Source organism: Enterobacter cloacae complex sp. P13B (assembly GCF_014895915.1).
GTDB classification, from domain to species: Bacteria; Pseudomonadota; Gammaproteobacteria; order Enterobacterales; family Enterobacteriaceae; genus Enterobacter; species Enterobacter bugandensis.
Window position 1 is genome coordinate 56,017 of the sequence record NZ_JADBQN010000006.1, and the last position, 57,671, is coordinate 113,687.

General features: G+C 58.0%; 43 protein-coding genes (1 of these 43 running past the window's edge). 25 read left to right on the forward strand and 18 right to left on the reverse strand.

Annotation, left to right across the window (positions count from 1 at the left end):
* Positions 1–100: 100 nt before the first annotated feature.
* Positions 101–619 (forward strand): outer membrane protein OmpX, encoded by a 519-nt coding sequence (gene ompX / locus IM273_RS03755; RefSeq protein ID WP_028012448.1) that lies wholly within the window; start codon positions 101–103, stop codon positions 617–619.
* Positions 620–737: 118 nt separating this feature from the next.
* Here the strand turns inward: ompX and IM273_RS03760 are convergent, their stop codons facing one another.
* Both IM273_RS03760 and mntS read right to left on the reverse strand, forming a co-directional pair.
* Complete coding sequence (locus IM273_RS03760) at positions 738–2,321, reverse strand: phosphoethanolamine transferase (RefSeq protein WP_193050338.1); 1,584 nt, start codon at positions 2,319–2,321, stop codon at positions 738–740.
* Positions 2,322–2,590: 269 nt separating this feature from the next.
* Entirely contained in the window at positions 2,591–2,719 is a 129-nt protein-coding gene (gene mntS, locus IM273_RS03765; RefSeq protein ID WP_032644847.1) for a manganase accumulation protein MntS, read from the reverse strand.
* Positions 2,720–2,902: 183 nt separating this feature from the next.
* Between mntS and mntR the strand changes: the two genes are divergently transcribed.
* The 7 genes from mntR to iroN all read left to right on the forward strand — a co-directional run bounded on the left by mntR (position 2,903) and on the right by iroN (position 12,433).
* Positions 2,903–3,376, forward strand: coding sequence for a manganese-binding transcriptional regulator MntR (mntR, locus tag IM273_RS03770; protein WP_028012450.1), 474 nt, complete (start codon positions 2,903–2,905; stop codon positions 3,374–3,376).
* Positions 3,373–4,482: an anion transporter gene (locus IM273_RS03775; protein ID WP_193050340.1), complete on the forward strand. Its 1,110-nt coding sequence runs from the start codon at positions 3,373–3,375 to the stop codon at positions 4,480–4,482. Before mntR ends, IM273_RS03775 begins: the two co-directional genes overlap by 4 nt.
* Before the next feature lie 101 nt (positions 4,483–4,583).
* Entirely contained in the window at positions 4,584–5,678 is a 1,095-nt protein-coding gene (locus tag IM273_RS03780; protein WP_041910714.1) for an HlyD family secretion protein, read from the forward strand.
* Complete coding sequence (locus IM273_RS03785) at positions 5,675–7,246, forward strand: DHA2 family efflux MFS transporter permease subunit (RefSeq protein ID WP_028012453.1); 1,572 nt, start codon at positions 5,675–5,677, stop codon at positions 7,244–7,246. Before IM273_RS03780 ends, IM273_RS03785 begins: the two co-directional genes overlap by 4 nt.
* Positions 7,246–8,769, forward strand: a complete 1,524-nt coding sequence (locus tag IM273_RS03790; protein WP_193050342.1) for an efflux transporter outer membrane subunit — start codon at positions 7,246–7,248, stop codon at positions 8,767–8,769. Before IM273_RS03785 ends, IM273_RS03790 begins: the two co-directional genes overlap by 1 nt.
* A gap of 102 nt (positions 8,770–8,871) precedes the next feature.
* Complete coding sequence (locus IM273_RS03795) at positions 8,872–9,912, forward strand: aldo/keto reductase (RefSeq protein ID WP_193050344.1); 1,041 nt, start codon at positions 8,872–8,874, stop codon at positions 9,910–9,912.
* Positions 9,913–10,258: 346 nt separating this feature from the next.
* A complete protein-coding gene (gene iroN, locus IM273_RS03800; protein ID WP_028012456.1) occupies positions 10,259–12,433 on the forward strand; it encodes a siderophore salmochelin receptor IroN in 2,175 nt (724 codons plus the stop codon).
* A gap of 44 nt (positions 12,434–12,477) precedes the next feature.
* Here the strand turns inward: iroN and IM273_RS03805 are convergent, their stop codons facing one another.
* The 4 genes from IM273_RS03805 to iroB form a co-directional block, all read right to left on the reverse strand.
* A complete protein-coding gene (locus IM273_RS03805) occupies positions 12,478–13,434 on the reverse strand; it encodes an alpha/beta hydrolase (RefSeq protein WP_193050345.1) in 957 nt (318 codons plus the stop codon).
* Positions 13,435–13,517: 83 nt separating this feature from the next.
* Entirely contained in the window at positions 13,518–14,747 is a 1,230-nt protein-coding gene (locus tag IM273_RS03810; protein WP_193050346.1) for an esterase family protein, read from the reverse strand.
* 101 nt (positions 14,748–14,848) lie between these two features.
* Entirely contained in the window at positions 14,849–18,508 is a 3,660-nt protein-coding gene (gene iroC / locus IM273_RS03815) for a salmochelin/enterobactin export ABC transporter IroC (protein WP_193050347.1), read from the reverse strand.
* A 141-nt stretch (positions 18,509–18,649) separates the two neighbouring features.
* Positions 18,650–19,765, reverse strand: coding sequence for a salmochelin biosynthesis C-glycosyltransferase IroB (iroB, locus tag IM273_RS03820; RefSeq protein ID WP_017384908.1), 1,116 nt, complete (start codon positions 19,763–19,765; stop codon positions 18,650–18,652).
* 670 nt (positions 19,766–20,435) lie between these two features.
* Between iroB and IM273_RS03825 the strand changes: the two genes are divergently transcribed.
* The 6 genes from IM273_RS03825 to IM273_RS03850 all read left to right on the forward strand — a co-directional run bounded on the left by IM273_RS03825 (position 20,436) and on the right by IM273_RS03850 (position 28,601).
* Positions 20,436–21,623: an efflux RND transporter periplasmic adaptor subunit gene (locus IM273_RS03825; RefSeq protein WP_023303343.1), complete on the forward strand. Its 1,188-nt coding sequence runs from the start codon at positions 20,436–20,438 to the stop codon at positions 21,621–21,623.
* Entirely contained in the window at positions 21,620–23,560 is a 1,941-nt protein-coding gene (locus tag IM273_RS03830) for a MacB family efflux pump subunit (RefSeq protein ID WP_023296167.1), read from the forward strand. Before IM273_RS03825 ends, IM273_RS03830 begins: the two co-directional genes overlap by 4 nt.
* 3 nt (positions 23,561–23,563) lie before the next feature.
* The gene (locus IM273_RS03835) at positions 23,564–24,934 is read left to right on the forward strand and encodes an efflux transporter outer membrane subunit (protein ID WP_193050348.1); all 1,371 of its coding nucleotides are present in this window, start codon (positions 23,564–23,566) and stop codon (positions 24,932–24,934) included.
* A gap of 184 nt (positions 24,935–25,118) precedes the next feature.
* Positions 25,119–26,495 (forward strand): glycoside hydrolase family 1 protein, encoded by a 1,377-nt coding sequence (locus IM273_RS03840; protein ID WP_193050349.1) that lies wholly within the window; start codon positions 25,119–25,121, stop codon positions 26,493–26,495.
* 51 nt (positions 26,496–26,546) lie between these two features.
* Positions 26,547–27,869, forward strand: coding sequence for a PTS sugar transporter subunit IIC (locus tag IM273_RS03845; RefSeq protein WP_193050350.1), 1,323 nt, complete (start codon positions 26,547–26,549; stop codon positions 27,867–27,869).
* A gap of 15 nt (positions 27,870–27,884) precedes the next feature.
* Positions 27,885–28,601: a GntR family transcriptional regulator gene (locus IM273_RS03850; RefSeq protein ID WP_193050351.1), complete on the forward strand. Its 717-nt coding sequence runs from the start codon at positions 27,885–27,887 to the stop codon at positions 28,599–28,601.
* A gap of 40 nt (positions 28,602–28,641) precedes the next feature.
* On the opposite strand, the gene ldtB is transcribed toward IM273_RS03850, so the two are convergent.
* Positions 28,642–29,562: a L,D-transpeptidase gene (gene ldtB, locus IM273_RS03855; RefSeq protein ID WP_049119881.1), complete on the reverse strand. Its 921-nt coding sequence runs from the start codon at positions 29,560–29,562 to the stop codon at positions 28,642–28,644.
* A gap of 222 nt (positions 29,563–29,784) precedes the next feature.
* Between ldtB and IM273_RS03860 the strand changes: the two genes are divergently transcribed.
* Complete coding sequence (locus IM273_RS03860) at positions 29,785–31,380, forward strand: ABC-F family ATPase (protein ID WP_041910703.1); 1,596 nt, start codon at positions 29,785–29,787, stop codon at positions 31,378–31,380.
* A 187-nt stretch (positions 31,381–31,567) separates the two neighbouring features.
* Here IM273_RS03860 and IM273_RS03865 read toward each other — a convergent pair whose 3' ends face one another.
* Together IM273_RS03865 and IM273_RS03870 are read right to left on the reverse strand one after the other, a co-directional pair.
* A complete protein-coding gene (locus IM273_RS03865) occupies positions 31,568–33,931 on the reverse strand; it encodes a TIM-barrel domain-containing protein (protein WP_193050352.1) in 2,364 nt (787 codons plus the stop codon).
* A 17-nt stretch (positions 33,932–33,948) separates the two neighbouring features.
* Entirely contained in the window at positions 33,949–35,250 is a 1,302-nt protein-coding gene (locus IM273_RS03870; RefSeq protein WP_193050353.1) for an MFS transporter, read from the reverse strand.
* Positions 35,251–35,538: 288 nt separating this feature from the next.
* On the opposite strand from IM273_RS03870, the gene IM273_RS03875 reads away from it, so the two are divergent.
* Positions 35,539–36,612 (forward strand): LacI family DNA-binding transcriptional regulator, encoded by a 1,074-nt coding sequence (locus IM273_RS03875; RefSeq protein WP_047368158.1) that lies wholly within the window; start codon positions 35,539–35,541, stop codon positions 36,610–36,612.
* Here IM273_RS03875 and IM273_RS03880 read toward each other — a convergent pair.
* The 4 genes from IM273_RS03880 to IM273_RS03895 form a co-directional block, all read right to left on the reverse strand.
* Positions 36,609–37,865 (reverse strand): DUF1479 domain-containing protein, encoded by a 1,257-nt coding sequence (locus IM273_RS03880; RefSeq protein ID WP_193050354.1) that lies wholly within the window; start codon positions 37,863–37,865, stop codon positions 36,609–36,611. The two genes, IM273_RS03875 and IM273_RS03880, sit on opposite strands and share 4 nt — an antisense overlap.
* A gap of 149 nt (positions 37,866–38,014) precedes the next feature.
* Positions 38,015–38,830 carry a Cof-type HAD-IIB family hydrolase gene (locus IM273_RS03885; RefSeq protein WP_126326649.1) on the reverse strand — a complete coding sequence of 272 codons (816 nt, stop codon included), beginning with the start codon at positions 38,828–38,830 and terminating at the stop codon, positions 38,015–38,017.
* Between the two features lie 166 nt (positions 38,831–38,996).
* On the reverse strand, positions 38,997–41,429 hold the full coding sequence (locus IM273_RS03890) for a formate C-acetyltransferase/glycerol dehydratase family glycyl radical enzyme (RefSeq protein WP_045630937.1): 2,433 nt from the start codon (positions 41,427–41,429) through the stop codon (positions 38,997–38,999).
* Between the two features lie 4 nt (positions 41,430–41,433).
* Entirely contained in the window at positions 41,434–42,333 is a 900-nt protein-coding gene (locus IM273_RS03895) for a glycyl-radical enzyme activating protein (protein WP_193050355.1), read from the reverse strand.
* Positions 42,334–42,460: 127 nt separating this feature from the next.
* Between IM273_RS03895 and fsa the strand changes: the two genes are divergently transcribed.
* Positions 42,461–43,123 (forward strand): fructose-6-phosphate aldolase, encoded by a 663-nt coding sequence (fsa, locus tag IM273_RS03900; RefSeq protein WP_193050356.1) that lies wholly within the window; start codon positions 42,461–42,463, stop codon positions 43,121–43,123.
* An 89-nt stretch (positions 43,124–43,212) separates the two neighbouring features.
* Here fsa and moeB read toward each other — a convergent pair whose 3' ends face one another.
* Together moeB and moeA are read right to left on the reverse strand one after the other, a co-directional pair.
* The gene (gene moeB, locus IM273_RS03905) at positions 43,213–43,965 is read right to left on the reverse strand and encodes a molybdopterin-synthase adenylyltransferase MoeB (RefSeq protein ID WP_193050357.1); all 753 of its coding nucleotides are present in this window, start codon (positions 43,963–43,965) and stop codon (positions 43,213–43,215) included.
* A 1-nt stretch (position 43,966) separates the two neighbouring features.
* On the reverse strand, positions 43,967–45,199 hold the full coding sequence (moeA, locus tag IM273_RS03910; protein ID WP_193050358.1) for a molybdopterin molybdotransferase MoeA: 1,233 nt from the start codon (positions 45,197–45,199) through the stop codon (positions 43,967–43,969).
* A 188-nt stretch (positions 45,200–45,387) separates the two neighbouring features.
* Between moeA and iaaA the strand changes: the two genes are divergently transcribed.
* Genes iaaA through gsiD form a run of 5 tightly spaced genes read left to right on the forward strand, consistent with a single transcriptional unit; the run spans position 45,388 to position 51,610 of the window.
* Entirely contained in the window at positions 45,388–46,326 is a 939-nt protein-coding gene (iaaA, locus tag IM273_RS03915) for a beta-aspartyl-peptidase (protein WP_028012476.1), read from the forward strand.
* An 11-nt stretch (positions 46,327–46,337) separates the two neighbouring features.
* On the forward strand, positions 46,338–48,209 hold the full coding sequence (gene gsiA / locus IM273_RS03920) for a glutathione ABC transporter ATP-binding protein GsiA (protein ID WP_045630941.1): 1,872 nt from the start codon (positions 46,338–46,340) through the stop codon (positions 48,207–48,209).
* Positions 48,210–48,232: 23 nt separating this feature from the next.
* The gene (gene gsiB / locus IM273_RS03925) at positions 48,233–49,771 is read left to right on the forward strand and encodes a glutathione ABC transporter substrate-binding protein GsiB (RefSeq protein WP_193050359.1); all 1,539 of its coding nucleotides are present in this window, start codon (positions 48,233–48,235) and stop codon (positions 49,769–49,771) included.
* A 5-nt stretch (positions 49,772–49,776) separates the two neighbouring features.
* A complete protein-coding gene (gene gsiC, locus IM273_RS03930; protein ID WP_045630942.1) occupies positions 49,777–50,697 on the forward strand; it encodes a glutathione ABC transporter permease GsiC in 921 nt (306 codons plus the stop codon).
* Position 50,698: 1 nt separating this feature from the next.
* On the forward strand, positions 50,699–51,610 hold the full coding sequence (gene gsiD, locus IM273_RS03935; RefSeq protein WP_028012480.1) for a glutathione ABC transporter permease GsiD: 912 nt from the start codon (positions 50,699–50,701) through the stop codon (positions 51,608–51,610).
* Between the two features lie 63 nt (positions 51,611–51,673).
* Here gsiD and rimO read toward each other — a convergent pair whose 3' ends face one another.
* Positions 51,674–52,999 carry a 30S ribosomal protein S12 methylthiotransferase RimO gene (gene rimO / locus IM273_RS03940; RefSeq protein WP_041910688.1) on the reverse strand — a complete coding sequence of 442 codons (1,326 nt, stop codon included), beginning with the start codon at positions 52,997–52,999 and terminating at the stop codon, positions 51,674–51,676.
* A 216-nt stretch (positions 53,000–53,215) separates the two neighbouring features.
* On the opposite strand from rimO, the gene bssR reads away from it, so the two are divergent.
* Both bssR and IM273_RS03950 read left to right on the forward strand, forming a co-directional pair.
* Positions 53,216–53,599 carry a biofilm formation regulator BssR gene (bssR, locus tag IM273_RS03945; RefSeq protein WP_028012482.1) on the forward strand — a complete coding sequence of 128 codons (384 nt, stop codon included), beginning with the start codon at positions 53,216–53,218 and terminating at the stop codon, positions 53,597–53,599.
* Positions 53,600–53,707: 108 nt separating this feature from the next.
* Positions 53,708–54,826 carry a PQQ-dependent sugar dehydrogenase gene (locus IM273_RS03950; RefSeq protein ID WP_048957049.1) on the forward strand — a complete coding sequence of 373 codons (1,119 nt, stop codon included), beginning with the start codon at positions 53,708–53,710 and terminating at the stop codon, positions 54,824–54,826.
* On the opposite strand, the gene IM273_RS03955 is transcribed toward IM273_RS03950, so the two are convergent.
* The gene (locus IM273_RS03955; protein WP_045259989.1) at positions 54,827–55,453 is read right to left on the reverse strand and encodes a glutathione S-transferase family protein; all 627 of its coding nucleotides are present in this window, start codon (positions 55,451–55,453) and stop codon (positions 54,827–54,829) included.
* Positions 55,454–55,693: 240 nt separating this feature from the next.
* Here IM273_RS03955 and dacC point away from each other — a divergent pair, with 240 nt between their 5' ends.
* Entirely contained in the window at positions 55,694–56,899 is a 1,206-nt protein-coding gene (gene dacC / locus IM273_RS03960) for a serine-type D-Ala-D-Ala carboxypeptidase (protein ID WP_032644979.1), read from the forward strand.
* A 39-nt stretch (positions 56,900–56,938) separates the two neighbouring features.
* Here dacC and deoR read toward each other — a convergent pair whose 3' ends face one another.
* Positions 56,939–57,671, reverse strand: the 3' portion of a protein-coding gene (deoR, locus tag IM273_RS03965) for a DNA-binding transcriptional repressor DeoR (protein ID WP_041910685.1). 26 nt of this gene lie beyond the right edge of the window; 733 of the gene's 759 nt are visible here — the last part of the coding sequence; the start codon falls outside the window, past its right edge; the stop codon is at positions 56,939–56,941.

Sequence of the window (57,671 nt, forward strand, 5' to 3'; positions counted from 1 at the left end):
GGAAAGGCCTCATTAGACATCACGAATCACAAAGAGTTTCGCAAAATTTTTTGATATATTTAAAACTTACGGACTTACTTGAAGCACATTTGAGGTGGTTATGAAAAAAATTGCATGTCTTTCAGCACTGGCCGCTGTACTGGCTGTTTCCGCAGGTACCGCTGTAGCTGCTACTTCTACTGTAACTGGTGGTTACGCTCAGAGCGATATGCAGGGCGTGATGAACAAAACCAACGGTTTCAACCTGAAGTATCGTTACGAGCAGGATAACAACCCGCTGGGCGTGATCGGTTCTTTCACCTACACCGAGAAAGATCGTACTGAAAACGGCGCATACAACAAAGGTCAGTACTACGGTATCACTGCTGGTCCAGCTTACCGTCTGAACGACTGGGCGAGCATCTACGGTGTTGTAGGTGTTGGCTACGGTAAATTCCAGCAGACCGAAAACCAGGGTCTGAACCGCACTGCAAGCAACAGCGACTACGGCTTCTCCTATGGCGCAGGCCTGCAGTTCAACCCAATCCAGGACGTGGCTCTGGACTTCTCCTATGAGCAGAGCCGTATCCGCAACGTTGACGTTGGCACCTGGATCGCGGGCGTAGGTTACCGCTTCTAATCACTTCGGTGAGCTAATAAAAAATCCGCCCAATGTGGCGGATTTTTTTTTAGCTTTTTCCCTCTCCTTGTGGGAGAGGGTCAGGGTGAGGGCATCAGACCGCACGAGATCGCACAGCTTACTTACTCTTAATATCAAAAATATCGGTACCCAGATGGTTATAGTCAACTTTCTGTAACTTGAAGTTGGTAACGTACACTGGGGGCGCTTTCTTGTTGGAGATAAACGGGTAATCATTTTTTATCTCTTTGGCCTTAATCCCCGTCCACTGCGAGAAGAACTGCAGGAAATCATTCGCCGAGCGCCGCGCTTTGATAACACGATGCGTTTTATCATCGCTCGACAGCACCATAAACGGCACCTGGAAATTCTGCTGGAACTGGTCGTCGTGCGCCAGATACTGCACTTCTTTGCCACGCTCTTTAAACGCCAGCCCGTGATCAGAGAAATAGACCACAGAGAAGCTTTCGCCCGTATTGCGCAGCTGATCGTAAAGCTTGCTGAGCAGCTCGTCGGTTTGCGTCATGGTATAGAGATAGCAAGAGGTCTCTTTCGACTGCACAAACTCCGCGTATTTACCGCCAGTGCGATCGCAGGCCTGCGGGTGCGATCCCATCAGGTGCAGAACAATCAGCTGCGGCTGGGTGCGCTGGGTAGCAAAGACCTGCGCCGTCATCTTCAGCAGCGCCTCGTCTTTGGTGGTTTTGTCGGCTTCAAAGTCGCCGCTCTTCAGGAACTGCACTTCGTCAGCACGCTTAGCAATACTGGCGATGGCGGTGTCGTATTCGCCAATTTGCCCCTGATTGGAGAACCACCAGGTCTGAAAACCGGCGCGGTTGGCCAGCGTGACAAAATTATCCTGAAACTGAGGTTTGCCATCCACCACGCGGTTCAGCGTCAGGCCGAGCGATTTCTGCGTCGAGCCGCTGGCCGCCACATAATCGGTAAACAGGGTGCCGTTGACAGAGCTGGCAAACGGTGTGTTATTCCAGTGCCCGCCGAATGCGCCCAGCGCGTCGCGACGTGCGCTCTCGCCAATCACCACCACATAGGTATGGTATTTCGGCTTAACCGCCAGCACGTTCCAGGTGTCTTTCATATTGGAAAGTTCAGCCATGCGCGCCTGCTCGTCGAGAACCTCTTTATTGTTCACGACGACGTCTTTAACGAAACGGAACACCGGATAGCCCGTATCTTTCAGCTTGAACACGCCGCCCCAGGCCAGGTTTTGCACCGGCGCAACGAAAAACGTCCCCACGCTAAACGCCAGGCACAGAGACTCCATTTTTCCCCATGATCTCTTCGCGTCTGCTTTGCGACGAACCGCGATGACGCCAAGCGCAAAGATAAAGAGGCCGACGACGTAGCTGTACCAGGGGAAGATCGTCAGGATCTCCGTCGACTCTTCCATATTGGTGGAGTGCAGCGCCAGCAGGGTGTTGAAGTTTGGCGCGCCGTAGGCCTGGCCAAACGGGAAATACATCGCAGCAATCAGCGAACAGACCCCTACCAACGCTTTCTGCACGCGCGGGGCCGCTCGCCACAGCACATGCAGGATGCAGGTGAAAGCCACTGCATAAAGCAGGCTGAAGGGATAGCCGAGCGCAAAGTTAATCAGCAGCGACTGCAAAAAGTAAAATCCCGTCCACGGGCTTAAGGCCCGGCTGCGGGTAACGATGGTATCTATCAGGGTTACATTCATAGGTCACTATCACAAAAACGCCATGTGCTCACCCTGGCGCCAAGGGTCAAAGCCTGCCGGACAGTGCGTGGAAAGGGAATGAGAGGTCCGCTTCAGCGAGCCGCAAATTGTGCAGGGCTGCAAGAAGATAGTGCGAGCGTGAATTAAGGTCAACAGTTGCTAAACAGATGTTTTGCGAAGGGGGCTGCAAATCCGCAAAAATTATCGGGAATTGGTCAGTTTACAGCGGAAGTGTGACAGAAAAATGAAGCGGCGTACCGCAACGCCGCTTAGTGGGAAGGTTTGTCGTCCTGATGCGGTTTGTTGTTAAACATATCGCACAGCATGTTCAACAGCATTAAGCGCACTTTAAAAGGAGAGTGGGTAAACACGTTCATACACCTCTTGAATTCGTTCATGAGACCTCCTGATGTTTGATCCCTTCGATCCGTGAAGGGTGACTGCATTACATACAGATATAGCACAGGCTATATTGTATAGCTATGGCTATTTCGTTAATTTTTTGTGCTTGTGGAGGGATGGTTTACAATGTGCGCTCTCGATACCGGGCGCTGGAAGCGTCACCCCAATGAGGAAGTACAATGAACCGTCGCGCAGGTAAGCCAGCCATTAAAAAAACGACGCAACTGGTGAATGTTGAAGAACATGTCGAAGGTTTTCGCCAGGTCCGTGAAGCGCACCGGCGTGAACTGATTGATGATTATGTTGAACTGATTTCCGATCTGATCCGCGAGGTTGGGGAAGCGCGTCAGGTCGATATGGCCGCCAGGCTGGGGGTTTCGCAGCCAACGGTCGCCAAAATGTTAAAACGTCTGGCCTCGGTAGGCCTGATCGAAATGATCCCCTGGCGCGGCGTGTTTCTGACGCCGGAAGGGGAGAAGCTTGCGCAGGAGAGCCGCGAGCGCCATCAGCTTGTCGAGAACTTTTTGCTGGTGCTGGGCGTCAGCCCGGAAATTGCCCGTCGGGATGCGGAAGGAATGGAGCACCACGTTAGCGAAGAGACGCTGGTGAAGTTTCGCGAATTTACCCTTAAATATGGTCCCTCCGCTGAATGAAAATCCCTGGACTGCAGGCCCTGTCACGCGATCGTTTCTTCCATCTCTTATTAATCATTGGCGCCGGGTTAAGCCTGTTTGTGCCGTTTGCGCCACACGCCTGGTCTGCGGCGATTGACTGGCGCACCATCATCACCCTGAGTGGGTTAATGATGCTGACCAAAGGGGTCGAGCTGAGCGGCTATTTTGACGTCCTGGGGCGTAAAATGGTGCGTCGTTTTGCCACCGAGCGCAGGCTGGCCTTGTTTATGGTGTTCTCCGCCGCGGTGCTGTCGACGTTTCTGACCAACGATGTGGCGCTGTTTATCATTGTACCCCTCACGCTCACCCTGCGTAAGCTTTGCGAGATCCCGGTCAGCAGACTGATTATCTTTGAAGCGCTCGCCGTTAACGCCGGTTCTCTGTTGACGCCCATCGGCAACCCGCAAAATATTCTTCTCTGGGGACGTTCCGGTCTGTCATTCGCCGCCTTTACCTGGCAGATGGCGCCGCTGGCGCTGGTGATGATGCTGTCGCTGCTGGCGGTTTGCTGGTTCGCGTTTCCGGATAAAAAGCTGCAATACCATAGCGGGACCACGGGCCCGCAGTGGCAGCCGCGGCTGGTGTGGAGCTGCCTCGGATTATATATCGTCTTTCTGTTCGCCCTGGAGCTGAAGTATGAGCTGGCGGGCGTCCTGCTCGTCGCCGCGGGCTTTGTCGTGCTGGCGCGGCGCGTGCTGGTGAGCGTGGACTGGACGCTGCTGCTGGTCTTTATGGCGATGTTCATCGACGTGCATCTGCTTATTCAGCTTCCGGTGCTGCAAAACGTTCTGCACAGCGTCAGCACGCTGTCGCAGCCGGGGCTGTGGCTGACGGCGATTGGCCTGTCGCAGTTTATCAGCAACGTGCCTGCCACCATTCTGCTGCTCAACTACGTTCCGCCGGACACGCTGCTGGCCTGGGCGGTGAACATCGGTGGGTTTGGGCTGCTGCCCGGCTCCCTGGCAAACCTGATCGCCCTGCGCATGGCCAACGACCGTCGCATCTGGTGGCGCTTCCACCTCTGGTCGATCCCGATGCTGCTCTGGGCTGCGGCGATCGGTTTCGGACTATTCCTTCTCATATAGTGCGCAATTTGTCAGTTTTTCCTGGCAAATGTATAGCAACGTCCTAGCTTTAGTGAACGGCATAGTGTGATGCCGCTCACTGACAGGACCGTTGCTGAATTATGGCAGAAGAACAAAATCCACCTGCTGACGAGCAGGATAAAAACAATAACGAGCGTAAACGCCCGGGCAAAAAACCGTTAATTATCCTTGGCATCGTGGTCATCGTGATGGTGATCGTGGCGCTGGTCTGGTGGTTTTTAACCCGCAACGAAGAGACCACCGACGACGCCTTTACCGACGGCGACGTGGTGACCATTGCCCCCAAAACGGCGGGCTACGTTACCGAGCTTCGCGTGCGGGATAACCAGCGCGTGAAGAAAGGGGATGTGCTGGTAGTGATCGATCCTCGCGATACCACCGCCCAGCGCGATCAGGCTCAGGCTCAGCTTGGGCTGGCTATCGCGCAGCTGCATCAGGCCCAGGCGCAGCTGGCGCTCTCAAAAGTGCAGTATCCCGCCCAGCGTGACGAAGCCAAAGCGCAGGTGTTGAAAGCGCAGGCCGATCTGGCGAACGCGCAGGCGGAATACCGCCGCCAGCGCGGCGTCGACCCGCGCGCGACCACCCAGCAAAGTATTGATTCTGCTAACGCTCAGCTGCGCAGCGCCCAGGCTGGCCTTGCCAGCGCACAGGCGCAGCTGGAAGTGGCGGAGCAGGTACAGCTGCAAATCCGCCAGCAGGAGACCAACGTCGAAGCCCGCGAGCGTCAGGTCGAACAGGCCAAAGCGCAGCTGGAAACCGCGAATCTGAACCTCTCTTACACCGAAGTCCGCGCCCCGTTCGACGGCTTTGTCACCAAACGCAACGTGCAGCCCGGCACGCTGGTTCAGGCGGGCACCGCGCTGTTCTCGCTGGTCTCCCCGAACGTGTGGGTGGTGGCGAACTTTAAAGAGTCCCAGCTTGAGCGCATGAAGCCCGGCGATAAGGTTAGCGTCTCCGTGGATGCCTGGCCTGATATGGAGCTTGAAGGCCATATCGACAGCATCCAGCAGGGCAGCGGCTCGCGCTTCTCCGCCTTCCCGTCGGAAAACGCCACCGGTAACTTCGTGAAGATTGTTCAGCGCGTACCGGTAAAAATCGTCATTGATAAAGGTCTGGATCCGAACAAGCCGCTGCCGCTGGGGCTGTCGGTTGAACCGAAGGTCACCGTGGAATGACGGATCATAGCCACGATAACTGGAAGCCCGCCAGTAACCCGTGGGCGGTGGCGATTGTCGTCACCCTGGCGGTGTTCATGGAAATTCTGGACACCACCATCGTCAACGTCGCGCTGCCGCACGTGGCGGGGTCGCTCTCGGCCAGCTACGACGAATCCACCTGGGTACTGACAAGCTACCTGGTGGCGAACGGCATCGTGCTGCCCATCTCGGCGTTCCTGAGCCGGCTGTTTGGCCGCAAGCAGTTCTTCCTCATTTGCATCGTGATGTTCACCATCTGCTCGTTCCTGTGCGGCATCGCCACCGAGCTGTGGCAAATCATCCTGTTCCGCGTGATGCAGGGCTTCTTTGGCGGCGGGTTGCAGCCCACCCAGCAGTCGGTGCTGCTTGACTACTTCAAGCCGGAGGACAGGGGCAAAGCGTTTGGGCTTTCCTCCATTGCGATTATCGTCGCGCCGGTGCTCGGCCCGACGCTGGGGGGCTGGATCACCGACAACTACTCCTGGCGCTGGGTGTTCTTTATCAACATCCCGGTGGGGATTGTGACGGTGCTGGCGATCTACCAGCTGCTGGAAGATCCGCCGTGGGAGAGCAAATCAAAAGAGAAGCTGACCATCGACTGGACGGGGATCGGCCTGATCGCCCTCGGTCTGGGTTGTTTGCAGGTGATGCTCGACCGGGGCGAGGATGACGACTGGTTCTACTCGAACTTTATCCGCACCTTCGCGGTGCTGACGCTGGTCGGCATTATCGGCGCAATCTACTGGCTGATGTATGCCAAAAAGCCGGTGGTGGATCTGCACTGCATGAAGGACCGCAACTTCGCGATCTCCAGCCTGCTGATGGCGGGAATGGCGATGATCCTGTACGGCAGTTCGGTGGTGATCCCGCAGCTGGCGCAGCAGGATCTGGGCTATACCGCGACCTGGTCCGGGCTGGTGCTCTCGCCCGGCGCGGTGCTGATCGTGCTGACCATCCCGCTGGTACTGAAGCTGATGCCGGTGGTGCAGACGCGCTGGATCATCGCCTTTGGCTTTACCTGCCTGGCGGTGTCGTTCTTCTGGTCGCGCACGCTGACGCCGGATATTGACTTCGAAACCCTGGTGTTGTTCCGCAGCGCCCAGTCGATTGGTCTGGGGTTCCTGTTTGTGCCGCTCACCACCATCGCCTTCATCTCGATACCGAGACGGCTCAACGCCGATGCGGCGGCGCTGTTTACCATGTTCCGCAACGTGGCGGGATCCATCGGGATTTCACTCTCGACGGCGGCCATCACCGAGCGCGCGCAGGCGCACAGCGCACACCTTGCCTACCACGCCTCGCCGTTTAACGAGCAGTTCCAGCTGGCGATTCGCGAAAGCGCCCAGGCGATCCAGAACTTCACCACCCAGGTGGGCGATCCGACCGGGATTGCCACCGGGCGGATGTACCAGACGATGATCGAGCAGTCCCGCTTCCTGGCCTACATCGACGTCTTCACCATTCTGAGCGCCGTGGCCTTGCTATTGATTCCGTTTTGTTTGTTGCTCTCGCCGGTTAAGAGCGAGGGGAGTGCAGGAGCACACTGATGATACACAGACGTTTACACCCCCTGATGATAATGATGCTGCTGGTGGGCTGCGCCGTCGGGCCGGACTACCAGCAGCCTGCGCCACCCGCCGTTACGCACTGGAACGATAAGGGCGACAGCGCGGTAAAATCGCAAACCACCTCCGCCGCGACCAATCCGCGCTGGTGGAAAACCTTCGGCTCGCCGCAGCTCGACAGTCTGGTTGAACGCGCCATCGCCGGAAACCTGACGCTGCAGCAAACGGTACTGCGCATTGCCGGGGCGCGTGAACAGATTAACCAGGCGGGCGGGGCATTTTTCCCGTCGGTGAACGGCAATCTGCAGGCGACGCGCCAGCAGCTCGGGCTGGAAGGGGAGCTAAAATCCCACGGCGTGTACGACCAGCTGGATAATGTCGACCCTGAACTCAGAGGCGCGCTGGGGCCGCTGACGCAGCCGATTAACCTTTATCAGGGCAGCTTCGACGCCCAGTGGGAAATCGACCTCTGGGGCAAGGTGCGCCGTCAGGTGGAAGCCGCCGAGGCGCAGCAGAAGGCCGCCATCGAACAGCGTAACGATGCGCTGGTGTCGCTGGAAGCGGAAGTGGCGCGCGCGTGGCTCCAGCTGCGCGGGGCGCAGAGCATTATCGCTACCCTGAACACACAGATTAAAAGCGCGCAGCAGACGCTGGACCTGACCGAAAGCCGCCAGCGCGGCGGGCTGTCACCGCAGATGGACGTGGAAAACGCCCGGGCGCAGCTGGGCAATCTTGAAGCGCAGCTGCCGCAGTATCAGGCCCAGGAACGCCAGGCGATGAACGGGCTGGCTATTCTGCTCGGCAAGCCGCCGGGGGCGCTGGATAGCGAGCTGCAATCCGCGCAGCCAATGCCCGCGCTGCCGGATATCGTGCAGACTGGTATACCGTCCACGCTGGCGCGCCGCCGTCCGGACGTGCGCGAAGCGGAGGCCAACCTTCATGCCGCCACGGCTCAGATTGGCGTCTCGGTGGCCGAGCTGTTCCCGAGTTTTACCCTCTCCGGACAGTTTGGCCTGCGCAACAGCGAATCCGGCTGGCTGACCGACTGGAGCAGCCACTTCTACAGCTTCGGCCCGCAGGTTTCCATTCCGATTTTCCAGGGCGGTCGACTGGTCTCCAGCGTCAAGGTGGCGCGCGCGCAGCAGGGCGCTGCGGTACTGGACTATCGCCAGACGGTGCTGACCGCGCTCGGGGATGTGGAAAACGCGCTGGTGAGCTATCGCACCGACCAGCAGCGTGAGGCGGGCCTCGCGAAAACCATCGACGCACTGCAAAACGCCTTTGATTTAGCCAGCGACAGCTACCGGCAGGGGATCGCCAGCTTTATCGACGTGCTGGACGCCCAGCGTCAGCTGGCGCAGGCCGAACAGCAGCGGGCGCAGGCGCAGGTACAAAGCGCTCTCGATCTGGTGGCGCTCTACAAGGCGCTCGGCGGCGGCTGGGAGCCGTATCAGCAGGTACAGCTCCCGGACTATAGCGTCTTTGGCAACGCCCCGCGCGGATAAATTCAAAGGATTGGGCAATAAACGGACAGGAACGCCACATTCGCGATGGCTGAGGGGCGGGTATAACTATCGGGTACCCAATCGACATGCGAGGATTATCTTATGCGTTATCAAAAACTGGGCAACACCGGTCTGTTCGTTTCTGAACTGTGCCTCGGCACCATGACCTTCGGCGGAGAAGGCGGCATGTGGGGCAAGATTGGTCAGCTCCAGCAGAGCGAAGCAGAACAGCTGGTGGGCCGCGCGCTGGATGCCGGGATCAACTTTATCGATACCGCGGACGTTTACTCGGAAGGGCGCTCGGAGGCGATCCTCGGGCAGGCGCTGAAAAACCTGAAAATCCCGCGCGAGAACGTGGTGGTCGCGACTAAAGTATTTGGCGAAACCGGGACGGCGGGAGTGAACTCGCGCGGCAGCTCGCGCTATCACATCATCAGCAGCGTGAAGGAGAGCCTGCGTCGCCTGCAGCTCGATCATATCGATCTCTATCAGCTTCACGGTTTCGATCCGGCCACGCCGATTGAGGAGACGCTGTATGCGCTGGATAACCTGGTGCAGCACGGCCACGTGCGCTACATCGGCGTCTCGAACTGGGCGGCGTGGCAGATAGCCAAAGCGCTGGGCATTTCCGAGCGACTCGGGCTGGCGCGTTTTGCGTCATTGCAGGCGTACTACACTATTGCCGGACGCGATCTTGAGCGCGAGCTGGTGCCGTTGATGCAGAGCGAAGGCGTCGGGCTGATGGTCTGGAGCCCGCTGGCGGGCGGCCTGCTGAGTGGAAAATATGGTCGCGACGGGCAGAGCGAAGCCGGTAGCCGCCGTCTGGCGTTCGACTTCCCGCCGGTGGATAAAGATCGCGCCTTCGACTGCGTGGACGTGATGCGTACCATCGCCGAAAGTAAAGGCGTTTCCGTGGCGCAAATCGCGCTGGCGTGGCTGCTGCACCAGAAAGCGGTGACCAGCGTCATCATCGGGGCGAAACGGGTCGATCAGTTGGATGACAACATTGCCGCAACCGGCATTCAGCTGAGCGATGATGAGCTGAAACAGCTGGATGCGGTCAGCGCGCTGCCGCGCGAGTATCCTGGCTGGATGCTGGAGCGCCAGGGCGAGTACCGTCGCAATCAGTTAGCGCAACAATAACCTTTCTTTCCCCGGTGGCGCTTGCGCTTACCGGGGCTGCGTTCCCTTGTAATGACATATTAACGTTATGTCACTACACGAAATACCAATGGGCTGTTCTCTTCTTCCGCTGTTTCAGTATGCCAGCTTTACGAACGCACAGGGCGGTACCCGGGAAGAATCACTCCGGGCCAATGCGTGCGTTTCATTAATGCGCGCATCCGTGTATTAAGGATTGCCTTAATCCTCTCCAAATGATATTAATTATCATTCTTATTATAAAAATAATGGCAGTTTAAAATATCTGGCAAGGATGTGAGCTTAACGATCGATCACTTTTACGTTAGGCATGTATTAGGGAATGGGTATGAGAATTATCAAGATCTTCTGGCCGCTCACTGCGCTCCTGGCAGGGTTGAACAGTCAGGTATCACTGGCAAAATCCTCCGATGATAACGACGAGACCCTGGTGGTGGAAGCCACCGCTGAGCAGGTACTCAAACAGCAGCCGGGCGTGTCGATTATTACCAGCGAAGATATTAAAAAGAACCCTCCGGTCAACGATCTCTCCGATATTATTCGCAAAATGCCCGGTGTCAATCTGACCGGCAACAGCGCCTCGGGTACACGTGGTAATAACCGCCAGATCGACATTCGCGGCATGGGGCCGGAGAACACCTTAATTTTAATTGATGGTATACCGGTGACGTCGCGCAACGCCGTGCGTTATAGCTGGCGTGGAGAGCGTGATACCCGCGGCGACACCAACTGGGTGCCACCGGAACAGGTTGAGCGTATTGAAGTGATCCGCGGCCCTGCGGCGGCACGCTACGGTTCGGGCGCAGCGGGCGGGGTGGTGAACATCATTACCAAACGCCCTACCAACGACTGGCACGGTTCGCTGTCGTTATACACCAACCAGCCGGAAAGCAGCGACGAAGGCGCTACGCGTCGCGCCAACTTCAGCCTTAGCGGGCCGCTGGCTGGCGATGCGCTGACCATGCGCCTGTACGGAAACCTGAATAAAACCGATGCCGACAGCTGGGATATTAACTCCTCGGCCGGTACGAAAAACGCGGCCGGACATGAAGGGGTGCGCAACAAAGATATTAACGGCGTTGTCTCGTGGAAATTAAATCCGCAGCAAATTATCGATTTCGAAGCCGGATATAGCCGCCAGGGGAATATCTATGCAGGCGATACGCAAAACAGTTCTTCCAGTGCCGTCACTGAAAGCCTGGCGAAATCCGGCGAAGAGACGAACCGCCTGTACCGGCAGAATTATGGCATTACACATAATGGTATCTGGGACTGGGGTCAAAGCCGTTTTGGTGTCTATTACGAGAAAACCAATAACACCCGCATGAATGAAGGATTATCCGGCGGCGGTGAAGGGCGTATTTCGGCGGATGAAAAGTTCACGACCAATCGCCTGAGCTCCTGGCGAACCAGCGGCGAGCTTAATATTCCGCTGAATGCGCTGGTCGATCAAACGCTGACCGTGGGTGCGGAGTGGAGCCGAGATGAGCTCGACGATCCTTCCTCTACCAGCCTGACCGTGGATGACAGTGATATCGGCGGCATTTCTGGCTCGGCTGCGGATCGCAGCAGTAAAAACCATTCCCAAATCAGTGCGCTGTATATTGAAGATAATATTGAGCCGGTTCCCGGCACGAATATCATTCCCGGCCTGCGCTTTGATTATCTCAACGAGTCCGGCGGTAACTTCAGCCCCAGCCTGAACCTCTCGCAGGAATTGGGCGATTACTTCAAAGTCAAAGCGGGGATTGCCAGAACCTTTAAAGCACCAAACCTGTACCAATCCAGCGAAGGTTATCTGCTCTACTCGAAAGGCAACGGTTGTCCAAAAGATATTACATCGGGCGGCTGCTACCTGATCGGTAATAAAGATCTCGATCCGGAAATCAGCATCAATAAAGAAATTGGGCTGGAGTTCGCCTGGGAAGATTACCATGCCAGCGTGACCTACTTCCGCAATGACTACCAGAATAAGATCGTGGCCGGCGATAATGTTATCGGGCAAACCGCTTCCGGCGCATATATTCTCCAGTGGCAGAACGGCGGGAAAGCACTGGTGGACGGTATCGAAGCCAGCATGGCGTTCCCGCTGGTGAAAGATCGTCTGAACTGGAATACCAATGCCACCTGGATGATCACCTCGGAGCAAAAAGACACCGGTAACCCGCTGTCGATCATCCCGAAATACACCATTAATAACTCGCTTGACTGGACCATCACCCAGGCGTTCTCTGCCAGCGTCAACTGGACGTTATACGGCAGACAAAAACCGCGTACTCATTCGGAAACTCGTAGTGAAGATACTGGCGGTCTGTCAGGTAAAGAGCTGGGCGCTTATTCGCTGGTGGGGACGAACTTCAATTACGATATCAATAAAAATCTGCGTCTTAACGTTGGTGTCAGCAATATCTTAGATAAACAGATCTACCGATCTTCCGAAGGGGCGAATACCTATAACGAGCCTGGCCGGGCTTATTATGCCGGTGTTACCGCGTCATTTTGATCGTAGTGTTACAGGTATACTGCCCGCATCAAGGCGGGCAGTGTTTAGCGGCTTAATGAATGACAGCCTGCTGTGTTACCTGCGTTTTCACCACTGATATCTAACAGCGCTCCGCGGAAGGAGGCGTTGAACATCGGCCCGTGTCCCTGGTTTGGGAAATCCCAAAAGGCGGCATTGACGCCTTTATCTTCCAGCGTGGCGAGGGTGGCATGAATTTTCGTCAGCACTCCGGCAGCATGCGTTTCCCGGTTATCGCCCGGTGTCGCCGAACCTTCCATTATCATCAGGCGCCTGGCGCAGTGTTGCGACGGCTCAACCGCCGTGATGCGGCTCAGTAGCGCATCATGGCCTCTGCCCAACGACGGGCTGGCGCTGTAATACGTCCGGAAATAAGGGGAAGACAGCCATGCATCCAGCACGAACAGGCCGCCGTAGGAGTGCCCCCACAGGCCGCGACGCTGCCGATCGATATTCAATCCCTGTTCCACCTTTGGCGCTATACGCGTTTCCAGTAACTGGCGGAAGTCGTTGCTACCCCCACTCTTACGGTTAAAACGCCCGTTGCGGGTATCCGTTTTGCCGCTTTCTTCTGCTGGCGTATAGTCGTAGGCCCTGCCGTTGAGATCGAAGGGGAGGTTGGTCTGATACCCGACAGCCACAATCACCGGCGGTGATTTTTCTGCCAGCTGTTTGAGCAGGTCGTCGTTCAGGCGGTCCATAACTGCGTTGCCGTCGAGCATATATAAAATCGGGTAGCCCGACGCCGGTGCGGCTTTATTTGGCACGGCCGTCCATACCCGATAATGGCGGCTGCCATCGGTGGAGTCGAACGAGTTGACGCTGAAATGGTAAAACGCAGAGCCTTTATCGGCGATATTCGGCCCCAGTGGCTGCATATCCGGCTTTGCGAAAGCGTGCGCATTCCAGATAAGGGTGAGACCAGAAAGAAGAGTGACAAGCGCCTTGCGTGAGCGTGTTGGGCGATACTTGCGGGCATACATCTGATGTTTATTCCTTTTCCGCAGGTGACATTTTCTTTATTCAGGAAGCCTGTACAGTTGCCTGAAAGTGTTCGCGGGTCAAGTCAACCCTGGAGTAAACCAAGCCCGTCAATCAGTGCGCCGCGCCACCATGCGTAATCGTGACCCCCGGTATACATTGCGCAATGGCTGTCGACGCCAGCGGTAAGCAACTGCTGATGCAGCCGCTGAACGTGGGGTACCGTCGAACCTTCCAGCGATCCCACGCACAGGCTGATGCGCACGCCCTGCGGCGGGGCAGAAAGCAGATGTTCGCTCACCCATGACGAATCGGTTTCGCTGAACACGTTTGGCCGGCTGGCACCCTCTGGCGTCCACCACATCGAAGGGGAGTGGCTGAGCGCCAGCCCGAACGTTTCCGGTGCGTAACGAGCGGCCATGAGCGCGCTGACCCCGCCGAGGCTCTGTCCGGCCAGCACGGTGCGCGAACGGTCTGCCCACCGCCGCTGTGGGTGTTCGGCGCGGATCGTCGGCAACAACTGGCCGGCGATATCCTTTATCAGCTCGCTGCGCCCGCCGAGTATCGCAGTTCGCTCGTGTTCATCGATATTGTCGATGCCAAGTACAGCCACAGGCACGATGCGTCCGTTGTTTATGGCGGCGTCAATTGCCGCGCATACGCCAAGGTGATCGAACCAGGTTTCACCATCGGGCAGTACCACCAGGCCGAGGGGCTGCGAAACATCAACGTCCGGCAGATAGAGCCGAACCCGGCGCGATTCCCCGGCGAGAGTGCGCGCCGAGGTAAGCAATTGCCCGCTGGGTGACCCGCCGCGCCATTCGGACTGGGCGGGGGCTTTATCAAGCGCCAGCACCGACTCCTGTGTGCTTCCCCGAACGTTGATCCCCGGCGTTTTGTTTAGCGGATCGGCGTGCCCGACGAGGGTAGCAAATCGGCCTCCGGACTGTGCAATCGTCTCGGCCGGGGTGCCGGGGGGGATTTCCACCAGCGAATAGGAGCCGCAGTAGCTTGCGGGTAAACGCAGTGTCAGAGTCCAGATATCCGTCGCGGGAAGGGCGGTCATCATCCCTTTCGCCACGTGCTCTTTATCCGTCACCCGATTCAGACGCAGATAAACGCCCTGTAGAGGGTGCCTGGCGCGCCATAGAAATGTCACATCACGCTCGTCTTTCGCTCCGTCGACTGGCGTCACCAGCGGTACATTTAGCGACTCAGCGTCTCGCCAGAAGTCAGAAAGGTTAGCAATGTGGCCTGCTGCCAGCTGGCTGCGCAGCCTGGCGATAGCAGAGGGATGTTGTTGCATGTTCAGCATTCACTCTCTTTGAATATGAAGGGTGTCAGTATAAATAGCTAAAGCGGCTATTCCGGGAACAGCCGCTTTAGCGCGTGTTTTGTAATGTCTTACGTGCGCAATTACTCTTCCACGATTTCCCCCGTGATGTCGTGCTGGCGATGGGGAACAGAGCTGCCGACGCTGTCATGCCACAAGCGGGTGTAGAGGCCGCCGGCCGCTAACAGCTGTTCGTGGGTGCCGTATTCCGCAAGCTGCCCCTTATCGATAACGGCAATCAGATCGCAGCGCTGCGCGGTGGTCAGACGGTGCGCCACAATCAGCGCCAGGTGCTTCCCGGTGTGCGCGACGTCTGTTAACGATGACATCAATCGCTCTTCGGATGTGCGATCCAGGCGTGACGTGGCTTCATCGAGCAGCAGGATGTGAGCATTCGCCAGTTGTGCGCGGGCCAGCGCAATCAGCTGGCGCTGACCTGCGGACAGATCGGCACCGCCGTTATTCACCGGTGTCCGGAATCCCTGCGGCAGATTGCGCACCGTCTCATACAGCCCTGCCTGTTGAGAGGCAATCTCAACGTCGTCATTGGTACTGGATGGCCGTGAATAACGAATGTTTTCCGCGATATCACCACTAAACAACGCCACATCCTGATCGACCAGCCCAATCTGGCGACGGTAATCGGCAAGCGAGGCATCATCAATTATCCGATCGCCAATGCTGATCCTGCCGTGGGTGGGGGAATACAATCCGGCGATCAGCTTAATCAGCGTTGACTTACCCGCACCGCTGCGACCAACGACCGCGACGACCCTTCCCTCAGGGATTGTCAGGGTAAGTTTGTTCAGCGCGGGTTCAGGGCTGTCGGGATAACTGAACGTGACCTCATCAAGATGCAGCGCGCCGGTGGCGGGCGGTGCGGAAGAGGGCTCGATGTTCTCTGTGCCTTCGGTCGCCAGCAGTTCATTGATATGTTTGCCGCTGGCCGTCGCCTGCTGCCAGGCGTCGACAATTCCTGATAACTGCTGCACTGGCCCATAGAATTGCCCCAGCAGCAGGAAGAAAGCCGCCAGCACCCCGGCGGTCATTTCGCCTTCGGCGACCCGCGATGCACCCACCAGAAGAACGGCGGCATAGGAGGCCTCGGTGCAGAAGGTCAGGAACGGGAAATAGACGGCAAGGTATTTTTGCGCACGTACGCGGGTCGCACGGAACCGATCCGATAACGCGCGCAGCCGGGCGGCTTCCTGTTCCTGCTGGCCATGCGATTGCACAACGCGCAAGCCGGAGACTTTCTCCTGCAGGGTGCTGTTGACTTTGCCTATTTCCAGCCGCGCCTGCGCATAAGCAGGGGAGCTGAGGCGGCGATAAATCCAGGTTGCCAGTGCGACCACTGGCACCGCGCTTAATGCCGTCAGCGCCAAGAGCGGGTCGAGCCAGAACATGGCGGCGGCGATGGCGAACATTGTCACCAGGCTGGTGGCTGCACCGGCAAGGCCGTTTTGCAGAAAGCGGGCGAGAGAGTCCACATCTACGGTCATGCGGGTCAGACGCGAATCGACATGCTTTTCATGCCAGGGGAGACCAAGACGCAGCATATGGCCGAAGCTGCGCAAGCGCACCGTATGCTGGACTGACTCTGCCGCTCTGGCGGCGAAGACTGTCTGTAGTGAATAACAGCACCAGCTCACGGCCACCAGGCACAGGGCGAATAGGGCACAGAGGCCGATAGTCGACATATCGCCTGTGGCAACGCCGGAGTCAATGCCGCGCTGCAGCAGTATAAGTACCCCGACGCCTGCCGCCGAATCGAGGGCGATCAGCAGGGCGGCGATGACGAACATCCACGCCACGGGCTTCAGCAGCGACGTGACTTTGCGGCCTTTACCGGCCAGCGCCTGCTGTACTGCATTTTCCGGCACGCGCGTCATACGGGCGACAAAGCCTTTATCCCCCGTCTGCGCCGCATCGTCTTGTGCCGCTGGTACGGTCGGCCACAATCCGTTAGGCCCACTGTGGGAAGGCGCGAGGAAATCGCCGTCGCCGGTCATCAGCGCGCGGAACGCCGGACAGCGCGCTTCAAGTTCTGCCTGGGTTCCGGTGTCCACCACCCGGCCCTTATCCAGCACCACAATCCGGCTGGCTAACTGAAGCGTCGAACGGCGTCGGGCAATCACCAGCAGCATATGCTTTTCGTCAGCATAGCGACTCAGCGCGGTGTTGATCTCCGCTTCAGTACCGGCATCGACCGCCGAGGTGGTGTCATCGAGGATCAACACTTCCGGCGCGGTAATGAGCGCCCGTGCCAGCGCGATTCGCTGCCTCTGTCCGCCGGAAAGATTCGTACCGCGTTCGGTTAATTGGGTATCGAAACCTTTCGGCAGGGCGTTGATAAAATCGCTGGCTCCTGCTGCCCTCGCCGCGAGGCGAATGTCGTCCGCCGTTGCCTGAGGGTGCCCGTAGGCGATATTTTCCGCCACCGAACCGGCAAACAGAAAAGCATCCTCAAACACAACGCCTACCCGACGACGAAGCGCCTCCAGCCTGAGATCGCGGAGGTTCTGTCGGCCTGCGCTGGTGTTGAGCCATATCTCTCCGGCGCTGGGATCGTAAAAACGCGCCAGCAGCATCAGCAGCGTGGATTTCCCGGAACCCGATGCGCCCACTACCGCCACCGTTTCACCGGCGTGCAGGGAAAAGGAGACATCGCTGAGGATGCGTCTGCCGCCACGGTACTCGAAGCTCATATTCTCCAGTTGCAGCCCGATAACCTGACCGTTAACCGCCTCCGTCCCGTCTTCCATCTGCGAACGGGTGTCGATCAGAGCAAACACGCGCTCCACGGACGCCTGGGTGCGCTGGGCGATAACCAGAAACGATGCCAGTACACGGGTTGGCCCGGTCAGCATCGCGAGGAAGCTGGCAAACGCCACGAAGGTGCCGAGATCGATGCGACCGTGCATAACCGACCAGCCGCCGTAGCACAGCAGGACGATTTGCCCGAGCACCGGTAGCGCCAGCATGGTGGCACCTGGCATCGCCTGCGAGATGGCCGCGCCGATGCGTACCCGCACCATCTGCCGCGACTGGCGATCCAGCCAGCGCGTTTCACGCAGCTCCGCCACGCAGGATTTTACCACTGAGATCTGCGCCAGCACCTCGCGCATATGTTCGGTGAGATTTGCCAGTCGGTCCGAGGCCAGCCCGGTTTGCGCGAAGACCCGGCGACGCGCGCGCAGCGCAGTGATAGCCAGGCATGCCAGTACGCACACGACGATGAGCGTCATGGCGGGTGACATCCACAGCATCACGGCAATGCCGGCAATGTAATAAGTGAACACCGCCAGCGGCACCGGGCACATCTGTAGCAGGGTATGCACCTGCTGCAGATCGCTGTTGGTCCGTGAAATCACCTGCCCGGTGCGCAGTGCGTCCTGGCCTGCGCCGTCAAGTTTTTGAATACTGTCGAATGCCCGTCCTCGCAGGGTGTGCTGCACCCAGAGCGAGAGCTCCCCGGCATAACCGCGGCGCACGTAGTTACCGATGAAATCAAAAAAGGCAATCAGCAATAGCCCGCAGGCCAGCCACGGCAGACGAGTCGGATTGCCCGCCAGCGCGTCGTTCACCGCTTGCCTTGTCAGCAACGGCGTCAGCGCGGCCAGCAGAATGGTCGAGACCGACGCTACCACTACGATGATGCTAAGTTTCTTACGTTCCCAGCACACGCGTGCCAGGCGAACTATCCAAGACCGCGCAGGAGTGGGAGAGTGAGTCGCAGGCATTAAGCCTCCTCCGTCTGTAAAAAATAGGATCCAAGTCGGATCGCTGTGCAAAAAAAAGCGCCAGCCCGATCCGGTCCCGCATTGTTACGGGCGTATCTCCTGGATGTGTGCTGGCGTATGATCGTCATGACGGCGTAGTGGCTACCCTTTCTGTACCCTCGCGATCAGGCTTTTCGCCACCTCGCTCGGACAGGGTTGCGCTGCCATTTCCGCCGCTACCTCTTCAGAGGCGTCGCGAAGCGCGCGATTGTCGAGGAAAGCATTGATCATGCTGCTCGACAGGCCGTCGTCGCCGGGGATGATCCCGCAGCCGCGTTCGACAACAGCGCGGGCATTTACCGGGCGATCGGCACCCTGGCCGAAGACGATCTGTGGAATACCGGCGTGCAGCGCCGTCAGGGTATTGCCCGCGCCACCATGATGAATGAAGCCATCTGCGCCGTTCAGGAAGGCTCCCATGGGTATCCAGTCGACCAGGCGAACATTTGAGGGCAGTGAGCGCAGATCCGACCGCGCATTGGCCGAAAGATGCAGGATGATCTCGGCATCGACTTCACTGGCGGAATCCATCACCCAGGCGATCAGGTCAAGGCCGTCGACCATCGGTTTGACGGTACCGAGACTCACCAGCAGACGTTTACGGTCGGGCGTCCTCTCCCACCACGGTTCCCACACCGCGCCGCCGTTGTACGGGACGTACTGCATGGGAATAATGGGTTCTCCGTCGTTTTCAAGAATGCTCATGCTCGGTGGTGTTACGTCGATCCAGGCCATATCGCGCGGTGCGGCCCCAACGCCGTGGCGATGATAGGCGTCCGCGAGCGAACGCGTTACGCCTTTGATATGCCAGGGCGTATGGCCGAAGCCGACGGTTTGCATTACGACCGGTATATCGTATTTGGCGGCAATCAGAGGCCCGATGACCCCGAGCGGCGGGTAGATGATGAGATCGGGCCGCCAGTGTCCGGCAAACTCCACCAGGTGGTCGGCCATCTCTTCGCTGAAGAATGAGAAGTTGCCCATTTTTGTGCCGATGTTGCTTTCTTTTCGCTGTGCCTCGCGGCGGCGATAGTCAGCTTCAGAATCAAAACCGGGTGCGGCGTCAAATACCACCAGCCCTGCTTCTGCCGCTTTTTGGGCGAATTTTCCTCCGCTGGCGATCAGCACTTCATGGCCGTTAACGCGAAACGCCTGTGCCAGAGACAGCACAGGATACAGCAGCCCATAGAGAGGCGGGCCTACAAACAAAATACGCATGAGAAAATCCCTCTCCGCTTGACGAACTAAATCAGGAAGTCGACGCAGTCATATGCCAGCAGCAGGACGTTAATTTTCGTTAAGCCTGCTTTGACAGACGCTGCGTCCTTTTTGAGTTTCATCAGCCTTACGAACGGTCCTGTCGCTGACTATTCCGTGACGTAGGCTGGTGAATCGGGAATTCCTTGTCCCGGCTTCCATTAACGCTTACGCGCCGTTGTCCTTTTGAACAGCCCAGGCGGCGTCGTGCTGCCACGCCGCGGTGTTCAGATGCATTTGTTGAGTGTGAGACCGTTCAACAAACCTGGAGAGGCTTGTTTCCTGAGACCTCTGTATACCTTGCCAGATAAACCATCAGTGCAAATGCTAATGATAATAATTACTATTATCATATGTGAGTTGCAACTATAATTAAGCACTTAATGCACAATGAATCGATTATGGGAAAAATCGCAGGTGGGGCTCAGCAAAAGGGGACTCTGTGGATTTAGGAACAAAATCCCACGCTTGCGGCGGTTTACAGGCGGACCTGGTGATTCTGTGTAATTGATGGCGGGGGTCTACGATGACGCTACTTCACCAAATAGCGCGGGTTTACCTCCCGTAAATACTGGCGATGTTACTATGATGCCTGATTCACTGCTGTTTATCGTTATGGAAAACCTGCGTAATGTTAACAAAATTCCCTCCCCGACGCGTAATGACCTGTGCTGCGGCTCTGCTAATTATTTTTAGCATCGCCTTGTTCTTCTTCCTGAGAAGCCCCGAGGTTCCTGAGTATGTTACCGCTCCAGTACGCATCGGCGATATTGAAAACGCCGTACTTGCTACCGGTCGAATTGATGCGATTGAGCGGGTCAACGTTGGGGCACAGGTTTCTGGCCAGGTTAAGTCGCTGAAGGTGAAGTTAGGCGATCGTGTCACTAAAGGGCAGCTCATCGCTGAAATTGATGACGTGCCGCAGCGGAATGATTTACGCAACGCAGAAGCTGCTCTCAACGTGGTAAAAGCGGACCTTCAGGCTAAGCAGGCGCAGTTGAAGCAAGCCTCATTGCGTTTTAAGCGCCAGCGCCAGATGTTAAATGAGGATGCCAGCTCGAGAGAAGATTTCGAAACGGCTGAAACCACGCTGGCCAGTACCCGCGCTGAGCTATCGGCACTGAACGCCAAACTCGTCCAGGCGCAAATTGATGTCGACAAGAAAAAGGTCGATTTGGGTTATACAAAAGTTGTTGCTCCCATGGACGGCATTGTTATTGCCGTTGTCACCCAACAGGGCCAAACGGTTAACTCCAGCCAAAGTGCGCCGACCATTATCAAACTCGCACGTCTGGACGTGATGACAATTAAAGCCCAGATCTCTGAGGCGGATATCACGCGAATTTCACCGGGACAGAAAGCCAGATTCACCATTTTCTCTGAGCCGGATAAGCATTATGACGCCACGTTACGTACCGTTGAACTGGCACCTGAGTCGGTTATGAAAGATGATAGCCTTGCCAGCAGTAGCTCAGCCTCAGGGTCAGGCACGTCAAATGCTTCGGTGTACTACAACGCGCTGCTGGATGTCCCTAATCCAGAAAATCGGCTGCGAATTGCCATGACAGCACAGGTGACCTTGCTGGCTGGAGAAGCTAAAAATACGTTACTGGTGCCGATTCAGGCTGTGCACAAGGTGAGTGGCAACAAACAGCAGGTGCAGATATTGACCAGTGATAACCGGCTGGAAACCCGTGAGGTCAAAACCGGCATTACTAACAGTGTGGATATCCAGATCCTGGACGGTGTAAAAGTCGGGGAACATGTTGTGTTATCGCAGCCGGGTGAAAAAGCGCCCGGGGAAGGGTTTGTATCTTGAGTAATATCATAGAACTCAAGGGCATCAGCCGCACTTACAGGAACGGTGGACAGGATCTCACCGTGCTTAAAGGGATTGATTTGACTATCGCTGCTGGGGAGATGGTCGCGATCATCGGCGCCTCCGGTTCCGGTAAGTCAACCCTGATGAATATTATGGGCTGTCTCGATGTCCCTGATTGTGGCGATTACTTTATCAGCGGTCAAAATGCCGCCCAGCTTTCACCTGACGATCTGGCAAGGATCCGCCGTGAGCACATCGGTTTTATCTTCCAGCGTTATCATTTAATGCCCGACCTGAGCGCGTTAAGTAACGTTGAAATTCCGGCGATTTATGCCAACAGTGAGCGCGAAAAGCGCCGTCTGCGCGCGGCGACATTGCTTGGAAGACTCGGGCTGGAAGGTCGTGAACATCATAAGCCGGGAGAGCTTTCAGGCGGCCAGCAGCAGCGTGTGAGTATTGCCCGCTCGCTGATTAACGGCGGTGAAATCATTCTGGCGGATGAACCCACCGGCGCGCTGGATACGCAGTCCGGTCAGGAGGTACTGTCAATACTCAGTGAACTGAATCAGCGTGGCCATACCGTGGTTATGGTGACACATGATATGAAGGTAGCGCAGCATGCTAACCGTATTATTGAGCTGCGTGACGGTGAAATTATTTCTGATACCGGCAGTCGTGTTACCTCCGGGGTTGCCCTTAAACGACCTGACAGCGTTCAGCAAAGCTGGTGGCAAAGTATTGTTGACCGTACCCGTGAATCCCTGCACATGGCGTTAAAAGCGATGAATGCGCATCGCCTGCGCACGACGTTAACCATGACGGGCATTATTTTTGGTATCGCCGCGGTTGTTACGGTGGTGGCACTGGGAGAAGGCGCGAAACAGCGAACCCTTGATAATATCAAGGAGCTTGGAACCAACGTGGTGAGCATCTACCCGGGAAGGGATTTCTTTGACGACAGCACTGAAGCCATTCGTACACTGGTCCCGGCAGACGCCGAAGCATTAGCAAAGCAGGGGTTTGTTGACAGCGTCAGCCCCGAAGTTAACGCTTCCGACAACATTCGCTTTCTGGGTAAATCCGCTACCGCCACGATCAATGGCGTTGGGCGCGATCATTTTCGCGTAAACGGTATTGAACTGTTGCAGGGATCAACTTTCCAAGACGATCGAAATGCCTCGCAGGAAGTCATCATTGATGAAAACGCCCGCAAGGCGTTATTTGACGATGCGGGACTCAAGGCACTTGGGCAAATCGTTTTTCTGGGTTCCGTGCCTGCACGGGTTGTCGGCATCGCCAAAGGGAACAGCCGAAGCTATGCGCCTAATCGCATTAACGTCTGGATGCCTTACAGCACGGTGATGTATCGAATGACAGGAAAACCGGTGTTGACCAGCATCAGCGTAAGGCTTAAGGATGATGTTGCCAACGAGGCAGCGGTCAGCGCTATTTCTCAGCTTCTCACTCAACGCCACGGCGTGAAAGACTTCCAGCTTTATAATTTCGAGCAGATTCGACAATCAATCGAACGGACCTCAATGACCTTTAGCATCCTGATTCTGATGGTGGCCTGCATCTCGCTGATGATCGGCAGCATTGGGGTGATGAATATCATGCTGGTGTCGGTCACGGAACGGACCCATGAGATTGGCGTACGAATGGCGGTCGGTGCGCGTCAGGGCGATATCATGCAGCAGTTTATGATTGAGGCTGTGCTGGTATGTCTAATAGGCGGAGTGTTAGGTATTGCACTGTCGTATGCCGCCGGAGCGCTGTTCACCGCGCTGGCAGGGGGCATTTTCACCGCCATTTATTCGTGGCAGGCCGCTGCTGCCGCATTCTTCTGCTCAACTTTAATCGGCATGATCTTTGGTTATCTCCCTGCCCGCAAGGCAGCAAGGATGGATCCGGTCGTTTCACTGGCCAGCGAGTAACCCATGAAAATATTATCCCCTTTAACGGTATGCCTTGCTGTCCTGCTTAGTGCTGGCTGCGCCGACTCTCTGAAAAGCGACTATCAACCTCCTGAGGTGAAATACCCTGCCAACTGGTATCAGGCGGATGCTGCGGAGGAGAGGATGCCGTTCGACTGGCAGGCCTTTAACGATCCAGACCTCGACGGCTGGCTGCGGCAGGTGATGGTGCGCAATAACGATGTCGCTGGAGCAGTATTGCGTGTTTATCGCGCCCGCCTGGAAGAAGAGCGGATTGGCATCACAAACGATCCGGGACTAAAAGGTTCGCTCGCGCTTGACGGTAAAAAACAGCTGAACAGCTCAGCCAACTGGAGCAGGGGCAGCGTTGCCAGTATTAATACCAGCTATGAGCTGGATCTGTGGGGCAAAATAGCGCGGCAGCGCGATGCGAAGGCGTGGGCACGTTTTGCCTCGGAAGAGGATCTGCGTTCTGCACGCCTGACGCTGCTTTCAAATGCCAGTAATAATTACTGGCGCTTAGGCTTTATTAACCAGCAGCTGTCTGTCCTGCAACAAAGCATCAACTATGCAAAAGAGACGCTGCGCCTGGCTAACGCGCGTTATGCCGCGGGCGGTGCCTCCTCTCTGGATGTTGTGGATGCTCAGCAGGGCGTGCTTTCGCAGGAAAACAAGCTGGCGGCGTTGAAGAATGAACGTTTACAGGCGCTCAATCAGCAAGCCGTTTTGCTTGGAACCGCGCCGGGCAGCGCGATAGTCGAACCGAAAGCGTTACCAATGGGACCACTGCCGCAGGTCAGTGGAAAGATCCCGGTCAACGTGCTGCGGCATCGACCCGATATCAGCGCTAAAGAGTGGCGGGTACGGGAAGCATTGGCCACCGTTGATGTCCAGCGTACTGCATTTTATCCAGCGTTTAGTCTGACCGGCTCGCTTGGCACCAGCAGCAGCAGCCTTATGGCCTTCCTGGAAAATCCTGTAGGCTCTGTTGGAGCAAACCTGACCCTGCCGTTCCTGGAATGGAGAGAAAGGGGCATGGACGTGAAGATTGCCCGCAACGACTACGAGCAACGGGTTCTGGAGTTTAAACAGGAACTTTACAAGGCGATGAGTAGCATAGAAGATGCGCTTGCTTTGCGTCATCAACTCCTGGAACAGGAGACGCTTCTACGTGAAGGCCTGGAACTGGCGAAAAAATCAGAGAGGCTAAACGAAGTTCGCTATCGCCAGGGCGCGGTGCGAATTTCTTTCTGGCTTGATGCTCAGGAGAAACGCCGTCAGGCTGAACTGGCACTGTATGAAAATCGCTTTAACCAGTTAAATAATCTGGCAAAAATCTATTTGGAGTTCGGCGGTTCGGTATCTTTTCCCTGAATTGCGCAGACTCATTTACGTCTGGCAGCAATAGGACTTGCTGCCAGGGCGCAGTTCGCAAGACATCCCTCGTCATTATTCAAACCCATCTCACAAAAATCGTTCCTCCCCTTTGATCGAAATTTCATCTCCGACTATATGACTAGTCATATCATTTAAATGACTAGTCATATAGGAGGCAACCATGAATCAATCACTGCCAGCCAACTTCTTATGGGGCAACTCGGTGTCGAGCATGCAGACGGAAGGGGCCTGGAATGTGGGCGGAAAGGGGATGTCGGTGTACGACATTCGCGAAGCTGGAGAAAACATCTCCGACTGGAAAGTGGCCACCGACTCCTACCACCGCTACCGGGAAGATTTCGACCTGATGCAGGATCTGGGCATGAACTGCTACCGCTTCCAGATCTCCTGGAGCCGCGTCTGCCCGCAGGGCGACGGCGCGTTCAACGACGAGGGCATCGCCTTTTACGACCGCTTTATTGACGATCTCATCGCCCGCGGCATCGAGCCGATGGTCTGCCTCTACCACTTCGACATGCCGCTGGCGCTGGCGCAGGAGTACAACGGCTTCAACGATCGCCGCGTGGTGGAGGCTTTTATCCGCTACGGCAAAAAGATGATCGACTGCTTCGGCGACCGGGTAAAGTACTGGCTGACCTTTAACGAGCAGAACATCTTCCATATGCCGGAAGCGTTCCGCATTTCCGGCTATATGAAAGGCGAGAAAACCCTGCGCGAGCTGTATGAGCTTCAGCACCATGCGATGGTGGCGCACATGTCGCTGACCGAATACCTGCACCAGACGAAACCGGGTCAGCTAATGGGCGGCATGCTGGCACACCAGCTGATCTATCCGGCCACCTGCAAGCCGCGCGATATCTTCTGCGCCCAGCAGTATGACGAATTCCTCAACCAGAACCTGCTGCGCGTCTTTGCCGGTCAGGGCTACAGCCCGGCGGTGATGGCGGTGGTAGAGCAGGAGGGCTTCGGTGATATCTATCGCGCCGACGATCTCGCTCTGTTTGCCCGCACGAAAAATGACTTTATGGCCTTCAGCTACTACGCCAGCAAAACGCTGGACAGCGATGCGATCCCGGAAGGCACGCCGGTCAACTATTACCTGCTGCACGGTGAGAAAAATAACCCGTACCTGAAGGCCACCGAGTGGAACTGGCAGATCGACCCGCTCGGTTTTCGCACCATCATCACGCGTTATGCCAACGACTGGCGCATGCCGGTCTTCCCGATTGAAAACGGTATTGGGGTGATTGAGTCCTGGGACGGGATCAACCCGATTGAGGACACCTACCGCATCGACTACCACCGGGCGCATATCGAGGCCATGAAGGAAGCCATGTTCGAGGATGGCGCAGAGGTCATTGGCTATCTCGGCTGGGGGTTAATTGACATTCTCAGCTCGCAGGGGGACATGCGTAAGCGCTACGGCGTGGTCTATGTCAACCGCGAGAATCATGACCTGAAAGACCTTAAGCGCGTGCCGAAGAAGAGCTACGCGTGGTTAAAACAGGTTATCCATACCAACGGACGCGAGATGTAAGCCGTACGCTGCCGGGCCGTTTTTGTGACTGATTGATGGGAACACTCCGCTATGTCTGAAGCAAAAATAACACCGCACATGCAGTCTTTTGTCGACAAATTTGTTGAGTTCTCGGCGCGCCTGGCAAACCAGGTGCACCTGCGCTCCCTGCGCGACGCCTTCGCCACGGTGATGCCGATTTTCATCCTCGCCGGTCTGGCGGTGCTGGTGAACAACGTGGTGTTCCCGTGGATTTTTGAGGGCGACACGCTCACACAGTTTAAGGTGTGGGGCGAGGCGATTATTAACGGCACGCTGAACATCGCCGCGCTGCTGCTGGCGCCGATGATTGCCTGGTCGCTGGCGCGCAACAAAGATTTCGACAATCCGGTCTCGGCAGTGGTTATCGCCGTCAGCAGCTTTATCATCATGATGCCGATGCGCTTACAGGTTACGCCCGTTGGCAGCGACGCTCCGGTCAGCGTGACGCAGGTGCTGACGTTCGCCAATATCGGCTCCACCGGGATCTTCGCCGGGGTGCTGATTGGCCTGCTTTCCACCGAGCTGTTCATCGCCATTTCGCGGCTGAAGGCGCTGCACATTTCGCTGGGGGAAAACGTGCCCCCGGCGGTGAGCAAATCCTTTACCGCGCTGATCCCAACCATTCTTACCTTGTCGGTGTTCGCCGTGCTGGCGGCGCTGCTGGCGAACGTGCTGCATACGGATCTGATCCATCTCATTACGACCTTTATCCAGCAGCCGCTGCGGCTGATCAACACCAGCCTGCCGGGGACGATTTTCATCTACAGCTTCGGCAACTTCCTGTTCACGCTCGGTATTCATCAGTCGGTGGTCAACAGCGTGGTGCTGGAGCCGTTTCTGCTGATTAACACCAACGAGAACATGCTGGCCTTCGCCAACGGTCAGCCGATCCCGCACATCATCAACAACATTTTCGTGCCGACGTTTGGCATGGTGGGCGGTACGGGCAGCACGATCTCGCTGCTGATCGCCATCTTTATCTTCTCGCGGCAACAATCGGCGAAGCAGGTGGCGCGTCTGTCGTTGGCACCTGGCTTATTCAACATCAACGAGCCGGTGATTTTCGGCCTGCCGATCGTCTTTAACCTGCCGCTGATGATCCCGTTTGTGCTGCTGCCCGCCATCGGCATTTACTTCGCCTGGCTCTGCACCACGCTGGGGTTAATGTCCCGCTGCGTGGTGATGATCCCGTGGACCACGCCGCCGATCCTCAGCGCCTGGCTGGCGACGGCGGGGGACTGGCGCGCCGTGGTGGTCCAGTTGGCAATCATCGTATTTGGTGTATTCTTCTACCTGCCTTTCCTCAAAATTGCCGAGCGAGTGGCCTTGAAAAACAGCGGGATAGAAAACTAACAGAAAGGAAGGACGATGGCGGCGAAGTACATCACCATAGCGCGGGAAATTAAGAAACGCATTATCAGCCAGCAGTACGCCGCCAACGAACCCCTGCCGGACCAGTTTGCACTGGCGGCGGAGTTCAGCACCAGCCGGATGACTATTCAGCAGGCGATGCGCCAGCTGATCGTCGAAGGGCTGGTCTACACCCGTCAGGGGCAGGGGACGTTCATCCGCAAAAACTTCCTCCAGCTCTCGCAGTGGGATCTCTCCGGCAGCGACTACTTTGGCGCGACCAAAACCTGGGCGCATCTGGGCACGGTTACCAGCCAGGTGGTGCATTTCGAACTGCGCTTCCCGAACGAAAAAGAGCAGGCGTCGCTGATGATTAACGCCGATGCGCCGATCTACGACTTCATTCGCCTGCGCTTGCTGAACGGCGAACCGATGTCGCTGGATTCCACGGCGATGCCGATGAATCTGGTGCCGGGCCTGACGAAAAACCACCTTGAAGGGTCAGTCTTTCAGTACGTTCAGGAAACCCTGGGGCTGAAAATTATGGGGTCATACCGGGTCGTGCGGGCGCTAAAGCCCAGCGCGCTGGACAGAGAGCATCTGGTCTGTGAGGAAACCGATCCGGTGCTGGAGGTGGAGCAGGTCATTTATCTGGAAGATGGCACGCCGCTGGAGTATGCCCACTGCCACTATCGCTACGACCACGGCGGGATTGTGATCGTGAATAACGGATAAAAAAAGCGGGCCTCGAGGCCCGCTTTTTTGATGCGCGTGATTAGTTCAGACGCACCGGCATACCGGAACGGTTCTGAATCGCCTGGTCGACGATGGTGGTTTCCACGTCTGGCTGAGAGGTCACGGCCTGCACCGCGCTGTTCAGCGTAATCGGCACGATCTCGTTGTTGTTGATCTGGTCTTCGCTGGTAGAGAGCGGGTTGTGCACTTCGATGTAGCGGCTGCCGTCTGGCTCAGACGTCGCTTTCACCGGTTCGTTGATGAACTGCACGCGCGTACCGACCGGCACGTTTTCGAACAGGAACTTGATGTCGTCGTTACGCAGGCGCACGCAGCCGTGGCTCACGCGCAGGCCGATACCGAAGTTGGCGTTGGTGCCGTGGATGGCGTACAGACGACCAATGTACAGCGCGTACAGGCCCATCGGGTTATCCGGGCCGGCTGGCACAACGGCGGGCAGCGGCTCGCCCGCAGCGATGTATTCCGCGTGCATTTTTGCCGTCGGCGTCCAGGTTGGGCCTGCTTTCTTACGCTCTACTTTGGTGGTCCAGTTCAGCGGGGTGTCTTTACCCAGCTGGCCGATACCGATTGGCAGCACGATAACGGTGTTGGTGCCTTTCGGGTAGTAATACAGACGCATTTCGGCGCTGTTAATCACGATGCCTTCATGAACGGTATCCGGCAGGATCAGCTGCTGAGGAATATTCAGCACGGTACCTGCTTTTGGCAGATACGGGTCAACGCCCGGGTTCGCTTCCAGCATGTTGGACAGGCCCAGCTGGTACTGCGCGGCGAAATACTCCAGCGGCTGAGAGTTACCCTCAGGCACCGTCACCACCTGGTTTTGACCCACCAGACGGCTTCCGTCTGTCGGCAGGGGATACGTCACCGCAGACGCGGTCTTACAAAAACCTACTACGGCTAACGCCGCCGCAAAAAGCGTTGTTAATTTCATGTTCATGTTGTGCGAGGTATCTAAGCCATTCAGGCGATGAGTTGATAAGTCTGAATCTGTGATGGGAGCGCATTATATGTGCATTCCCGCTAACAGGGAATTCAGATGTGTACGAAATCACATTTTTTTCGATTTTGTTAAAGTTTAGTGGATTGCCGCAACACGGGATCTCAATTCGGAATTGTGGCATAATGCCGTGTTTATCACACTTTTCGCAGGAATCTCTCCGTGTTAGTTACCAGCAACGTCACTATGCAGTTTGGCAGTAAGCCGCTGTTCGAAAACATTTCCGTCAAATTTGGCGGCGGCAACCGTTACGGCCTGATTGGTGCCAACGGTAGCGGAAAATCCACCTTTATGAAGATCCTCGGCGGCGATTTAGAGCCGACGCTGGGCAACGTGTCGCTCGATCCGAACGAGCGTATCGGTAAGCTGCGTCAGGATCAGTTCGCCTTCGAAGAGTTCACCGTGCTCGACACCGTGATCATGGGGCACGCGGAGCTGTGGGAAGTGAAGCAGGAGCGCGATCGTATCTACGGTCTCGCCGAAATGAGCGAAGAAGACGGCTATAAAGTGGCCGATCTGGAAACGCAGTACGGCGAAATGGACGGCTACTCTGCGGAAGCGCGTGCGGGCGAACTGCTGCTGGGCGTCGGTATTCCGGTTGAACAACATTACGGCCCGATGAGCGAAGTCGCGCCAGGCTGGAAGCTGCGCGTGCTGCTGGCGCAGGCGCTGTTCTCTAACCCGGACATCCTGCTGCTCGACGAACCAACGAACAACCTGGATATCGACACCATCCGCTGGCTGGAGCAGACGCTGAACGACCGCGACAGCACCATGATCATCATCTCGCACGACCGTCACTTCCTGAACATGGTCTGTACGCACATGGCGGATCTGGACTACGGCGAGCTGCGCGTTTATCCGGGCAACTACGACGAGTACATGACGGCGGCCACCCAGGCGCGCGAGCGTCTGCTGGCAGATAACGCCAAGAAGAAAGCGCAGATTGCGGACCTGCAGTCCTTCGTCAGCCGCTTCAGCGCCAACGCCTCTAAATCCCGTCAGGCAACCTCGCGTGCGCGTCAGATCGACAAAATCAAGCTGGAAGAGGTTAAAGCCTCCAGCCGTCAGAACCCGTTCATCCGCTTCGAGCAGGACAAGAAGCTGTTCCGTAACGCGCTGGAAGTGGAAGCCCTTACCAAAGGCTTTGATGAAGGCCCGCTGTTTAAAAACTTCAACCTGCTGCTGGAAGTGGGTGAGAAGATTGCCATTCTGGGCGCCAACGGCGTGGGTAAATCTACCCTGCTGAAAACCCTGGTGGGTGAACTGCAGCCGGACAACGGCACCGTGAAGTGGTCCGAGAACGCGCAGATTGGCTACTACGCGCAGGACCATGAATACGAGTTCGAAAACGATTTGACCGTCTTCGACTGGATGAGCCAGTGGAAGCAGGAAGGTGACGACGAGCAGGCGGTGCGCAGCATTCTGGGGCGTCTGCTGTTTAGCCAGGACGACATCAAAAAGCCCGCCAAAGTGCTCTCCGGTGGTGAAAAAGGCCGCATGCTGTTCGGCAAGCTGATGATGGAAAAACCGAATATCCTGGTGATGGACGAACCGACCAACCACCTGGACATGGAATCGATCGAATCGCTGAACATGGCGCTGGAGATGTATCAGGGCACCCTGATCTTCGTCTCTCACGACCGAGAGTTCGTCAGCTCACTGGCGACCCGCGTGATCGAAATTACGCCAGAGCGCGTGGTGGACTTCACCGGTAACTACGAAGATTACCTGCGCAGCAAAGGTATCGACGGCTAATTTCCCGTCGTCTTTCACGCTGCAGATGCGTTGGCTGCACCTGTTCACCCCGGTCACTTACTTATGTAAGCTCCCGGGGATTCACAGGTTTGCCGCCTTCCTGCAGCGCGAAATACTTAGGGAAAGGCGTCGTGCCTTTATCCCCTCTCCCCGTAGGAGAGGGTTAGGGTGAGGGCATCTGGCCGCACTACACCACCCACTCGCTCGCTTCAACCCCGTTCACCCGCAGCGTACGTTTTTCCCCCGCAGGTAACGACACCTTAAGCGCCTTCCACGCCGGACGATAATCCCCGCGCGCGTTGACCTTCAGGTTGATGGTTGCGCCATCACACTCCATTTCCCATTCCACCCACAGCGCATTGCCCTTCTGATAGCCCCAGCTTTCACCGTCGTCCTCAAACAGCAGCCCCGTGGTTGTGCCGACGCCTTTAACCGGGAACAGCTTCAGCTCGCGGGTCGTATCTTTTTCAGCACTCACATGCGTGATGCGCTCGCTCAGCGGCAGACCGGCCCCGGCGCGCACCAGCAGCGGCAGTTTTTCCAGCGGCGCATCAAGGACGATGGATTGCCCGCCCGCATACCACGCGTGGGTGTAAAAATCGTACCAGCCCGTTTTGTTATCTGGCAGCCAGACGCGGCGCTCGCGCTGCCCGGCTTCGACGACGCTGGCGACCAGCAGGTCGCGGCCCAGCAGGAAGTCATCGCACTCTTCGAAGGTCTGCGCGTCGTGCTCGTGGTCGAGGAAGGTCGGGCGCAGCATCGGCTCGTCGTCGGCGTGCGCCTGCCAGAGCAGGGTGTAGAGATACGGCAGCAGGCGGTAGCGCAGCTCAATCGCGCCGCGAATGGCAGGCGTGACGCCCGGATACATCCACGGCTCGTTCACCGTATGGTCATCGTTCCACGAGTGAATGGTAAAGCGCGGGTGCATTACGCCGTTCTGCACCCAGCGCACGAACAGCTCGGCGTCCGGCTTGTCGCCGGAGAAACCGCCCACGTCGTGACCGACGTTGAATAATCCGGACAGGCTCATGCCCAGCCCCATGTGGATGTTATAGCGCAGGGTGTCCCAGTTAGTGCGGTTGTCGCCGCTCCAGGTCTGAACGTAGCGCTGCATCCCGGCGCAGCCGGAGCGGGAGATGAGATACGGGCGTTTTTCCGGCGCAAAGCGCTGCTGCGCTTCCAGCGAGGCGCGCATCATCAGCAGCGGCATCACCGGGCGAATATGCTTGATGGCGATCTCCTTGCCGAAGCCAAAGCAGCGGGCTTCCCCGTCCCACACTTCATACTCGTTATTGTCGTTCCAGGTGGAGTCGATACCCATCTCCAGCAACTGCGTGGTCACGCCGTTCTGCCACCACTGCACCGTCTGCGGGTTGGTGAAGTCGAGGTGTGAGCCTTCGTCATCCCAGAAGCTGGAGCGTTCAGGCGCATCGGTTTCTGAATCACGGATGAACAGGCCGCTCTCCGCCACTTCCGTATAGCGGGGATGATCCTGCAGCAGGCACGGCTTGATATTGGCCGCAAGCTTAAGTCCCGCGTCGTGGAAGGCCTGGCTCATCGCCTTCGGCTGCGGCACTTTGTCGTAGTTCCAGTTGAAGACGTAGCGCTTGCCGTTGATGGAGGTATAGCCGGACGAGAGCTGGAACGAATCGCACGGAATGGCGTGCTCTTCGCACAGGCGGATGAAGTTCATCAGCTGGTTTTGCGCGTCCGGCGCGTCGGTGTAGTGCATGGTCGAGCCGCTGTAGCCCAGGCTCCATTTCGGTCCGAACAGCGTCTTCCCGGTCAGGCGCACGAAGGCTTTGGTGACGTCCAGCGCGCGCGCGCCGGTAAAGAGGTAGTAATCAATATCGCCCGCTTCTGCCTGCCAGCGGCGATAGGCGGTGTGATAGTTGTCGATCTCGTTGCCCAGATCCAGCCAGCAACTGCTCAGGTTGTCGTAGAACAGGCCGTAGCTCACGTCGTCGCGGCGGGTAAGGGTGAACGGAATGTGCTTGTAGAGCGGGTCGGTGCTGGCGGCGTTGTAACCCATCGCGTCCAGGTTACGCATCTCGTAGCGTTTGCCGTTGCGCTGCAGATCGCCCGCTTTCTCACCCAGGCCGTAAAAACGCTCGTCCTTACGGCGGCTGAGATAGTGCGCCACGCCGTCGCCGTGGGCGTTCAGCAGGTAGGCGCTGGTCGGGCGATCCTGGACCAGCGGCTGCCATTCGCCCGCATCATTACGGTAGTGCCACTCCAGCCACAGGGGCTGGTGGACGGTGACGCGCAGCTGCTCGGTTGCCACCGTCACTGCGTCATCCTGCTGCGTCAGGATCCAGGCCGGGCAGGAGAAACCGCTTATGTCGTCACGACGGCGGCCTTCCCACGGCACGTCCTGTTCCGGGGCGATACTCCAGGTGCGGTCCAGCGCCAGCTCGCCTTTGCGCTTAATCAGCACGCGGAACAGGTTCTGTTCCAGCACGTACAGGCACAGGCGGTGCTGATTATCGACCAGCAGCTCCAGATGATTCGCAGACTGCTTATCAACGGTCCAGTTTTTCAGGGTTTTCATATGCAATACATCCACTATCAGGCGCGCTTGGCGCGACGTTCAGCAATAAATGCCACCAGGAAGAGAGCGCCAATCAGGTCAAAAAAGCCCATGGCAATAAAGAGCGGGTTGAAGCCGATTTTGTCGGCGGTCACCCCGATTAATAGCGAGAACAGGAAGCTGGCGATCCACGCCGCCGAGCCGCGCATGCCGTTGACGGTCGCCATCTGGCCTTTGTCAAACGACTCCACGACCAGGGCACTCAGCATGCAGGAGATGATCTGGTGCCCGAAGCCGCCGATGGAGATCAGCACGATGGTGATATACGGGTCGCGGGTCACGGCGACGATGGCCAGAGAAATCATCAGAAACGCGCCGGTGACGGAGCTTGCCACCACCGAGTTCACGCGGGAGCAGCCGAACCAGCGGGTGTACAGACGCGTCAGGTAGCCGCTCGCCACGCTGCCGAGGTCGGCGGCCAGGAACGGCAGCCAGGCAAACATCGCAATCTGCTTCAGGTCCATGCCGTGCTCTTTGGCGAGGTACAGGGGCACCCAGAAGCTCAGCACCGCCCAGGCGGGTTCTGCCATAAAGGCCGGGATGGCGATACCGTAGAAGCGTTTGTTTTTCGAGACGGTTTTCAGCGCGGTCAGGAAGGGCAGCTTGACCGGTGCGGGTTCGTTATCCTGTTTGATAAACGCCAGCTCGTCGCGGCTCAGGTTCGGGTGCTGTTCCGGGTTGTGGTAGAATGCCCACCACAGGATCACCCACAGCAGCGCCAGCACGCCGGTAAACATAAACGCGCCCTGCCAGCCGAACGACGCGTGAGCAAAGTAGATGATAGGCGGAGCCAGCATCGCGCCGATGGAGAAGCCCACGCCTGCCCAGCCGGCGGCAACGGGACGCTCTGATTTCGGGAACCATTCACCGATGGTTTTGGCGTTCGCTGGCGTGGCGGCAGCTTCGGAAGCGCCCATAAAGAAGCGCAGAATCGCCAGGTGCAGCCAGCTTCCGGCACCCGCGTGGAAGATACACATCAGTGCCCAGATCCCGGCGCAGACCATAAAGCCAATCTTCAGGCCGATAACGTCAATCAGCCAGCCGCACAGGGGCTGGAAAATGGTGTAAGCGATCTGAAACGCGCCGACTATCCAGGAGTACTGCTCGGTGGTGATCCCGAGGCTCTCTTTCAGTTCCGGGGCGAGGATCCCCAGTGAGTTACGGGTGATGTAGTTAACGGTGACGCCAAGTAAAAACAGCACCAGCACGTACCAGCGCAAATTCTTAATGACGCGACGGGTTTTGCTTGTCGCAACGGTGTTAGTGATGTCCTGACTCATTTTACTCTCCACAAGACGGACGGTAAGGGGACGGAGGTTCAGGTGTCACACAGATTGTTATGCCTTTGATTTCTATCCGCTTAGAATGCTTAAGTTGCTATACAACTAGTATGGAAGCTGTGTGACAAGTTCACCTTAGGGAAGAAAATGAGAGGGCAAAAGTGGATTTTGTGCAAAATTTCTCATAACTGACGTAAACCCTCTGGCATGATGGTCTTTATGTCAGTTATTGCCTGATGAACACGCTATGAAAATTTTTTCATTTCGCAAATGGAGCCAGATCACAAAATGGACAAAAGGCTAAAAATCACCGAAATCGCCGCCCGTACCCAGCTCTCCATCAGTACGGTTTCCCGTGTGCTGGCAGGCAAAGCGAATACCAGCGAAAAGGCGCGGGCTAAGGTGCTGGCGTGCGCGCGGGAGCTGGGGGTAATGGACGGCATGGCGGCGGGGCGTCTGCTGCTTAACAGCCTGGTGGTTTTTGCCCCTCAGCGTGCCTTCGACGAGCGGTCCGACATCTTTTACTACCGCGTGATCCAGAGCGTGAGCAAAGGGCTTGCCTCGCACGAGGTTCGGCTGCGCTACTGCGCGCTGGAGGAGAACGACAGCGACGCCCAGATTTTTCTGGCACGCATGAACGAGCCGGATACCCAGGCGGCCATTCTGCTCGGTATCGACGATCCGCATATCCACGATCTGGCGGTGGATGTGGGGAAACCCTGCATGCTGATTAACTGCCGGGACCGCCGCATGCGCCTGCCTGCCGTTGCCCCGGATCACCGTGCTATTGGCGAGCGGGCGGCGGAGTACCTGTTCGAGATGGGGCACCGCGAGGTGATGAACGTGCTGTGCCTGCGTCGCTACACCATGGAGCTGCGCCTGGCGGGGATCCGCGACGCGTGGCACGCCCATAATCTCAGGTTTAACGACAGGCGCGACCTGCTGGTGGTGCCAAGCTTCAGCGCCAGAGAGACGGAGCAACTGGTGAGCGAGTGGCTTAACCAACAGAAGGGAAAAGACCTGCCGACGGCGTTCCTGGTAGGCGGGGACTTTATGGCGGCAGGCACCATCAGCGCGCTGCAAAATCACGGTCTGCGCGTGCCGCAGGACGTCTCGGTGATGAGCATTGACGGCTTTAATCTGGCGGCGATTCAGGATGTGCCCTTAACGGCGGTGCATGTTCCCCGCGACGAGCTGGGAACGGAAGCGGTGCATATGCTCCAGCAGCGGCTGATGCGCCCGGATGCCCCGGTAGGGACATTGCTGCTGAACGGCACGCTGGCCGTGCGGGAGTCGGTACGGCGGATACGTCAGGGGAAACGACGCACCGCCGTGGAGCGGGAAGGGCTGTACGACAGTTAAGCCATGCCCAGCGCGCGCTTGCCGTGGATATTGAGATCGTTCACGGTAAAACGGTCCTGCCAGCTTTTTTCATAATCCTCGCGCGGGAAGTCTCCCGGCGACGCGCCGGTTTCCAGCGCTTCCTTGACCTTTTTCGCATAGGCGAGGTTCTTCTCGCACATTGGCGCGGCGGGGATGTACATCACGTTGCCCCAGCCCTGCTGATTTTCCACCGGCGCGACGGAGTGGATCACGTCGCAGTGCCACCACACGGAATCACCGGCTTCCAGCGCCGGAATGCTGGTCAATGCTTCGACAAGCAGCGGGTGCCACTTCTCGGAAATCGGCAGCACGCGCCCCGGCGCCACGCCGCAGAGTTCGTCTTCCGGCACGTCGTCCAGCAGCGGACGCAGCAGAATGTAGGCCATCGCTTCCGGGATCGGCACCACGTGCAGCAGCCCCTGGCCGGGAATCATGTCCGACAGCGCCGCCCAGCCCTGGAAGGTGCGGAACACCGAGCACTTGGTGGTGTTATCCACGGTGTACTCTTCCACTTCAGTACGGTGCGCGGCGTTCCACGGATCGTATTTCTCGATGTTGCCGTCAAACACGCGGGCAAACACCTGCTGGTAAGCCGGCAGCAGCCAGCGCTCCAGCGCGCCGGAATCGGTATGCGCCCCCAGCCCTTTGGAGGTGGTTCCCGGCGGACGGCGGCGAATGCGGTCCGGATAAATCACGCTGACGTCAGGGTTAAACCACTGCTTACCGTTGCTCTCGAAAGTCCATAAACGGTTCAGGAACGACTGCACCTGCGCCATCGCTTCACTCTGGCGCGCCTGCATTTGCGCCTGGGACCAGTAGATCGGGTAAATCTCCGGACGGGAGGCGGTTAAGGTGCCGAAGAAGTTGTCGCCCGGCCCTTTGTATACCTCGTCAAACTTGTTCAGATCGAGGTAGTCGAGCATCGACCGATCCCACGCCAGCGCCTGCTCGCGGGGGAAGTGACCTTTAATCACCGCGCAGCCGCGGCGCTTAACGGCCTCGCGCTGAGCGTCGGTAATCGTGCCGTTTTTCACATCGGCAAACGGAATCACCGGCCAGACGGATTCGCCTTTATTTTTCAGGGCGTTGATCTCCGCCACGCGGGTGGCGATTTTATCGCTGAGCTTATCGAACACCGCCTGCACGTCGCCGATCTGCGCGCGTAACTCACGTTTTAACTGACGGATTGCCGCTTTGTGGTCCGCTGGCAAGGTTTCACTGGTAAAGGTCATAACTGCCTCTCATCTTTCATTCGAAAGTAGAAATATCTACAAGTGATACTTTAAGTTAAAAATAAGTTAATGCAAGTTTAAAAACTTGACGCAAGCCACAGGTCGGAAAAAGAGTGAGAGGCCGGAGCGGGGCTCCGGCGAGGAAAGGATCAGACGTCGAAAGGAGAGTGGTTGTCGAGCACGGCCTGAATGACGTTCAGCGCGCCCTGATGGTTGTTATCGTCGGTGCTGTAGCGGCTAATGTCTTTAATGCTCTGCGCCGCGTTGCCCATCGCAAAAGAGTATTTCACCAGCTTCAGCATCTCGGCATCGTTGCCGCTGTCGCCAATGCCGACGCACTCCTGCGGGGAGATTTTCCAGCGTTTCAGCAGGCGGCTAATGCCGTTGGCTTTGTGCAGGCCGGGGATAATCAAATCGACAAAACCGAAACCGCTGGTGACCGGCTTCATGATGCCGTCAAGGGAGACGTGCAGTTTATCGACCAGGTTCGGGATATCGCTGTCCGGCAGGTTCAGGGAGAACTTAAACAGCACGTCGTCGATTTCGCGGTAATCGCTGATGCGTTTTAAGCGGTGATAGTGCTTTGACATCAGCGCCACGAAGGCGTCCGGGGCTTTGTCGCTGACGTAGGCACTCTCCAGCCCGCAGGCTACAAAGTTCAGCCCTTTGTCTTTCAGCAGTTCGCCAATAACGATCTGCGACTCATGGCGGGTCAGCTCGCCGTGGAAAACCTGTTCGCCGTGATCGAACACCAGCGCGCCGTTCTCCGCCACGAAGGAAATCTGCTCTTTCAGCTCGGGGAAGAAGGAGATGAGCTGGTAATACTGGTTGCCGCTGGCGACAACGAATTCAATATCGCGGGCTTTAAGCTGCTCAAACTGTGCCTGGAAGCGGTCACGATCGTACTGCTTGGCATCATCAAGGAAAGTTCCGTCCATATCGGTGACGATAACTTTAACGGTCATACTGTGCTCCTGGGTCACTGCGTTTTGAAACATTCTAATAACAAGGTGACGGGGAGCACAAATTTAATTTCGAATGAAAGTCAGAAAGCCGGGTGGCGGCTTCGCCTTACCCGGCCTACGGGGAGATTCTGTAGGCCCGGTAAGCGCAGCGCCACTGGGCGTTTTCTTACAGCGTATGCTCAGTACGGGCGATAATATCGTCCTGCGCATCCGGCGACAGGGCGGTGAAGAACGCCGAGTAACCCGCCACGCGCACTACCAGGTCGCGGTACTGGTCCGGGTGCTTCTTCGCTTCCAGCAGCGTTTCGCGCGAAACGATGTTGTACTGAATATGCCAGCCCTTATGCACCTCGAAGAAGGTACGCAGCAGTACCATCAGCTTCTGGCGATCGCTGTCGTTTTCCAGCGTCGACGGGTTCAGCTTCTGGTTAAGCAGCACGCCGCCCAGGATCGCCTCGGTAGGCAGTTTACCGACCGAGCCGATCACCGCCGTCGGGCCGAGGTGGTCGGTACCGGAGGCCGGGCTGGCCCCTTCCGCCAGTGGGGTATGCGCCTTACGTCCGTCCGGCGTCGCCATCGTCGCCGCGCCGAACGGCACGTTAGCGGAGATAGACGACGTGCCCGCGTAGTAGTTACCGCCAATCGGGCCGCGGCCGTAGCGCGGGTTGTGGTACTGCTTCAGCTCCTCAATGTAGGTCTGGTAGGCGCGTGTCAGCAGCATGTCCACGCTGTCGTCGTCGTTGCCGTACTTCGGCGCGCCGTTGATCAGGCGCTGGCGCAGCTGCTCGTGGGTCAGCCCGTCGAAGTCATCCGCCAGCGCCGCCGCCAGCTGCTGCTGACCGATAGCGCCCTGCTCAAAGACCAGCTTTTTCACCGCTGCCAGGCTGTTGCCGAGGTTGGCGATACCCACCTGCAGGCCGGAGACCCAGTCATACTTCGCGCCGCCCTGCTTAATGCTTTTCGCGCGCTCGATGCAGTCGTCCACCAGCGCCGAGCAGAGAATATCGTGGACGTTCTCTTCCAGCATGGTATCCACCACGTACTCGATCTCGATGGATTTGCGGGTGTAGTAGCGGATCTGGCTGTCCCACGCTGCCATCACCTCCTCGAAGTTATCGAAGTTACCGGCAGAGAGCGCTTTCTCCTGCGGCAGGAACACCTTGCCGCTGGTGGCGTCGCGGCCGCCTTCCAGCGCCGCCAGCATGACGCGGGCGAAGTTGATAAAGCTCATGCCGGTGCAGCGGTAGCCCCACTTGCCGCCTACCGCGGTTTCGATACAGCCGATGGCCGCGTAGTCGTAGGCATCATCGCGCTCAACGCCAAGCTTGATAAATTCCGGGATCACGATTTCATCGTTGTTAAATGCCGGCATCCCGAAGCCGCAACGGATCACCTGCACGCAGGCGTCGAGGAAGTCGTTGCTCATGCCCGCGTGATAGCGCACGCTCAGGTTTGGCTGGGTGGAGCGCAGGCGACCGCAGGACTCCAGGATCGCGTAGGAGAGCGGGTTCACCGCGTCCATCGGCTCACCGTTGACCAGCTTCTGACCACCAATGGTAACGTTCTGGTACAGCGGGCTGCCGGCGGAGGCCTTGGAGTGCGAGCCGGAGCGGATCTTGTTCACTTCCAGCAGCTTCAGCCAGCAGCTGTGCAGCAGCTCGATGGCGTGCTCGCGATCCAGGCTCTGGTCCAGCTCCACGTCGCGGCGATAGTACGGATAGAGATACTGGTCCATACGGGCGAAGGAGACGGAGTGGCCGTTGGACTCAATCTGCAGGATCAGCTGAATGAAGTAGCACAGCTGCAGCGCCTGCCAGAAGGTTTTTGGCGGCTCGTGGGCAATCACGTCGCAGTTTTCCGCCATCGCCAGCAGCTCGTCGCGGCGGCTTTCGCGGGTTTCCGTAGACGCCATCTCACGCGCCAGGTCGGCGAAGCGTTTGATGTGCAGGCTGACGGCTTCCAGCACGATATCAATTGCCTTCAGGAACTGATCGCCGTGCAGGTCTTCCAGCACCGTCAGGTTGATGCGCGAGCGGCGCTCGTCCACTTTGGCGCGCAGGCCGTCGAGACCTTTCTCCAGCACCAGCGGGAAGTTTACCGCCAGGTGCGCGTCGCCGGAGGTCATGTTGCCTTCGGCTTTGATGATGCCGGTTTCCAGCAGGCCTTTCTGCTCGTCGGTGAACATGCCGTAGCAGCGGTCCTGCACCGTCTGGCCGCGCCACCACGGGCAGATTTCATGTAGCACACGCTTGTTCTCTTCGCTCACCGCGAAGCCCGCACCCGGACGGTCCGCCAGATCGTCAATCTCTTTCTCAATCCAGGAGACGGTATATTCCGGGAAAATCGGCGCGGCGCGCACTTCGCTTGCCTGGTTGCCGATAATCAGCTCGTCGTGCTTGATCCAGATGGTGCGTTCCGCCAGGTGATGTGCCAGCGCCAGGGCGCGACGCACCGGGATCGGCTTGTCCATGTGCTGCTGGTACATTTCGGTGTAATGCTGCGCGCGCTCGGTACAGACCGGCGGCTTGACGATATGCACCAGCGCCATTTTATGCGCTTTAATACGTTCGCTGAGGGTGTTGAGATTCAGGGTGGTCATAGGTTTATCCTCGTAAGGTCGCGGTTAACCCTTTCTGGCAGGCGTACTGCTGCGCGAAATCCAGCAGGGCAGGGTTATCCAGCGGTTTGTCAGGGGCAGAGTAAGGTTGGCTGAGCAGGGTGTATTTGTTCATGCCCAGCGTGTGATACGGCAAAAAATGAATATCATCGACGCCGAGTTCGTCGGCGGCGAAGTTGGTAATGGCTGTGATGGACGCTTCATCGGCGTTAAAGCCCTGGATCAGCGGCACGCGGATGGTGATCTTTTTCCCGGCAGCGGCGAGGCGCTTCAGGTTGTCCAGGATCCGTTTGGCCGAACCGTCGGTCCACTGTTTGAACACCGCTCCATCGACGTGCTTAAGGTCGGCAAGGAACAGATCGACGTACGGTAATGACGGCTCGATATAGTGCCACGGCACGTGAAGGCAGGTTTCGACGGCGGTGTGGATACCCTGTTCGTGGCTGGCCTTGAACAGGGCGTGCGCCAGCTCCGGGTTCATAAACGGCTCGCCGCCGGAGAGGGTGATCCCGCCGCCGCTGCGGTCATAAAAGGGTTTGTCGCGCAGCACGGTGGTCATGATCTCGTCCACCTGCTTCTCTTCACCGCAGACGGTAAGCGCCTGCGTTGGACAGCAGTCGGTGAGGGCGTTAAGCGTCTCTTCACTCAGCTTTTCGCGGCGGATGACCAGGCCATTGAGCGCGCGTTCGATACAGCCCGGTGCCGCCAGCTGGCACAGGTCGCAGCCTTCCAGACAGAGGCGCGCGTCAAACAGCACGTCCCGGCTGCGCGAGCGGCTTTCCGGGTTCTGGCACCAGCGACAGCCCAGCGAGCAGCCTTTCAGGAACACCACGGTACGAATACCGGGGCCGTCGTGGGTGGAATAACGCTGAATATTGAAGATCATATTTTTGCCCTCAAGTTGCATATGAAGATTAAATGACTTTCGAATGAAAGTTATCTTGATGCAGGTCAACTCTTGAGCAGGTTTTATCGTGATAGGGTAAGTGCAGGCTAATTTTGAGGGTGACATCATGGAACTTTATCTCGACACATCTGACGTTGCGGCAGTCAAAAAGCTGGCGCGTATCTTCCCGCTGGCGGGCGTGACCACCAACCCAAGCATCGTTGCTGCCGGTAAAACGCCGCTCGACGAGCTGCTGCCCGCGCTGCACGACGCGCTGGGCGGCAAGGGGCGTCTCTTCGCGCAGGTGATGGCAACCACCGCCGAAGGGATGGTGGAAGACGCGCGCAAGCTGTGCGCTATCATTAACGACCTGGTGGTGAAGGTGCCGGTGAGCGCAGAAGGGCTGGCGGCGATTAAGATGCTGAAAGCGGAAGGGATCCCGACGCTGGGCACGGCGGTGTACGGCGCCGCGCAGGGGATGCTGTCCGCCCTGGCCGGAGCAGAGTATGTGGCCCCTTACGTTAACCGCGTGGACGCGCAGGGCGGGGACGGGATCCAGACCGTGATTGAACTGCAGCAGCTGTTGGCGCTGCACGCGCCGCAGTCAAAGGTGCTGGCCGCGAGCTTTAAAACCCCGCGTCAGGCGCTGGACTGCCTGCTGGCAGGGTGCGAGTCCATCACGCTGCCGCTGGACGTCGCGCAGCAGTTTATTACTTCCCCTGCGGTGGATGCCGCGATCGTGAAGTTTGAGCAGGACTGGCAGGGGGCGTTTGGACGGACGTCTATCTGACGGGTGCGGCCTGATGCCCTCACTCCAACCCTCTCCCACAGGGAGAGGGAGCAAACACTAAAACGGCAACCTGAAGGTTGCCGTTTGCTTTAACCTCCGCAAACCTCACACCCCGGATTGCGCATCAGCTTCATCTCGCGGAACTGACAGGTCATCGCGTCATACATCACGATTTTCCCCGCGGCAGGCGTGCCGTAGTGTGCCAGCACTTTGATCGCTTCCATTGCCTGCAATGAGCCAATCACGCCGACGAGTGGCGCCATCACGCCCGCCTCGACGCAGGTCAGCGCATTCTCGCCAAACAGACGGCTCAGGCAGCGGTAGCAGGGTTCACCATCCGCGTACGTGAAGACGCTGATTTGCCCCTCCATGCGGATCGCCGCGCCGGAGACCAGCGGGGTTTTGTGGGCAAAACAGCCCGCGTTCAGCTGGTTACGGACGGCGACGTTATCGGTGCAGTCGAGCACCAGATCGTGCTGCGCAATCTGCGCGAACAGCGCGTCGTCATCCAGCATCGCGTCAATCAGGGTGAACTGAACGTTGGGGTTGATGCGCGCCAGCGCCGTGCGGGCAGAGTCCACTTTCGGCTGGCCAACCGTCGCGTCGCTGTGCAGCGTCTGGCGCTGCAGGTTGGACACCGAGACGGTATCGAAATCCAACAGCGTCATCCTGCCCACGCCCGCCGCCGTAAGATACTGCGCGGCAGCGCAGCCCAGCCCGCCGAGACCGACGACCAGCACATTGGCTGCCTTAAGCGCTTCCTGGCCCTCAAAGTCAAACCCGCGCAGCACGATCTGGCGGTTGTAGCGCATCATCTCCTGGTCGCTCAGCTCCACCGTCATGTCAGCCTCCGAACAGGTGGTTAAAGCGCTCAACCTCAACCCATTCGCCGGCTTCCACGTTGCCGCGCTCGCGCTCCAGCACGATAAAGCAGTTGCCTTGGCTGAAGGAGCTGAAAATGTGCGAGCCCTGATGTCCGGTGGTGCTCACTTCGAGCTCACCGTCCGCGCCGCGGACCAGAATGCCGCGCTGGAAATCGAGACGACCCGGCGATTTTTTCAGCCGCGTAGCGGCACGCACGCGCAGGCGTTCCGGCAGCGGGCTGGCTTTGTTGCCGGAAAGCTTCGCCAGCAGCGGGATCGCCAGCTGGTAGAAGGTGAGTGCCGCAGAGACCGGGTTACCCGGCAGGCCGCAGAACCAGCTGTGCGGAAGCTTGCCAAACGCGAACGGTTTGCCCGGCTTAATCGCCAGCTTCCAGAAGGCGATTTCGCCCAGCTCTTCAAGCAGGGTTTTAGTGTAATCCGCTTCGCCCACGGAGACGCCGCCGGAGCTGATGACCACGTCGGCGGATTTGTCCGCCTCGATAAACGCCGCGCGCAGTTTTTCCGGGTCGTCTGGAATGATGCCGAGGTTAATCACCTCGCAGCCCAGCTGCTCCAGCATCAGGTGTACCGCCAGGCGGTTGGTGTCATAAATCTGGCCGTCCTGCAGCGGCTGGCCCGGAAGCTGCAGCTCGTCGCCGGTGGAGAAAACCGCTACGCGCACCTTGCGGATAACGTCAACTTCCGCGATGCCGAGCGACGCCAGCACCGGCAGTTCACCTACCGTCAATTTCTGCCCGGCGGCAAAAACGGTCGCGCCGAGGGTGATGTCTTCGCCCGTGCGGCGGATGTTCTGGCCCGCTTTAACGTTCGCGGTAAAACGCACCCCGTCGCCGGTCTGCTCGGTCTCTTCCTGCATCACCACGGCGTCGCAGCCCTGCGGAACCGGCGCGCCGGTCATGATGCGCACGCAGGTGCCAGCAGGCCATTCGCCGCTAAACGGCTGGCCCGCAAAGGCTTTACCCGCCACCGGCAGGGCGTTACCCGTCTGGAGATCCGCCAGGCGCACCGCGTAACCGTCCATCGCGGAGTTATCGAACCCCGGCACGTTCATCGGCGAGACGATATCGCGCGCGGCAATACGACCAAAACAGCGCACAAGCGGCAGCGTCTCAACGTCATGCAGCGGAGAAATACGGTCAAGCATCTGCGAGAGTGCCGTCTCAAGCGGCATCAGTCCGGCGGTAAAATCCATGGTGGGCTCCTGCGGAGTAACAACGAAAGCGCCCATTATGGCAGAAAAGTGCGGCTAACTGTATGACCCGATGGGTGTACGCTTTACATCACTGTTGCGTCTTTCTATATTCAAAAATCATCTGAAGTTTCATCGACGATAATGATATTTATAGAAAAAGCCGCGAATCAGGCTAACGGGTGATGCGAATGGTTAATGCGGTAATCGCAATTCATGGCGGCGCAGGGGCAATCACCCGTGCACAGCTCAGTCCCGAGCAGGAAAAGCGCTACATTGACGCGCTGTACGCCATTGTGGAAACGGGCCAGAAAATGCTGGAAGCGGGCGAGAGCGCGCTGGATGTGGTCACCGAGGCGGTGCGTCTGCTGGAAGAGTGTCCGCTCTTTAATGCCGGAATAGGTTCGGTCTTTACCCGGGATGAAACCCACGAGCTGGACGCCTGCGTGATGGACGGCGTCACCCTGAAGGCGGGCGCCGTGGCGGGCGTGAGCCATCTGCGAAATCCGGTGCTGGCGGCGCGTCTGGTGATGGAGGAGAGCCCGCACGTTCTGCTGGCGGGCGCTGGGGCGGAAAAATTTGCCTTTGAGCACGGAATGGAACAGGTATCGCCGGATCTGTTTTCCACGGAAGAACGCTATCAGCAGCTGCTGGAAGCCCGTACGGCGGGAATAACGCAGCTTGACCATACTGCGCCGCTGGATGAAACCACCAAAATGGGCACGGTTGGCGCGGTGGCGCTCGATAAAGCCGGTAACCTCGCGGCGGCGACGTCAACGGGCGGCATGACCAACAAGCTGCCGGGACGCGTCGGCGACAGCCCGCTGCCCGGCGCGGGCTGCTATGCCAATAACGCCACGGCAGCGGTGTCGTGTACCGGCACCGGGGAAGTGTTTATTCGCGCCCTCGCGGCCTACGACATCACCGCGCTGATGGATTACGGCGGTTTAAGCCTGAGCGAGGCCTGCGAGCGCGTGGTGATGGAAAAATTACCTGCCCTGGGCGGCGTCGGCGGGCTGATTGCGGTCGATCGTGAGGGCAACGTGGCCCTGCCGTTCAACAGCGAAGGCATGTACCGCGCCTGGGGCTATGCCGGTGATGAGCCGAGCACGGGCATCTATCGTGAATAAGGGGGCAGCGCGTGCCGCACACTGAAGAACTGGACAACCGCGAGGTGCTGGCTGTCCATCAGCTGAATATTGCGTTTCAGGAAGAGCGGCAGTTCATCCCCGCAGTACAGAATTTATCGTTTTCGCTCAGGCGCGGCGAGACGCTGGCGATTGTTGGCGAGTCCGGCTCCGGTAAATCGGTCACCGCGCTGGCGCTGATGCGCCTGCTGGAACAGACGGGCGGGCAAATCAGCAGCGAGAAAATGCTCCTGCGCCGCCGTAACCGTCAGGTCATTGATTTAAACGAGCTGAGCGGCGCGCAGATGCAGGGCGTGCGCGGGGCGGATATCGCGATGATCTTCCAGGAGCCGATGACCTCCCTGAACCCGGTGTTCCCGGTCGGGGAACAAATTGCCGAGTCCATCCGACTGCATCAGGGGCTGAGCGGCGATGAGGCGCTCAAAGAGGCCCGACGGATGCTGGAGCTGGTACGCATTCCGGAGGCGCAGGCCATTCTGGGGCGCTACCCGCATCAGCTTTCCGGCGGCATGCGCCAGCGGGTGATGATTGCCATGGCGCTCTCCTGCCGTCCGGCGGTGCTGATCGCCGATGAACCGACGACGGCGCTGGACGTGACGATTCAGGCGCAGATCCTGCAGCTCATCAAAGTGCTGCAGCAGGAGATGGAGATGGGGGTGATTTTCATCACCCACGATATGGGCGTAGTGGCTGACATCGCCGATCGGGTGCTGGTAATGCACAAGGGCAATGCTGTGGAAACCGGTGCGGTCGAGCAGATTTTCCATGCCCCCGAGCATCCTTACACCAAAGCGCTGCTGGCGGCGGTGCCGCGGCTTGGGGCGATGAACGGCAGCGATTTGCCGCGCCGTTTTCCGCTGATTTCCCTGGAGGCGACAGAGCCGCAGGAGGATGAAGGCGAGCAGGACACCGTGGTGTCGGGCAAACCGATACTCGAAGTGCGCAATCTGGTGACCCGCTTTCCGCTGCGCAGCGGAATTTTCAACCGCCTGAAGCGCGAAGTGCATGCGGTGGAAAACGTCAGTTTCGATCTCTGGCCGGGTGAAACGCTGGCGCTGGTAGGAGAGTCCGGCTGTGGGAAATCCACCACCGGGCGGGCGCTGCTCAGGCTCGTGGAGACCCAGGAGGGGACGATAACCTTTAACGGTGAACGTATCGACACCCTGCCAGATAATAAATTACAGGCGATACGGCGAGATATTCAGTTTATCTTCCAGGATCCGTATGCCTCTCTCGACCCGCGCCATACGGTAGGGTACTCAATTATGGAGCCGCTGCGGGTGCATAACCTGCTCGACGGCGAGGCGGCGCAGCGTCGCGTGGCCTGGCTGCTGGAGCGCGTTGGCCTGAAGCCGGAACACGCCTGGCGTTATCCGCACGAGTTTTCCGGCGGGCAGCGGCAGCGTATCTGCATCGCCCGCGCGCTGGCGCTGAACCCGAAGGTGGTGATTGCGGATGAGTCCGTCTCGGCGCTGGATGTCTCGATCCGGGCGCAAATTATCAACTTACTGCTGGATTTACAGCGGGATATGGGGATTGCCTTCCTGTTTATCTCGCACGATATGGCGGTGGTAGAGCGCATCAGCCACCGCGTGGCGGTGATGTTTATGGGGCAGATCGTGGAGATTGGCCCGCGAAGGGCGGTGTTTGAGAACCCGCAGCACCCGTACACCCGCAAGCTTATTGCGGCAGTGCCGGTTGCCGATCCCGCGCACCGTCACGGCCAGCGCGTGCTGCTGCAGGATGAGATGCCGAGCAACATTCGTAAACGGGGCGAAGCCGTGGAGCGCGTCACGCTGCGTGAGGTTGGTCCGGGCCACTTCGTGGCTCCGCCGCGCCAGGACAATGCCTTCTCACGGTTATAACTTACAACAGGCAGGAGAACACAATGGTTACATTTGTAGCGCGTAGATGGTTGTTAGCCGCGAGCGTGACGGCAGCCCTGGCCGCTGCCCCCGCGTTCGCCGCCAAAGACGTGGTGGTTGCCGTCGGCTCCAACTTCACCACGCTCGATCCGTACGACGCCAACGACACGCTCTCCCAGGCGGTGGCGAAATCGTTCTATCAGGGGCTGTTTGGTCTCGACAGAGAGATGAAGCTGAAAAATGTGCTGGCGGAGGGGTACACCGTATCCGACGACGGGCTGGTCTATACCATCAAGCTCCGTTCCGGCGTGAAGTTCCAGGACGGGACTGATTTCAATGCGGAGGCGGTAAAGGTCAACCTCGACCGTGCCAGCAATCCTCAAAACAGCCTCAAGCGCTATAACCTGTATAAAAATATCGCCAGCACCGAGGTAGTTGACCCGGCAACGGTAAAAATCACTCTGAAAGAGCCATTCTCCGCGTTTATCAATATTCTGGCGCATCCGGCGACGGCGATGATCTCGCCCGCCGCGCTGAAAAAGTACGGTAAAGAGATCGGTTTCCACCCGGTGGGAACCGGGCCGTACGAGCTGCTCACCTGGAACCAGACCGATTTTGTGAAGGTGAAAAAATTCGCGGGATACTGGCAGCAGGGGCTGCCGAAGCTGGACACCATCACCTGGCGCCCGGTGGTGGATAACAACACCCGCGCGGCAATGCTGCAAACCGGCGAGGCGCAGTTTGCCTTCCCCATCCCGTATGAGCAGGCCGCCATTCTGCAGAAAAACAGCAAGCTGGAGCTGGTTGCCAGCCCGTCTATCATGCAGCGCTACATCAGCATGAACGTCACGCAGAAGCCGTTCGATAACCCGAAGGTGCGTGAAGCCATCAACTATGCCATTAACCGTCAGGCGCTGGTGAAGGTCGCTTTTGCGGGTTATGCCACCCCGGCCACCGGCGTGCTGCCGCCGTCTATCGCGTATGCGCAAAGCTATCAGCCATGGCCGTACGATCCGGCTAAAGCGCGCGAGCTGCTGAAAGAGGCGGGTTTCCCGAACGGCTTCAGCACCACGCTGTGGTCGTCGCATAACCACAGTACCGCGCAGAAGGTGCTGCAGTTTACCCAGCAGCAGTTGGCGCAGGTGGGGATTAAGGCGCAGGTGACCGCGATGGATGCCGGGCAGCGTGCGGCAGAAGTGGAGGGGAAAGGGCAGAAAGAGAGCGGCGTGCGGATGTTCTACACAGGCTGGACGGCCTCGACCGGTGAAGCCGACTGGGCGCTGTCGCCGCTGTTCGCCTCGCAGAACTGGCCGCCAACCCTGTTCAACACCGCGTTTTACAGCAATCCGCAGGTGGACAAAGACCTGGCCGATGCCCTGAAAACCACCAAACCGGAAGAGAAAGCCCGCCTCTACAAAGAAGCGCAGGACATTATCTGGAAAGAGTCGCCGTGGGTACCGCTGGTGGTGGAGAAACTGGTCTCAGCCCATAACAAAGCGCTGACCGGGTTCTACATCATGCCGGACACCGGCTTTAGCTTTGACGATGCGGATTTAAAATAAACCTCATGCTGAATTATGTTTGTAAACGTCTGCTGGGGCTTATCCCGACGCTGCTGATAGTGGCGGTGCTGGTGTTTTTGTTTGTCCACATGCTGCCGGGCGATCCGGCGCGCCTGGTAGCCGGGCCCGAAGCGGATGCCACCGTCATTGAGCTGGTGCGTAAACAGCTGGGCCTCGACCAGCCGCTGTATATGCAGTTTCTGCACTATATGTGCAACGTTCTGCAGGGCGATTTTGGTATCTCGATGGTGTCGAGGCGTCCGGTGTCGGAGGAGATTGCCAGCCGCTTTATGCCCACGTTCTGGTTAACGATTGCCAGCATGGGCTGGGCGGTGGCGTTTGGGCTGGGCGCGGGGATTATTGCGGCCGTCTGGCGCAACCGCTGGCCGGACAAGCTCGGCATGGCCCTGGCGGTGACCGGCATCTCCTTCCCGGCGTTCGCGCTGGGGATGCTGCTGATGCAGATCTTCTCCGTTGAACTGGGCTGGCTGCCGACCGTCGGGGCCGATACCTGGAAGCATTACATTCTGCCCTCCATGACGCTGGGCGCTGCCGTGTCGGCGGTGATGGCCCGCTTTACCCGCGCCTCGTTCGTGGACGTGCTGAGCGAAGATTATATTCGCACCGCGCGGGCGAAAGGAGTCAGCGAGAAGTGGGTCATTCTCAAGCACGGGTTCCGCAATGCGATGATCCCGGTGGTGACGATGATGGGGCTGCAGTTTGGTTTCCTGCTGGGTGGCTCTATCGTCGTGGAAAAGGTCTTCAACTGGCCGGGGCTGGGGCGCCTGCTGGTCGATTCCGTCGAGATGCGCGACTACCCGGTGATTCAGGCAGAAGTCCTGCTTTTCTCGCTGGAGTTTATTCTTATCAACTTAGTGGTGGACGTGCTCTACGCCGCCATTAACCCGGCCATCAGGTATAAGTAAGATGCGATTGTTGAACTGGCGGCGTCAGGCCGTTTTGAACGCGATGCCGGGGCTGAAACCGGAGCATGTCCGCACCCCGTGGTCCGAATTCTGGCGACGTTTTCGCCGTCAGCCGGTCGCAATGGCGGCGGGGCTGTTCGTGCTGGTGCTGATTGCGGTGGCGATCGTTGCGCCGTGGGTAGCGCCGTTTGATGCGGAAAACTACTTTGACTACGACCGTCTGAACGACGGCCCCTCAATGCTGCACTGGTTCGGCGTGGACTCGCTTGGCCGCGATATCTTCAGCCGCGTGCTGGTGGGGGCGCAAATTTCTCTCGCCGCCGGGGTAGTCGCGGTGCTGATCGGCGCGGCTATCGGTACCGTGCTGGGGCTCGTCGCCGGGTATTATGAAGGCTGGTGGGACCGCATCATCATGCGCATCTGCGACGTGCTGTTTGCCTTTCCCGGCATTCTGCTGGCGATTGCCGTGGTGGCGATCATGGGCAGCGGCATGGCCAACGTCATCATCGCGGTGGCGGTCTTTTCGATTCCGGCCTTTGCCCGCCTGGTGCGCGGCAACACGCTGGTGCTGAAACAGCAGACGTTTATTGAATCCGCCCGCAGCATGGGGGCCAGCGATACCACCATTCTGTTCAGCCATATTCTGCCCGGGACGGTATCGTCCATCGTGGTCTATTTCACCATGCGTATCGGCGTGTCGATTATTTCGGCGGCCAGCCTGTCGTTTCTGGGCTTAGGCGCGCAGCCTCCGACACCGGAGTGGGGCGCGATGCTAAACGAGGCGAGGGCGGATATGGTGATTGCGCCGCACGTGGCGATCTTCCCGAGCCTGGCGATTTTCCTGACCGTGCTGGCGTTTAACCTGTTAGGTGACGGGCTGCGCGATGCGCTGGATCCGAGGATTAAGGGGTAGTGCAGTGAAATGTGCCGGGTGGCGGCTACGCCTTACCCGGCCTGTAAAAGATGTGCAGTGAGATTAAACCCGGCTACCCCACAGGTCATACTCGTCCGCGTTTTCAACTTTGACGCGAATAATATCACCCGGCTTAACGTTGGTTTCGCCGTTCAGGTACACCGCGCCGTCGATTTCAGGGGCGTCCGCCATGCTGCGGCCAATCGCGCCTTCTTCGTCCACTTCGTCGATGATAACCATGATCTCGCGGCCCACTTTCTCCTGCAGACGCTCGGCAGAAATCTGCTGTTGCAGCTGCATGAAGCGGTTCCAGCGCTCTTCCTTAACCTCTTCCGGCACCTGATCCGCCAGCTCGTTGGCGGTTGCGCCTTCCACCGGGCTGTACTTGAAGCAGCCGACGCGGTCCAGACGGGCTTCTTTCAGGAAGTCGAGCAGCATCTGGAAGTCTTCTTCGGTTTCACCCGGGAAGCCGACGATAAAGGTGGAGCGCAGGGTCAGATCCGGACAGATTTCACGCCACTGCTTGATGCGCGCCAGCTGGCGGTCAACGGAGCCAGGGCGTTTCATCAGCTTCAGGATACGCGGGCTGGCGTGCTGCAGCGGGATATCCAGGTACGGCAGGATTTTGCCTTCCGCCATCAGCGGGATCACATCGTCAACGTGCGGGTACGGGTAAACGTAGTGCAGACGCGTCCAGATACCGAGCTTAGCCAGCTGCTCGCACAGGCCCACCATGCTGGTTTTCACCGGCTCGCCGTTGTGGAAACCGGAGCGGTGTTTGACGTCCACGCCATAAGCTGAGGTGTCCTGGGAAATCACCAGCAGCTCCTTCACGCCCGCGTCGGCCAGACGTTTCGCTTCCGCCAGCACTTCGCCAATCGGACGGCTCACCAGATCGCCACGCATGGACGGGATGATGCAGAAGGTGCAGCGATGGTTGCAGCCTTCAGAAATTTTCAGGTAGGCGTAGTGACGCGGCGTCAGCTTCACGCCCTGTTCCGGCACCAGGCTCAGGAACGGGTTGTGCTTTGGTTTTGGCACGTAGTGATGAACATGTTCCAGCACCTGCTCGTAGCTGTGCGGGCCGGTGATCTCCAGCACCTTCGGGTGCACTTCGCGGATTTGGTCCACTTTCGCGCCCAGGCAGCCGGTAACGATCACTTTGCCGTTTTCGGTCAGCGCTTCACCGATCGCTTCCAGTGACTCCTGCACCGCGCTGTCGATAAACCCGCAGGTGTTAACGATCACCATATCGGCGTTGTCGTAGCTTGGCACCACGTCATAGCCCTCGGTGCGCAGTTCGGTCAGGATGCGTTCTGAATCCACCAGGTTTTTCGGGCAGCCCAGGGAGACGAAGCCGATTTTCGGCTGGTGCGTAACATTGCTCATAGGTTAAAAATTCATCAATTATGGAGTTATCAGGGCGGGATTTTACAGCGTATCGCGGGGGATTTATACACTCTTTGCAAGGCGGATGCGCCAGGCCGAGGTTGTAACATTGTAAATAATGTTAATCAGTTAAGAATAATTGATCTCAGGCATTAAACTGTACAAAAAATGACCTTATTCTGAATGTGCAACATGGCTGACAGAGGAGGAAATAGCATGTCCGTTGACAGACTGAAACGCGATCTGCTTAACAAGCTGATCAACGCCCGAATCGACCTGGCCGCCTATCTGCAGCTCAGAAAGGCAAAGGGCTATATGTCAGTCAGCGAAAGCGAACATCTGCGTGATAATCTGTTTGAACTGTGTAATTTCATGCGTGAAAAAGCACCGACCCTGAAGGCGGAATACGATGAATGCGAGCTGATGGCGCTGCGTCGCGCCGCTGAGGTGCTCTCCATTGCAGGGGTGTGTCTGATGAACGGACGCCACGACTGCCCGAACTTTATCGCCGTAAACGCGGAGAAGCTTGAAAACTGCCTGACAACGCTCTCTCTTTGCATCATGTGTCTTAACAAGCACGAGACGCTTGCACAGCACTGAGTTCGGGGGGAGACAACTCCCCCCATCTGATTAAGCTTTTGTAAAAGTGGTAACGCGCCCGGAGGTAATGGCTAATCTTTATGCCATATGCCGAAAAAGGAGCGCTTTATGCCTCGATCCTCGTTGATTTTCCTGCCTGCATTGTTCATTCCGTTTTCGCTTCTTGCTGCGCCAGAGGCGGTAAAGGTTGAGGTGCTGCAAAACCGACTCGATCACCCCTGGTCGATGGCGTTCCTGCCGGGTAATGACGGTTTACTGGTCACTCTTAAGGGCGGGCAGCTCAAGCGCTGGCAGGCCGGGAAAGGACTTTCCGATCCCATTGTCGGCGTGCCGAAGGTGTGGGCGAACGGCCAGGGAGGACTGCTGGACGTGGTGCTGGCGCCTGATTTTGAAAAGTCGCGCCGCGTCTGGCTGAGCTACGCCGAAGCCGGGCGTGACGGCAAGGCCGGAACGGCGGTGGGCTATGGTCGCCTGAGCGACGATCTTTCCCGCATCGAGGGATTCCAGGTAGTGTTCCGCCAGATGCCGAAACTCTCTACCGGTAACCATTTTGGTGGGCGACTGGTGTTCGACGGCAAAGGGTATCTCTTTATTGGACTCGGCGAGAACAACCAGCGCCCGACGGCGCAGGATCTGGACAAGCTGCAGGGTAAGGTGGTGCGCCTCACCGAAGACGGTAAAGTGCCGCCGGATAACCCCTTTGTGAACACCTCCGGCGCGCGGCCGGAAATTTGGTCCTACGGCATTCGCAACCCGCAGGGGATGGCGATGAACCCGTGGAGCGACACGCTGTGGCTGAACGAGCACGGCCCGCGCGGCGGGGATGAAATCAACATCCCGGAGAAGGGCAAAAATTATGGCTGGCCGCTGGCGACGCACGGCATTAACTACAGCGGGCTGAAAATCCCGGAAGCCAAAGGCGAGCACGTTGAGGGAGCCGAAAAGCCGCTGTTTGTCTGGAAAGTGTCGCCCGCGGTCAGCGGCATGGCGTTCTATAATAGCGACGTGTTCCCGCAGTGGAAAAACAAGCTGTTTATCGGGGCGCTGAAGGAAAAGGACGTTATCGTGCTGAGCGTGGACGGCAATAAGGTGACGGAGGACGGGCGGATCCTGGGCGACCGGGAGCAACGTATTCGCGACGTGCGGGTGGGGCCGGATGGCTATCTGTATGTCCTGACCGACGAAACGGACGGGCAGCTGTTAAAAGTCAGCCCGTCCGGTGCGTAATCAGGTGACCGGGATCATCACCACGTTACGGTATGCCGGGCGCTCGCTAAGCTGCTTAAGCCAGCGGTCAAGGTTCGGGCGCGGCGTCCATTTCAGACCGAGGTTGGTCAGGTTCCAGACGAACGGCGCTACGGCAATGTCCCCCACGCCGAACGTATCGCCGGAGAACCAGGCGTGCTTCGCCAGCTCATCGTCCATCATCGCAAACAGGTTTTCGCAGGCATCCTGCGCGGCATGAATGGCGGGGTAGTCGCGCTCGGCTTCAGGGGTTCTCACCAGCCCCATCAGGATCACGCGGTGAACGGGAGAGAGCGTCTGATTTGCCCAGTCCATCCACTTCTCACCCTGCGCGCGCTGCGCCGGGTTTTCAACCCACAGGCGGCCAAGACCGTACTGGGCGGCGAGGTAACGCACAATGGTGTTGGACTCCCAAAGCGTTGCGTCTGTTTCGTCATCGCGCAGCAGCGGCACCAGGCCGTTCGGGTTCATCGCCAGATAGTCGGCCTCTTTGTTCACGCCGAACGACATGCCAGCCATGATTTGGTTAAACGGTAAATCCAGTTCCTCCAGCGTCCAGAGCACTTTCTTAACGTTGGTCGAATTATTCCTGCCCCACAGCGTAATCATATTTACTCCTGTTGAGTGTGAATCCGGGTCGGCTTTTTGCCATGGTGAGATAAACCTAACAATTACGCAACAGAAGACAAAAAAATCGCCTGAATCAAAGCGTAAATGAATGTTATTGCATAAACTTTAATAACTTTACCCTCGTTGGGTTTCTTTAACCGTTTTAGTGCGCTATTACTCATCGCTTCTTGCGACACGGTGATGTGACGTAATTTTTGAATGGACACTCGGGTGGCATTTATGACGCGAAAAATGACTTCTCTGCGCAGCCTGGCGGCAGGCTCTGCGCTCCTTTTCCTGTTTGCACCAACACTCTACGCGGCTGAACAGGCTGCGCCCGAAGCGCCGCCTGTGGACGCGCGCGCCTGGATCCTGATGGACTATTCCAGCGGTAAAGTGCTGGCGGAAGGCAATGCGGATGAGAAACTCGATCCGGCCAGCCTGACCAAAATCATGACCAGCTATGTGGTCGGGCAGGCGTTAAAAGCGGGCAAGATCAAGCTGGACGATATGGTCACCATCGGGAAGGATGCCTGGGCTACCGGCAACCCGGCGCTGCGGGGCTCGTCGGTGATGTTCCTGAAGCCAGGCGATCAGGTCTCCGTCTCCGATCTGAACAAAGGGGTAATCATTCAGTCGGGAAATGATGCGTGTATCGCGCTGGCCGACTACGTTGCCGGCAGTCAGGATTCTTTCATTGGTTTGATGAATGGCTATGCGCAAAAGCTCGGCTTAACCAACACCACCTTCAAAACGGTCCACGGCCTGGATGCGCCGGGACAGTTCAGTACCGCGCGCGACATGGCGCTGCTGGGAAAAGCGCTGATCCACGACGTGCCGGATGAATACGCCATCCACAAAGAGAAAGAGTTTACCTTCAACAAAATTCGCCAGCCGAACCGCAACCGCCTGCTGTGGAGTAGCAACGTTAACGTGGACGGAATGAAGACCGGCACCACGGCCGGCGCGGGCTACAACCTGGTGGCCTCCGCGACGCAGGGCGACATGCGCCTGATCTCGGTGGTGCTGGGCACCAAAACCGACCGCATCCGCTTTAACGAGTCAGAAAAACTGCTGACCTGGGGCTTCCGCTTCTATGAAACCGTGACGCCGATTAAACCGGATGCCACGTTCGTCAGCCAGCGCGTCTGGTTTGGTGATAAGAGCGAGGTGAATCTGGGGGCGGGTGAGGCCGGTTCCGTGACCATTCCACGCGGTCAGCTGAAAAACCTGAAAGCAAGCTATACCCTGACCGAGCCGCAGCTCACCGCGCCGCTGAAAAAAGGCCAGGTGGTCGGGACGATTGATTTCCAGCTAAACGGCAAGTCGATTGAACAGCGTCCGCTGATTGTGATGGAAGCGGTGGAAGAGGGCGGCTTCTTCAGCCGGATGTGGGATTTCGTGTTGATGAAATTCCATAGCTGGTTTGGCAGCTGGTTTAGTTAAGTTTTATGCCGGGTGGCGCTGCGCTTACCCGGCATAACCTCAATACATCAACTTCACCTGCTGTGCCTTTGCATGGGCCACAATCTCGTCATCGGGGCGGCAATCGCTGACGATGGCGTCAAACTGCGCCAGCTCGCCCATTCTTGCCGAACGCACCTTGCCAAACTTGCTGTGATCGACCACCAGCACATGATACTGCGCGGCATTTAACGCCCAGTTCTTCACCGGCAGCTCCTCCAGATTAAAGCAGGTTGCACCCTGGCGCACGTTCACGCCTGCGGCAGAATAAAACGCGATGTCCGGGCATAAATTACTAAGCGTGTCCTGCAGGTTAAGCGGCTTAAAGATGGCGTTGCTGGCGTGAAACTCGCCGCCGCAGAGGATCACCCGGCACTCGGGTTTCTCCTGAAGCGCCAGAAAGGTGTTCAGGGAGTAGCACACGGCGGTAAAGGGAATGCTGCTGTCGATGGCTTCGATAATCCACGGCGTGGTGGTGCCGCAGTCAAAAAACAGCGTCTGGTGCGGCTGAACCAGCGTAGCCGCAAGGCGCGCGGCTTTGCGCTTCTCTTCAACCAGACGCGTCTTCTGGTCGCTGATCAGATAATGGCTGGCGCTGCGCGGCTCAAGGACGATGTACCCGCCCAGCAGTACCACGGGGGCGCTGTCGCTGTTCAGATCGCGACGAATGGTCATCTCTGAGACGCCGAGGAGGTTGGCGGCTTCCTTCAGATGCAGCTTATCGCTGCGCTTCAGCGCCTGCAGCAGCTGAGCA

Excerpts from the sequence above, each read along its gene's own strand:
- ompX (WP_028012448.1), top strand. The coding sequence starts at position 101 with ATGAAAAAAATTGCATGTCTTTCAGCACTGGCCGCTGTACTGGCTGTT.
- IM273_RS03760 (WP_193050338.1), bottom strand. The coding sequence starts at position 2,321 with ATGAATGTAACCCTGATAGATACCATCGTTACCCGCAGCCGGGCCTTA.
- mntS (WP_032644847.1), bottom strand. The coding sequence starts at position 2,719 with ATGAACGAATTCAAGAGGTGTATGAACGTGTTTACCCACTCTCCTTTT.
- mntR (WP_028012450.1), top strand. The coding sequence starts at position 2,903 with ATGAACCGTCGCGCAGGTAAGCCAGCCATTAAAAAAACGACGCAACTG.
- IM273_RS03775 (WP_193050340.1), top strand. The coding sequence starts at position 3,373 with ATGAAAATCCCTGGACTGCAGGCCCTGTCACGCGATCGTTTCTTCCAT.
- IM273_RS03780 (WP_041910714.1), top strand. The coding sequence starts at position 4,584 with ATGGCAGAAGAACAAAATCCACCTGCTGACGAGCAGGATAAAAACAAT.
- IM273_RS03785 (WP_028012453.1), top strand. The coding sequence starts at position 5,675 with ATGACGGATCATAGCCACGATAACTGGAAGCCCGCCAGTAACCCGTGG.
- IM273_RS03790 (WP_193050342.1), top strand. The coding sequence starts at position 7,246 with ATGATACACAGACGTTTACACCCCCTGATGATAATGATGCTGCTGGTG.
- IM273_RS03795 (WP_193050344.1), top strand. The coding sequence starts at position 8,872 with ATGCGTTATCAAAAACTGGGCAACACCGGTCTGTTCGTTTCTGAACTG.
- iroN (WP_028012456.1), top strand. The coding sequence starts at position 10,259 with ATGAGAATTATCAAGATCTTCTGGCCGCTCACTGCGCTCCTGGCAGGG.
- IM273_RS03805 (WP_193050345.1), bottom strand. The coding sequence starts at position 13,434 with ATGTATGCCCGCAAGTATCGCCCAACACGCTCACGCAAGGCGCTTGTC.
- IM273_RS03810 (WP_193050346.1), bottom strand. The coding sequence starts at position 14,747 with ATGCTGAACATGCAACAACATCCCTCTGCTATCGCCAGGCTGCGCAGC.
- iroC (WP_193050347.1), bottom strand. The coding sequence starts at position 18,508 with ATGCCTGCGACTCACTCTCCCACTCCTGCGCGGTCTTGGATAGTTCGC.
- iroB (WP_017384908.1), bottom strand. The coding sequence starts at position 19,765 with ATGCGTATTTTGTTTGTAGGCCCGCCTCTCTATGGGCTGCTGTATCCT.
- IM273_RS03825 (WP_023303343.1), top strand. The coding sequence starts at position 20,436 with ATGTTAACAAAATTCCCTCCCCGACGCGTAATGACCTGTGCTGCGGCT.
- IM273_RS03835 (WP_193050348.1), top strand. The coding sequence starts at position 23,564 with ATGAAAATATTATCCCCTTTAACGGTATGCCTTGCTGTCCTGCTTAGT.
- IM273_RS03840 (WP_193050349.1), top strand. The coding sequence starts at position 25,119 with ATGAATCAATCACTGCCAGCCAACTTCTTATGGGGCAACTCGGTGTCG.
- IM273_RS03845 (WP_193050350.1), top strand. The coding sequence starts at position 26,547 with ATGTCTGAAGCAAAAATAACACCGCACATGCAGTCTTTTGTCGACAAA.
- IM273_RS03850 (WP_193050351.1), top strand. The coding sequence starts at position 27,885 with ATGGCGGCGAAGTACATCACCATAGCGCGGGAAATTAAGAAACGCATT.
- ldtB (WP_049119881.1), bottom strand. The coding sequence starts at position 29,562 with ATGAACATGAAATTAACAACGCTTTTTGCGGCGGCGTTAGCCGTAGTA.
- IM273_RS03865 (WP_193050352.1), bottom strand. The coding sequence starts at position 33,931 with ATGAAAACCCTGAAAAACTGGACCGTTGATAAGCAGTCTGCGAATCAT.
- IM273_RS03870 (WP_193050353.1), bottom strand. The coding sequence starts at position 35,250 with ATGAGTCAGGACATCACTAACACCGTTGCGACAAGCAAAACCCGTCGC.
- IM273_RS03875 (WP_047368158.1), top strand. The coding sequence starts at position 35,539 with ATGGACAAAAGGCTAAAAATCACCGAAATCGCCGCCCGTACCCAGCTC.
- IM273_RS03880 (WP_193050354.1), bottom strand. The coding sequence starts at position 37,865 with ATGACCTTTACCAGTGAAACCTTGCCAGCGGACCACAAAGCGGCAATC.
- IM273_RS03885 (WP_126326649.1), bottom strand. The coding sequence starts at position 38,830 with ATGACCGTTAAAGTTATCGTCACCGATATGGACGGAACTTTCCTTGAT.
- IM273_RS03890 (WP_045630937.1), bottom strand. The coding sequence starts at position 41,429 with ATGACCACCCTGAATCTCAACACCCTCAGCGAACGTATTAAAGCGCAT.
- IM273_RS03895 (WP_193050355.1), bottom strand. The coding sequence starts at position 42,333 with ATGATCTTCAATATTCAGCGTTATTCCACCCACGACGGCCCCGGTATT.
- fsa (WP_193050356.1), top strand. The coding sequence starts at position 42,461 with ATGGAACTTTATCTCGACACATCTGACGTTGCGGCAGTCAAAAAGCTG.
- moeB (WP_193050357.1), bottom strand. The coding sequence starts at position 43,965 with ATGACGGTGGAGCTGAGCGACCAGGAGATGATGCGCTACAACCGCCAG.
- moeA (WP_193050358.1), bottom strand. The coding sequence starts at position 45,199 with ATGGATTTTACCGCCGGACTGATGCCGCTTGAGACGGCACTCTCGCAG.
- iaaA (WP_028012476.1), top strand. The coding sequence starts at position 45,388 with ATGGTTAATGCGGTAATCGCAATTCATGGCGGCGCAGGGGCAATCACC.
- gsiB (WP_193050359.1), top strand. The coding sequence starts at position 48,233 with ATGGTTACATTTGTAGCGCGTAGATGGTTGTTAGCCGCGAGCGTGACG.
- gsiC (WP_045630942.1), top strand. The coding sequence starts at position 49,777 with ATGCTGAATTATGTTTGTAAACGTCTGCTGGGGCTTATCCCGACGCTG.
- gsiD (WP_028012480.1), top strand. The coding sequence starts at position 50,699 with ATGCGATTGTTGAACTGGCGGCGTCAGGCCGTTTTGAACGCGATGCCG.
- rimO (WP_041910688.1), bottom strand. The coding sequence starts at position 52,999 with ATGAGCAATGTTACGCACCAGCCGAAAATCGGCTTCGTCTCCCTGGGC.
- bssR (WP_028012482.1), top strand. The coding sequence starts at position 53,216 with ATGTCCGTTGACAGACTGAAACGCGATCTGCTTAACAAGCTGATCAAC.
- IM273_RS03950 (WP_048957049.1), top strand. The coding sequence starts at position 53,708 with ATGCCTCGATCCTCGTTGATTTTCCTGCCTGCATTGTTCATTCCGTTT.
- IM273_RS03955 (WP_045259989.1), bottom strand. The coding sequence starts at position 55,453 with ATGATTACGCTGTGGGGCAGGAATAATTCGACCAACGTTAAGAAAGTG.
- dacC (WP_032644979.1), top strand. The coding sequence starts at position 55,694 with ATGACGCGAAAAATGACTTCTCTGCGCAGCCTGGCGGCAGGCTCTGCG.